Genomic DNA, 56,314 nt, shown 5'->3' with positions numbered 1-56,314 from the left:
ACGCCCCTGTTGAGGAGCACCCCGCTCAGAGATCGAGCAGTGTCGGCTGGCGCAGCCACGACCAGCGGTGCAGGTCGCTCGCGCCGATCCGCTCGATCGCGGCGTAGTGGTCGGACGAGGCGTACCCCTTGTTCGACGCCCAGTTGTACTCGGGAAGTCGCGCGTGCGACTCGACCATGAAGCGGTCGCGCTGCACCTTCGCCAGCACGGAGGCTGCGGCCACGCTCGCGCAGGTCATGTCGGCCTTCACGCGGGTCGTCACGGTCATCCCGGCGAAACCGTCGGCACCGGCACCGGCACCGGCTTCGGCACCGGAACCCGCAGCCGCACCCGCCGACCGCAGCGCCGGCGTCAGCCAGTCGTGCGATCCGTCGAGGATCACCCGGGCGGCGCCGAGCGCCACACCCTCCGCGAGCACGGCCGTGAGGGCCCGCGTGCCGGCGAGTCCGAGCGCCGCGATGATGCCGAGCCGGTCGACCTCCTCGTTCGAGGCGACGCCGACCGCCTGGTGCCGCGCCCAGCGCTGCACCTTCGGGTGCAGCTCCTCGCGCCGCTTCTCGCTCAGCAGCTTCGAATCGCGCAAGCCGACGGGGATGCGCGCGACCGCCGCATCCACGACGCTGACGCCGACGGCGACCGGACCGGCGATCGCGCCGCGGCCGACCTCGTCCACGCCGATCACGAGCTCCGCGCCCTCGCGCAGCAGCCGCTTCTCGAAGCGGAGGTCGGGGTCGACGACCGTCACGAGCGCGCCGTCACGAGCGCACCGTCATCGGCACGCGATCGACGGGGGGCGTGATCATCCGCCGAGCGGCTTCGCCGACGCCGAGCGGTCGGGGATGCCGTCGAAGGTGAGCGGGTAGTCGTCGAGCCAGGTCCAGCGGCTCGTCGGCCAGCTGATCACGAAGGCCCGGCCGACGATGTCGTCGTAGGGCACGAAGCCCTTGCCCGGGTTCTGCTGGTTGTAGCGCGAGTCCTTGGAGTTGTAGCGGTTGTCGCCCATCACCCAGATCGCGTCCTTCGGCACGGTGACCTCGAAGTCATCGGCCGAGACGCGCTTGGTGCCCGCGGGCAGCTGCACGTAGGGCTCGTCGATCGGCACATCGTTGACGGTCATCTGGCCGAGGCTGTTGCAGCACTTGACCGTGTCGCCCGGCAGACCGATCACCCGCTTGATCAGGTGATCGTCGCTGTCGGGTGCGGTGAGGCCGACCACGCCGAGCACCTCGTTGAAGAAGCCGGCGATGCCGGTGGGCTGCTCGGTCTTGGGGGTGCCGTCGAGCCAGCCGCCCGGATCCTTGAACACGACGACGTCGCCGCGCTGCAGCCCGAACATCTTCGGCTGCAGTTCGTTCACGATCACACGGTCGTTGACGATGAGCGTCTGCTCCATCGACTCCGAGGGGATGTAGAAGGAGCGGATGAGGAAGGTCTTGATGAGGAAGGAGATGATCACCGCGGCCACGATGATGACGACGAGATCGCGCAGGAACAGCTTCCAGCCGCGGGGCTTGCGCGACTCGACGGCGGTGCGACGCTCGGTGCCGCGCCGACGCGGGTAGTCGGCGGCATCCAGCTCGCTGCTGCCGTCGACCTCGTCGCGCGTGCGCGCGTTCTCGTCCGCCGTGGTCATCCGCTCCCCGTGTCTCCTGGGCTGGTGCCCGCGTGGGCCCTGACGCCCTCCGGTCGCGACGACGCCTGGCCGTGCCGACCCGGGCCGTGCGGCCCGCGCCCAGCATAGGCCGCCCCTCCGGTTAAACGACCGCGCCCACACCCCGCGAGGGATGTGGGCGCGAATCGGATCAGCGCTGCGACTCAGGCGTCGCGCTTCTCCTTGATCTTGGCCTTCTTGCCGCGCAGCTCGCGCAGGTAGTAGAGCTTCGCGCGACGCACGTCACCGCGGGTCACGATCTCGATGTGGTCGATGACCGGCGAGTGCACCGGGAAGGTGCGCTCGACGCCGACCTGGAAGCTGACCTTGCGGACCGTGAAGGTCTCGCGCACGCCCTCGCCCGAGCGGCCGATGACGGCGCCCTGGAAGACCTGAATGCGGGAGCGCGAGCCCTCGATGATGTTCACGTGCACCTTGACGGTGTCACCGGGGCGGAAGTCGGGGATGTCCGAGCGCAGCGATGCTGCATCGACGACGTCGAGGATGTGGGACATGTTCGTTCGCTCTCTGCGCTCGCCGACAGGTCGCACGCGGTAGAAAAATAGGAAAGTGAGTGCGTGCTCCGGTGATCCGGGCTCCCCTGTGGCAGAGCCGCGCCGGGCACAAGCGATCAGTTTGCCAGATGAGGGTCCCATTCGCCAAAGCGAGGAGCGGATCATCCCCGCCGCGACATCGGCCGGCGGCTAGGCTCGCCGGGTGATCGAACTGCGCACCCCCGCCGAGATCGAGCAGATGCGCCCCGCCGGCGCCTTCGTCGCCAGCGTGCTCGAGGCCACTCGCGATGCCGCCGCCGTCGGCGTCAACCTGCTGGAGCTGGATGCGCTCGCGCACGACATGATCCGTGCCGCCGGCGCCGAGAGCTGCTACATCGACTACCACCCGTCGTTCGGCGCCTCGCCCTTCGGCAAGGTCATCTGCACCTCGGTCAACGACGCCGTTCTGCACGGCCTCCCCCACGACTACACGCTGAAGGACGGCGACCTGCTGAGCCTCGACTTCGCGGCGAGCGTCGACGGCTGGGTCTCCGACTCGGCCGTGTCGCTCATCGTCGGAACCCCGCGCGAGGAGGACGAGCGCCTCATCCAGGTGACCGCGGAGGCGCTGGACGCCGGCATCGCGCAGGCGGTCGTCGGCAAGCGCATCGGCGACATCTCGGCCGCGATCGGCGACGTCGCCGCGGATGCCGGCCTCGAGGTCAACCTCGACTTCGGCGGGCACGGCGTCGGGCGCGTCATGCACGGCGACCCGCACGTGCCGAACGACGGCCGCCGCAAGCGCGGACTGCCGCTGCGCCCCGGCCTCGTCTTCGCGATCGAGCCGTGGTTCCTGCACACGACCGACGAGATCTTCACCGACCCCGACGGCTGGACGCTCCGTAGCGCCGACGGCTCCCGCGGCGCCCACTGGGAGCACACCGTCGCGATCACCGAAGACGGTCCGATCATCCTCACCGCGCGCTCGAGCTGAGTCGCGCGGCCGCCGCCGCCGCGACGCTCAGTCGAGTTCGCGCAGCTCGTCAGGCAGCAGCTCGGGCCGCACCCGGCGCGTGCGCTCGATCTGCTGCTGGCGCCGCCAGGCGGCGATCTGCGCGTGGTGTCCGCTCAGCAGGATCGGCGGCACCTCCCGGCCACGCCACTCGGCCGGCTTGGTATAGCTCGGGTACTCGAGCAGGCCGTCTTCGTGGCTCTCCTCGGTGAGGCTCTCCGGATTGCCGACGACACCCGGAACGAGCCGGCCGACCGCCTCGACGACGGCCATCGTGGCGACCTCGCCGCCGTTGAGCACGTAGTCGCCGAGGCTCAGCTCGATGACCTCGGCGCGGCTCGCGGTGTCGTCGATGACGCGCTGGTCGATCCCCTCGTAGCGCCCGCAGGCGAAGACGAGGTGCTCGCGGGTGCTCAGGTCGCGGGCCCGGCGCTGCGTGAAGACCTCGCCGGCCGGGCTCGGGAAGATCACGGTGGATGCGGGTGTCACGACCGAGTCGAGCGCCTGCCCCCAGGGCTCCGGCTTCATGACCATGCCGGCGCCGCCGCCGTAGGGCGTGTCGTCGACGCTGCGGTGCCGGTCGGTCGTGAAATCGCGCAGGTCGTGCACGCCGAGCTCCAGCAGTCCGCTCGTGCGGGCCTTGCCGAGCAGCGAGACGTCGAGCACGGAGAAGAACTCCGGGAAGATCGTGAAGATGTCGACGCGCACCGGCCCAGCGTAGCCGCGGCGCGGACCTCACCCGGTCCGGCTGCTCGGAGGCGGGGGCGCTGCCGGGCTACTCCGCGGCGGGGTCGCTGCCGGCCGACTCGGCGTCGTCGGCGCTCGTCGCGGCGCCGGACTCCGCGGGCGCGGCGGCCGGACGGCGGCGCGAGGTGCGACGCGGCAGCGGAGGGCGACGGCTGCCGCCCTCGCCGGAGCCGGAGTCGGCGCCGGTGGCCGAGCCCTCGGCATCCGTGTCGGCGTCCGCATCCGCGTCGGGGATCTCCTCGAAGAGACCGACCGGCGGGGTCAGACTGACGATGCCGGCCTCGATGTCGACGCTCGGCACGATCGCCTTGACGAAGGGCACGAGCACCTCGCCGGCGTCGGTCGCGACGACGAGCAGATCCTGCGCGGGCAGGTGGTCGACGCGCGCGATCTGGCCGACGGTCCGCCCGTCGCGCACGGCGGAGAGGCCGACGAGCTGGTGGTCGAACCACGCATCCTCTTCGTCGGTGACCTCGTCGAGATCCTGATCGATCCAGAGCACTGCCTTGACGAGGGTCTCGGCCGCGGTGCGGTCGTCGACGCCGACGAAGAAGGCGACGGGGCTGCCGTTGTAGAAACGCAGCTCGGCGAGCTCGAGCGACTTGCCGTGCCACGACGACGAGGTCGGCACCTGCAGGGCGAATGAGGCGCCCGGCGTGAAGCGGCGGTCCGGATCGTCGGTGTAGAGCTCGAGCTTGAGAGCGCCCTTGAGGCCGTGGGCCTTCACCAGGCGAGCGACCCGCAGCTGAGTGCGGGGCGTGCGGGGCGGCTTGCGGGGGCTCACGCCTCGTCGGTGTCGACCACGTCGACGCGCACGCGGCGGCCGTCGGCGAGCGCCGTGACAAGGGTGCGGAGGGCCTTGGCCGTGCGTCCCGAACGGCCGATCACGCGGCCGAGGTCCTCGGGGTGCACGCGCACCTCGAGGACCTCGCCGCGCGAGGAGTCGATCGAAGCCACGCGGACGTCATCGGGGTGATCGACGATCCCCTTGACGAGGTGTTCCAGCGCGGGTGCGAGCACGTCGATCAGGCCTGGTCGCCGTCGGTCGCGGTCTCGTCGGCGGCGGCCTCCTCGGCCGGCGCCTCCTCAGCCGGGGCCTCCGCAGCGGCGGGGGCCTCCTCGGCCTTCTTCTCGGCCTTGGGCTTGAGCACGGTCTTCTTCTGCTCGTCGACCGTGAACTCGACCTTGCCCTCGGGGGCCTTGACGGTGCTGACGGCGTTCTTGTCACCCTTGAAGGTGCCCCAGTCGCCGGTCAGCTTGAGGATCGCGAGAACCTGCTCGGTCGGCTGGGCGCCGACGCTGAGCCAGTACTGCGCGCGGTCGGAGTCGACCTCGATGAACGAGGGGTTCTCGGTGGGGTGGTACTTGCCGATCTCCTCGATCACACGACCGTCGCGCTTGGTGCGCGAGTCGGCGACGACGATGCGGTAGTACGGCGCGAACTTCTTTCCAAGCCGCTTGAGGCGGATCTTGACAGCCACGTTTCTCCTGAATGGTGAGTGTTGAAAGTCGAACAGCGGCCGTGCTCGTGGGGTGCACGCTCGGACGCGAAGCTCTAAAGGATGCCTCGGGCGCGTCGGATAGAGGGTCGGACGGCCAAGGCTCGACTGCCTATTCTGACAGATCCCGGCGCTCTGCTCCAACCGGGGCGTCCGCCGCCTCGGAGACGGGGGCGCGCTCCCCCGCGACGACCGCCGACGGAGCCGGCGCGGCGGCGCCGCGCGGACGCCCGCGACGACGGCTCAGCGCCACGCCGGCGAGGCAGATGACGCCGCCGACGAGCGCGAGCGGAGCCGGCACCTCGCCGAACACGGCCCAGCCGAGCAGCACCGCGATCGGCGGAACCACGTAGGTGCTGATGCCGAGGCGGCTCGCGGGCACCCGGCCGAGCGCATACGCCCAGGTCGTGAATGCGAGCGCCGTGGGCACGACGCCGAGGTAGACGATGCCGAGCACGACGGGGCTCAGCGACTGCGGGGTGTCGTGAGCCACCCGGCCGAGGTCGCCGACCAGCTGCGGCGCGAAGGGCGACGTGACGACGGCGCCGATGAGCGCGCCGAGCAGGGTCACCTGGATGCCGGGAAGCCGGCGCAGCGTCGGCTTCTGCGTGAGCACGCCCGCGGCGTAGGTGACGGCCGCGACGAGGCACCACAGCATCCCGCCGAGGTCGCCGAAGTGCGCGCCGCTCGCGACGCCGATCAGCACGATGCCCGCGAAGGAGACGACGAAGCCGATCGCGAGCCAGCGCGAGATGCCCTCGTGGAAGATCAGGCCGCCGCCGAGCGCGATGAGGATCGGGCCGACGTTGACGATCATCGCGGTCGTGCCGGCGTCGAGCGTGGTCTCGGCAGTATTGAGCGCCACGTTGTAGAGGCCGAACCAGAGCACGCCGTAGCCGAGCAGCAGCATCCACTCGCGCGCCGTCGGCGTCACCCAGCGGCGGGAGATCGCGAACAGCACGACGAGCGCCAGTGCGCCGACCACCAGCCGCCCGAAGGCGAGGCCGCCGGGGGCGAGGTGCGGCGCGACGCCACGGATCACGAGGAAGGCGCTCGCCCAGGCGAGCACCGTGAACACGATCGCGCCGGCGAGCAGCAGGGTCTCGCGGCGGGACGGCGGACGCGGCGTCGCCGACGTGGAGGGGATACCCGATGCGGCGGGGGCGCTCTGCGTGCTCACAGCAGAACGCTAGGGCGAACCGACGACATCCGAAGACGCGAATCCGCCATCCGGCGGCGCCGGCCTGCCAGACTCGGCGCATGGCCCTCAGCTTCGCCGGATCGCCGCGCTCCAGCGTAGGAATCGAATGGGAGCTGCAGTGCGTCGACAGCGCGACGGGCGACCTCTCCCCGGCCGCCCCGCAGATCCTCGCCGACCTCGCGAGCGACGACAGCGCGTTCCCGCACGCGACCGGCGAGTTCCTGACGAACACGGTCGAGCTGGTCAGCGCCCCGCACGACCGGGTGGCGGATGCGGTCGCCGACCTCGCGCGTGAGTCGCGGGCCGCGGCCGACGCGGCCCGCGGGCACGACGTCGACCTGATGTGCGCGGGCACGCATCCCTTCGCCCTCTGGCAGCACCAGGAGGTCACGCCCGACAAGGAGCGGTACCAGACGCTGCTCGATCGCACGCAGTACTGGGGACGACAGCTGCTGATCTGGGGCGTGCACATGCACGTCGGCATCGACCGGCGCGAGCGCGTGCTGCCGATCCTCAACTCGCTGCTGACGTACTACCCGCACTTCCAAGCGCTGTCGGCGTCGAGCCCGTTCTGGACCGGCATCGACACCGGCTACGCGTCGAACCGCGCGCTCATGTTCCAGCAGCTGCCCACAGCCGGCCTTCCTCCGCAGCTCGGCGCCTGGGAGGAGTACGAGCGCATCGTCGACGACCTGACGCACGTGGGCGTGATCGACGACCACTCCGAGCTGCGCTGGGATCTGCGGCCCTCGCCGAAGTGGGGCACGATCGAGATCCGCTTCTGCGATGGCCTGTCGACCCTCCGTGAGGTCGGCGCGCTCACCGCACTCGCCCAGTGCCTGATCGAGGAGGCCGAGCAGACGCTGGATGCGGGTGGCGACCTCGAGAGCATGCAGCCGTGGTTCGTGCGCGAGAACAAGTGGCGCGGGGCGCGATACGGCCTGGATGCGATCGTCATCGTCGACCGCGCGGGGAACGAGCGGCTGGTCACCGAGCATCTGGCCGAGACGATCGAGCGGCTGAGGCCGATCGCCGAGCGCCTCGACTGCGCCGGGGAGCTCGCGGACGTGCAGCTCATCCTCGACCGCGGCGCCAGTTACCAGCGCCAGCGGCGCATCGCCGCAGCGCACGACGGCGACACGCGGGCCGTGGTCGCGGGTCTCGCGGCCGAGTTCGCGACCGGGGAGCCGTCGACCGTCTGAGCCCGCCCCGCCCGGCGCCAACCGCTGGCCTCGACCGCGACGCAGAGACCTTCGCCGCTCAGCCGCCGAAGACGACCGCGAGCACGATGACGCCGTCGGCGTAGCGCGCATCCTTCTCGACGCCGAGACCGATGGTCGACGTGTCGCTGCCGCTCGCCAGCCGCTCGATCGAGACCACGTACTGGTCGTCGGTGTAGTCGGGCAGGTCGGCGATGCCGACGACGTCGTCGTCCCAGAAGCCGTGATCGTGCAAGCTGTCGGCGATCGCCTCGGCGACGCCGTCGGAGTCAGGCACGTAGAGCAGCTGGAAGCTGTCGATCTCGTCGACGGTGAACTCGATCGCGCAGGCGTCGTCGACCGCCTCGGCGACGATCGCGCCGATCGTGGTGGTGCTCTCCTCGTTCGTGTCCTCGTCGATCTGGTAGACGTCGGGTCCGGCATCCTCGAGCGGGATCACGCTCACCGCGAAGTCGCGTGACGGATCGCGGCGTTCGAGCGCGCGGCGCACGGTGGCGGCTGCATCGCCCGGGCAGCCATCGGCCGTACCCGCGCCGGCACCGGCACCGGCATCGGTGGCGCTGCGGGTCAGCGGTCCGCCGGGGCCCGAGAGCATCGAGCACCCGGAGAGGGCGAACAGCAGCGCGGCGCCCGCGCCCAGCATCCGGATCGGACGATTCGTCATCTCACCGAGACTAGGCGGGGCGCCGCGCGGCGCGAGCGTCCCCGTGAGGGGGTCAGCCGTTGATCTCGTCGCGCCAGCGCACCCAATCGCGCACCTGCTCGAGCGGGTAGTCGGGGCCGCTGATGCCGATCGTGAAGAGCGTGACGCCGGTCGCGTGCAGCTCGTCGGCGAGCTTCAGGTTCTTCTCGCGCTGCTCGTTCGAGAGCTCGATCTCGCTGAAGTCGCGATCCTCCTTCTCGCACCAGTCCTTGAGCACCGAGATCTTGTGCTTCAGCGTCTCCGGGTCGGCGAAGCTGTGCCAGATGTCGGCGTGCTTCGCGACAAGGCGCAGCGTCTTGCGCTCGCCGCCGCCGCCGATCAGCACCGGGATGTCGCGGGTCGGCGCGGGATTGAGCTGCGCCCAGCGCGCCTCGATGCGGGGCAGCGACTCGGCGAGCGCGTCGAGACGCGAGCCCACGGTGCCGAACTCGTAGCCGTAGGCGTTGTAGTCCTTCTCGAACCAGCCGGAGCCGGTGCCGAAGATGAAGCGGCCCGTGCCGCCCTTCGCGCTGATGTGGTCGATCGTGCGGGCCATGTCGGCCTGCAGATCGGCGTTGCGGTACGAGTTGCAGTTCACGAGGGCGCCGAGCTCGACGCGCTCGGTCTGCTCGGCGATCGCGGCGAGCATCGTCCACGACTCGTAGTGCAGGCCCTCGGGCTCGCCGCTGAGCGGATAGAAGTGATCCCAGTTGAAGACGACGTCGACGCCGAGGTCTTCGAGGGCGCGCACGGTGTCGCGGATGTCGGGGTAGAGCGCGTGCTGAGGCTGAACCTGCACGCCGATACGCACGGGACGGTCGGTGGTCATGCGCTCACGCTAGCGAGCGGATGCGGCGGAGCGCTGGCCCCGCCGCATCCGCTCGTCGCGCGATCGACCCGAGGGTCAGGCCGTGACGATGTGCATGACCGTCACGATCGGCCCGGAGAACTTGTCGCCGAACGCCGAGGCGAGCGGGTTGCTGGTGTCGCTCGTGGCGACGACCCAGCTCTCCTTGTCTTTCGTGTAGAAGGTGCTCGCCGCATCCGAGGTCAGTGCGGTGAAGCCCGCCGCCTCGATCGCGGTGCGGATGCCGGCGGCCGCCTCGGCCTCGCCGGGGACGAAGGCCATGACCGAGGTGCCGGAGCCGGTGTCGACCGTGAGCACGCAGGCGTCGGCCACGAGAGCGGCGTCGCCCGGGAAGGCCAGGTCGGCGACGGTGCCCTCGGTCGTCTTCGCCGTGGCGTCGGTCTGGGCGTCGAGCGCGGCGACGATCGAGGCGGGGCAGCCGCCCTTCGCGTCATCGGCGGCGGGGCTGGCGTCGGACTTCGACGAGGTCGACTTCGCGCTCGAGGAATCGGAGGAGCGGTCGGCCCCCGCGCCGCCGCCGAGGGAGCAGCCGGCGAGGCCGACAGCGGCGGCGAGGACGACGGGGACGAGGAGGAGACGCGAGGAGCTGCGCACGGAGGGCTCGCTTTCGAGGCGGAGGGATGTGGTGAGACGCCGGGTGACCTCCCGGACGATTGAGACTAACTCAGCACGCGCTCCGTCCGGATCCAGGTCATCCCGGATCCGGCCCCCGCAGCGCACCCGCGTCAGCGCGTCAGCGCCCGCGGGAGATCAGCGGTTCAGGAACTTGCCCAGCGCCGCCAGCTCCTCCTCGCTCGGCTGGCCCGAGCCCGAAGCCGCCCCCGAGCCGAGGCCGAAGCCCGAGCCGCCGGCGTTGGATCCGCCCAGCGGCTTGCCCTCGGAGATGGCGCGGTTCTCGGCGGCGCGCTTGGCGGGGTTGCCGCTCTTCGAGCCGCCCTTCTTCTTCGCCTGCGCGGCCTTCTTCGCCGAGGCGCGGCCGCCGCCCATGCCGGGCACCGGTCCCATGCCCGGAACCTGCGGCATCCCGCCCTTGGCGACGGTCTTCATCATCTTCGACGCCTGCTCGAAGCGCTGCATGAGCGAGTTGACCTCGGTCACCGTGGTGCCCGATCCCTTCGCGATGCGCAGCCGTCGCGAGCCGTTGAGCAGCTTCGGCTGGTGACGCTCCTGCAGGGTCATCGACTGGATGATCGCCTCGGTGCGGGTGATCTCCTTCTCATCGAAGTTGTCGAGCTGCTCGCGCATGCCGCGGGCGCCGGGCAGCATGCTCAGCATCCCCTTGATGGAGCCCATGTTCTTGAGCTGCTGCATCTGCTTGAGGAAGTCGTCGAGCGTGAAGCTGTCGGTCGCGAACTTCTCGGCGACCTTGCGCGCCTCCTCCTCGTCGAAGGCCTCCTGGGCCTGTTCGATGAGGCTGAGGATGTCGCCGAGGTCGAGGATGCGGCTCGCCATGCGGTCGGGGTAGAACGGCTCGAAGTCGTCGAGGTTCTCGCCCGTGGAGGCGAACATGATCGGGCGGCCGGTCACGCTGGCGACCGAGAGAGCGGCACCACCGCGGGCGTCGCCGTCGAGCTTCGAGAGCACGACGCCGGTGAAGTCGACGCCCTCCTGGAAGGCGCGGGCGGTCGTGACCGCGTCCTGGCCGATCATCGCGTCGATGACGAAGAGCACCTCGTCCGGGTCGACGGCCTTGCGGATGTCGGAGGCCTGCTTCATCAGCTCGGCGTCGATGCCGAGACGGCCGGCGGTGTCGACGATGACGGTGTCGAACTGCTTGCGCTTCGCCTCGGCGACGCCGTCGCGGGCGACGCGCACCGGGTCGCCGACGCCGTTGCCCGGCTCGGGCGCCCAGACGGGGACGCCGGCCTGCTCGCCGACGACCTGCAGCTGCGTGACGGCGTTGGGGCGCTGGAGGTCGCTCGCCACGAGCAGCGGCGTGTGCCCCTCCTTCTTGAGGTGCTTCGCGAGCTTGCCCGCGAGCGTCGTCTTTCCGGCGCCCTGGAGTCCGGCGAGCATGATGACCGTCGGCGGCTGCTTCGCGAACTCGAGGCGGCGCTGCTGCCCGCCGAGCACGCCGATCAGCTCCTCGTTGACGATCTGCACGACCTGCTGGGCCGGGTTGAGCGCCTTATTGACCTCGTCGCCGAGGGCGCGCTCGCGCACCGTGCCGGTGAACTGCTTGACGACCTCGAGCGCGACGTCGGCATCGAGCAGCGCGCGGCGGATCTCGCGCACGGTGCCGTCGACATCGGCGGGCGTGAGCTTGCCCTTGGTGCGGAGGTTGCGGAAGGTCGCGGTGAGGCGATCGGAGAGTGAGGCGAAAGCGGCCATGGTCCCGCGATTCTACGCGGGGCGGATGCCGACGCCGGATGCGCGGGCGTCGGTCGGGGGCCGGCGCCCCGCCCGTAGGCTGACCGCATGCCGCTCATCCTGCCCTTCGAGGGCGACCACCCCGAGATCCACCCGACCGCGTTCATCGCCCCGAACGCGACGATCATCGGCCGTGTGCGCATCGGCGCCGAGGCGAGCGTCTGGTACGGCACGGTGCTGCGCGGCGACCTGGAGTGGATCGAGCTCGGCGAGGGCAGCAACATCCAGGACAACTCGGTCGTGCACACCGATCTCGGCAACCCGACCGTGATCGGCGCCGGCGTCGGCATCGGGCACGCGGCGATCATCCACGGCACGACCATCGGCGACGGAGCCCTGGTCGGCATGGGCTCGCGCCTGCTCAGCGGCTCGAAGCTCGGCGCGCGGGCCCTGCTCGCGGCGGGTGCCGTGCTGCTCGAGGGCCACGAGGTGCCGGACGGTCACATCGCGGCGGGCGTCCCCGCGAAGGTGCGCGGCGAGATCACCGACGAGGGGATGCGCGACCGCATCGCCCGCAATGCGGTGCAGTACCGCGACCTCGCGCGGGCGCATCGCGGGCTCGAGCCGCACGAAAGCTGACGCGACGGATGCTCCGCCCCGACGAGCGGGACGGAGCATCTCGGGTCGTGCGCCCAGTGGGCCCTGCGGTCAGGCGCGGGCGGGGGTGAAGCCGCGCCGCTGACGACGCGAGCGCACGACGCCGCTGAGGGCGGCACCCACGGCGAAGCGCCCCGGCCCGGCGACCGCGATCGCGGCGCCGACGACGGCGAGCACGAGCACGTACTCGAAGCCGCCGTCCTGGGCGAAGAATCCGGATCCAGCGTGCACGAGGCCCCAGGCGACGATCATGTCGATCGCGAGCAGTGCGCCGAGGATGCGGCTGGCGAGACCGAGGATGAGCAGCGCTCCCCCGCCGATCTCGAGGGCGATGATCGCGGGTGCCGCGATCTCAGGCAGCGGAACGCCCATCTGGCTGAAGCCCTGGGCGGTTCCGGCGATCCCGCCCTGGGTCAGCTTCTGCAGACCGTGGGCGATGAAGACCACGCCGAGGACGACGCGGAGCAGCAGCAGGGCGATCGAGGTGGGTGCTCTCATGGCCTCGACGCTGACACTCCATGCACGCGCATGGACTCCCGACGGGAGGCTTCGCCGCACCCTCCCGGCCCCTTGCCAGCCCCGGGTGGGCGTTTCGCCCCACCCGCTGTACCCCGTTCGGGGGCGGCGCGAGGATGGCTCGCCGACGGAGCCGGTCGCGCTGCGGTCGACGGGGTGGACAGATCGGTCGGCGGATGCGCGACACGAGGGGTGACACCGAGGACGGTCGCCGCGTCGGGTGCCTATGATCCGGTGCCGGACCTGCGATCCTCGGGCCCGGCTCGATCACGCGAACGGACCACCGCAGTGCCCCACGACGACCTCGATCGCCTCGCCTGGATCATGCGCACGAGCGATGAGGCCGAGACCCGCCGTCGCGCCGATCCCGCCGTCCACGCGGCCGAGCGCGCCCGCGACCGGCGACGCCGCCGGCGCAGCACGATCGGCGCGATCGTGACGGTCGTCGTGCTCGCGGCGCTCGCCGGCGGCTACGTCTTCGCGACCCTGACAGCCCCGGTCGGGATGCCGTCGGGCACCGCGAAGGCTCCCGTGGTGGCGGCCTCCCCCGCGGTGGCGTTCCCGACCCCGGTCGGCGAGTTCGCGGTGAGCGTCACGGGAGCCGACGAGTTCCTCGGCGCCGGAGCGTCGGGCATCCTCACCGCCTCGGGCGGCGACGCCGCGAAGCCGATGGCGAGCATCAGCAAGCTCGTGACCGCGCTCGTCGTACTCGACCGCAAGCCGCTCGGCGACGGCGGCACGGGTCCGACGATCACCTTCGACAAAGCCGCCCACGATCTCTACGACAAGTACTACGTGCTGAATGCCACGATCGCGGCGATGCCCGAGGGCACGCGGATGAGCGAGCGCGACGCGATCGCGACGATGCTCGTCGCCTCCGCCTCGAACTACGCGGAGGCCGTGTCGACGTGGGCCTTCGGCTCGCAGCCGGTGTTCGTCTCCGCCGCGCGCAGCTGGCTGAAGAAGCACGGTCTCACCAGCACGACCTTCGCCGAGCCGACCGGACTCGACACCCGCAACACGAGCACCCCCTCCGACCTCATCGCGCTCGGCAAGCTCGTGATGGCCGATCCGGCGCTCGCGCAGATCGTCGGGCTGCACAGCCTCGAGGTCGCGGGGCTTCCGACGCTCTCGACGACGAACCCGGCGCTCGGCATCGACGGGGTGGACGGCATCAAGACGGGCACGCTCGACGACGTGGGCGTCAACCTGCTGTTCTCCGCGAACGTGAGTGTCGCCGGCATCGACACCCCGCTGCGGGTCATCGGCGTGATCCTCGGCAGCAGCCGCGATCAGATCGTGCAGGATGTGCGCGCCTGGCTCAACGCCCTGCGCGCCGGCTTCCACGACACGATCGTCGGCGCCGCCGGGGCCGAGGTCGGCACCTACCGCACCGCGTGGGGCTCGACGGCGACCATGACGCTCGGCGACACGGCGCGGCTGGTGACCTGGTCTGACGCGAAGGTCACCGCGAAGATGACGACCACCGCGCTCAAGACCGGTCGCGACGGCGAGCGGATCGGCACCGTCGTCTACACGACCGGCTCGCGGTCGGCGTCCGTGCCGGTCGTGCTCACGGGCACGATCACGAAGCCGACGACCGAGTGGCGGCTCACGCATCCGGGCGGGCTGCTGCACTGGTGAGGCGCACGCACGGGCGCGGGAGCGCGCCTGAGCACGCTCCCGCGTCGTTCGAGGATCAGGCCTCGGGGATGACCCGGTCGAACAGGTCGGTGCGGGCGCCGTCGGGGTCCGGACCGCTGCGGCGGCCGGTGTCGAGCGCGTCGATCGTCGCGAGCTCGTCCGCGGCGAGCGCGAAGTCGAACACGGCGAGGTTCTCGGCGATGCGGGCCGGGCTGGTCGACTTCGGGATCACCGAGCGCCCCTGCTGCATCCCCCAGCGCAGCATGACCTGAGCCGGGCTCTTGCCGTGCGCGGCCGCGATCTGCGCGATGGTCGGGTCGGCGAGCACGCTGCGGCGGTCGTCGCCCCAGGGGCCCGGGTAGAAGGTGATGCCGCCGATCGGCGACCAGGCCTGGGTGAGGATGCCGTGGCCCGCATCCGCCGCCTGCACCTCCGGCTGGGTGAAGTAGGGGTGCAGCTCGATCTGGTTGAGCTGCGGCACGACATCCACTTCGGCCAGCAGCCGATCGAGGTGGTGCGGCATGAAGTTGCTCACCCCGATCGCCCGCACGGCGCCGTCGGCGAGCAGCTGCTGCAGGGCGAGGTAGGCGGCGACGGTGCGGTCGAAGCCGGCCGGAGCGGGCTGGTGCAGGATCAGCACGTCGATGCGGTCGACGCCGAGCTTCGCCGCCGCCTTGTCGAAGGCGTGCCGGGTCTCGTCGCGGCCGTAGTCGCTGGGCCACACCTTCGTCTCGATCACGACCTCGTCGCGGGCGATGCCGGAGTCGCGGATGCCGACGCCGACCTCGCGCTCGTTCGCGTAGGCGGCGGCGGTGTCGACGTGGCGGTAGCCGAGCTCGAGCGCCGTCGTGACGGCGGCGCTGGTCTCGGCCGGCGGGCTCTGGAACACGCCGAGCCCGATCGGGGGCAGCGTGACGCCGTTGTTGAGGGTGAGGTCGCTGATCGCGGTGCTCGTCATCGGGTTCTCCTGTCGCGTGGTCGTCGGCGTCCAGTGCACCCTCTCGCGCCGACGCACGGGAGGGCGGGGTGTTCGGGGTATCGTCAGCACCCCCTTCGCGCCCACGGCCCGGACTACCGTGACGGCATGGACCTGCGCGCTGAGATCTCCGAGTTCCTGCGGTCGCGACGCGCGCGCGTCACGCCCGAGAGCGCCGGGCTCAGCGCAGGCGGCAACCGTCGCGTGCCGGGCCTGCGGCGTGAGGAGGTCGCCGTGCTCGCCGCGATCTCGGTCGACTGGTACGTGCGCATCGAGCGCGGCAACCTCTCCGGCGTCTCGGACGCGGTGCTGCACGCCCTCGCCGACGCGCTGCAGCTCGAAGACGCCGAGCGGCAGCACCTGTTCGACCTCGCGCGCGCCACGGCCGGGCCGACGCGACGCGTCGCCGCACCCCGCGCCTCGGCGGGGACGATCAGCCCCGGGTTGATGGCGATGCTCGAGTCGATGACCGGGATCCCCGCGTGGGTGCGCAACCACCGCTTCGAGGTGCTCGCCGCGAATCCGCTCGCCCGAGCGCTCTACAGCCCGCTGTTCGGCAGCGAGATCGCGCAGGGCAACAACGCGCTCTTCACCTTCCTCGACCCGCTCGCGCGCGACTTCTTCGTCGACTGGGAGCGCAGCTCCGACGACATCGTGGCCGTTCTGCGCGGGTACGCGGGGGCGCACCCCGACGATCGACGACTGTCGACGCTGATCGGCCAGCTGGTGACCCAGAGCTCCGAGTTCTCGCGACGCTGGGCCGCGCACGACGTGAAGCACCACCGCACGGGTCGGAAACGGCTGCACCATCCGGTCGTCGGCCGGCTGGAGCTCGGCTACGAGGCGCTCACGGTGCCCGCGGATCCGTCGCTGCACCTGTTCGCCTATCACCCGCTCGACCAGCCGAGCCGGGAGGCGCTGCAGCTGCTGGCCAGCTGGGATGCGACCGAGCGCGCCGACGACGAGAGCGCCGAGGTCAGTCCGCCGGCCCGGTGAACTGGCTCAGCGTGAACTCGGCGCCCCACGGGTCGCGGATGCGCGCGGTCGACGCCCAGACGCCCTCGGCTCGAGCGAGCACGACGCCGCCGAGTCGCTCGGCGTCCGCTGCGCTCGCATCCCGGTCGGCGACCGAGAAGGTCACGTGCCAGCTCGGGCTCTCGCCGTCGGCCACGGTCGTCGCGCCGCCGATCACGTCCGCGAAGCCGGGAGGCGCACCGGCCTGACGCACGCGGATGTCGGGGTCGACCGTCGCCTCGAGATGATCGCCGTAGCCCGCGACGCCGATCATGGCTCCGGCATCCGGGCCCATGTCGGTGACGATCCAGCCGAAGAGCTCGCGGTAGAAGCCGAGCGCGGCGGCGACGTCGGCGACGTGCAGGTCGCTGAAGTTCCAGCTGCCGGGAGCGTTGTTGATCTGCGACCCGATCCGCTGGCGGGCCTGCCAGAGCCGGAAGACGGCGCCGGCCGGGTCGCGCACGGTCGCGTAGCGCCCGACGGGGCCGGCGTCCTGCGGCGGTTCGAGCAGCGTTCCGCCCAGCTCCTCGGCGCGGGCGGCCATCGCATCGGCGTCGCCGACCGCGATGTAGGTCACCCATTCGGCGGAGGCGCCGCCGGTCGCGGCATCGGCCAGCGGCGCGATCGCCGCCGCATCCCTGCCGTTCCGCTGCGCGATCAGGTAGCTGCCGGGCGCGCCCGGCGGCATCGCCTCGTGGAAGCTCCAGCCGAGCAGCTCGCCGTAGAAGCGGCTCGCGGCGGGCGGATCCGGCTGGGCGGTGTCGATCCAGCAGGGCACGCCCTGCGGGTAGGTGTGCGGGGTCGTCGCGGTTCCCTCGGCCATGCCCGCAGGCTAGGCCGGGCCTCCGACACGATCGCGGTCTCGGAGGCGGACGTCAGCCGACGAGCTGCTGGGCAAAGACGTGCGGCGTGAAGCCGGTGAGGTCGCCGATGCCCTCGCCCTGACCGACGAGCTTGATCGGGATGCCCGTCTTCTCCTGCACGGCGAGCACGAATCCGCCCTTCGCCGAGCCGTCGAGCTTGGTGAGCACGAGCCCGGTGACGCCGGCGTGCTGGATGAACGCCTCGGCCTGGGCGAGTCCGTTCTGCCCGGTGGTCGCGTCGAGCACGAGCAGCACCTCGCTGATCGGCGCCTGCTTCTCGATCACGCGGCGCACCTTGCTCAGCTCGTCCATGAGCCCGCTCTTCGTCTGCAGACGCCCGGCGGTGTCGACGAGCACCATCTCGATGCCCTGGTTCTTCGCGAGCTCGACGGTCTGGAAGGCGACCGACGCCGGATCCTGCCCCGCCTGCTGCGGACGCACGACGGTCGCGCCGGCGCGTTCCGCCCAGGTCGCGAGCTGCTCGACGGCGGCGGCGCGGAAGGTGTCGGCGGCGCCGACGACGACCGTGCGGCCGTTGTTGACGAGGAAGCGGGCGAACTTGCCGATCGTGGTGGTCTTGCCGACGCCGTTGACGCCGACGACGAGCACGACCGCGGGGCGCTCGCTGAGCTTGAGCGTCGGGTCGAGGCGGGCGAGACGCTCTTCGATGGTCTCGCGCAGCATCCGCTGCAGGTCCTTCGGGTCGGTCGTGCGGTAGCGGTCGACCTTGGCGCGCAGCTCGTCGACGATCTGCTCGGTCAGGTCGGGCCCGAAGTCGGCGCCGATCAGCGCATCCTCGAGCTCCTCCCAGGTGGAGTCGTCGATCGTGCGCTTGGCGAACATGCCGCGCAGGGCGCCGCCGAGAGACCAGGAAGCCATGCGTCCAGCCTAGGCCGCGGGGCCGGTCGGGCCCGCCGTGCTCGCCGTGACGCGGGCGGACGCGCCCCGTAGCGTGAGCGCATGACATCCGACGAGGCCCGCGCCGCGCGACGGGTCGGCACGGCGCCGCTGCCGCGCCGGGTCGAGGAGGTCGTGGATGCGGCCGAGCGGCAGACGGGACAGCCTGAGGACGCGCTCGCGGCGATCCGCGCACTGCACCGAGGCCTGGGACTACGGCGGGTGCTCTGGGGCGCGGCCGCGCTCGTGCTCGGCGTCGGCATGCTGCTGATCGGCGTCGGGTCGGCGGCGAGCGGCGTGACCGGCGTCGGTCCGATCGTCGGCATGCTGGTCGGCCAGCTGCTGGTGGCCGGACTCATGGCGCTGCTCGGCGCGACGAACGCGCGCATGATCCGGGCGCTGGAGTGGTGGATGCGCCGGCACGGCTCGCTGCGCGGGCTCGGCGCCGACGACCCCGACGCGGCGCGGCTCTTCGCCTTCGAGCCCTTCGTGTTCTGGCGCGGCGTCGGGGCCGCGATGTGTCTCGTGCTCGGTCTGGCCGGTGCGGCGAGTTCCGCCGTGATCGTGCGCGACCTGCAGTCGGGGCTCGCCTTCGCGGTATTCGGCCTCACGCTGCTCGCGGCCGGGGTGCTGCAGTTCCGGGCGCTGAGCCGGATCGTCGCCGCCCGTCTCGCGCTCGGCCGCCGCGGCTGATCCGGGTGTCCTCTCCGCTCGGAGGCGGTGTTCACCACGCATCCGAGAGAATGGGGTCGACCTAAGGAGCTACCCCGCGTGATCGCACTCGTCCGCCACGGAGAGACCGACTGGAACGCCGCCCACCTGATGCAGGGCTCGAGCGACATCCCCCTCAACGACACCGGACGGCAGCAGGCGCGCGACGCCGGCGAGCTGCTGGCCGCCGAGCGCGACGCGGGCGAGCACGCCTGGTCGGCCGTCGTCAGCTCGAGCGCGATCCGCGCGCGCGAGACCGGCGAGCTCATCGCCGAGAAGCTCGGGGTGCCGTTCATCCGCGTCTACCCGCAGTGGTTCGAGCAGCACTTCGGCGACGCCGAGGGCGTTCCGGTCGAAGAGGCCATGCGCCGCTGGCCGAACCGCGACCCCGAGGGCTTCGAGAACGACGAGCAGGCGCGGCTGCGCGCGCTCGGCGCCCTGGAGCAGGTCGCGAAGGACTTCGACGGGCGCGACGTGATCGTCGTCGCGCACGGCACGATCATCCGCTCGGCGCTCATGAGCCTGACCGGGCGCGAGCTCGGCTTCCTCGGCAACGCGACCGCGTCGCGCGTCAGCCAGGGCACGGAGGGCTGGACGGTGCACACCTTCGGCGGCGAGGCGCTCGAGGCGGAGTTCGGCGATCCGGCTGCCGAGGTCGTCGCGGAGGTCGAGCCGGCGTGACCACGCTCGCTCTCATCCGCCACGGCCAGACCGACTGGAACCTGCAGGGTCTGCTGCAGGGCTCGAGCGACACCCCGCTCAACGCGACCGGGCGTCAGCAGGCGCACGACGCGATCCCGGTGCTGAAGGATGCGGGCATCCCGTGGACCGTCGTCGTCAGCTCGCCGCTCGCCCGCGCCCGAGTCACCGCGGAGATCGTGGCCGAGGGGCTCGGCATCCCGCTCGCCGGCGCCTATCCCGATCTGATCGAGCGCGACTACAGCGTGCTCGAAGGTCGCAGCGAGGCCGAGGTCGAGCGGCTCTGGCCCGGCAAGAGCGAGCCGAGCGTCGAGACCCTCGACTCCGTCGTGGTGCGCGGCCACCGCGCGCTCGCGCAGATCGCGGCCGACCACCCGGGCGAGGATGTCGTGGTCGTCTGCCACGGCACGATCATCCGCTACACGCTCAGCGACCTGGTCGGCTACAAGGTCGACACGATCGAGAACGCGACGGTGTCGCTGCTGGAGAGCGCGGATGCGGCGGGCGATGACGTGAGCGACTCCGCGCCGGTCGGCTGGCGGGTACGCACCGTCAACGGGATCAAGCTCGCTCCGCGCGACGCCGCGGCAGGCCCGGAGGGCGGGGCGGCAGCATGAGCGGCGCCGGCGCGGCGGCAGCACCCAGCACGAGCACCGACCCGACGGCGGGTCGCCTCCCGCGGGCTCACCCGGCCGCGCTCGGCGTCGATCCGGCCGCGATCGAGCGGCTCACCGCATCCCTCACCCGCATCGGCGGCGTGCACAGCCTGATGGTCGTGCGCCGCGGGCAGGTCGTCGGCGAGGGCTGGTGGGCCCCGTACCGTGCCGAGCTGCCGCACACCCTCAACTCGGTCAGCAAGAGCGTCACCGCGCTCGCCGTCGGCGTCGCGATCGACGAGGGGCTGCTCGGCCTCGACGACCGGGTCATCGACCTGCTGCCCGAGGACGCGCCGGCCCAGCCGAGCGAGCGGCTGCAGCGGCTCACGGTGCGGCATCTGCTGACGATGAGCCGCGGATGCTCCGAGCCCGACTTCGACGGGGTGCGCTCGCGACAGACGGCCGAGGCCGTGTGCTTCGTGCTGAACGAGCCTCTCGACCACGAGCCGGGCGAGCGCTTCGTCTATTCGACCGGCACGACCTTCCTGGTCGCGGCGATCCTGCAGCGGCTGACCGGCGGTCGGCTGCTCGACTTCGTCGCCGACCGCCTGTTCGGCCCGCTCGGCATCACGACGCGCGACTGGGATTCGAGTGCCGACGGCGTCGACCTCGGCGGCAGCGGACTGCACCTGCGCACCGAGGAGCTCGCGCTGCTCGGACAGCTGCTGCTGCAGCGTGGGGCCTGGGGTGGGCGCCAGCTCGTGCCCGCCGACTGGCTCGACCTCGCGACCTCCCCGCAGATCGCCACGACCGACGTCGCCCCCTTCGCCGGCGGCGCGCCCGGGCCCGGCGACTGGGAGCTCGGCTACGGCTTCCAGTTCTGGCGCTCGCGGCACGGCGCCTACCGTGCCGACGGCGCCTTCGGGCAGTTCATCGTCGTGCTGCCCGAGCTCGAGACGGTCGTCGTCACGACCGCGGGACTCGATCCGATGGATGCGGTGCTCGACGCGATCTGGACGGACCTGCTGCCGGGCATCGGCGCGCTGCCGGATGCCGACGCGGCGCCGGCTGCAGCCGCACTGCCCGAGACGGAGACCGCACCCGACGCCGGATCCGACGAGCCCGCGCGCCTGAGCGGGCTGCGACTCCCGCCGCAGCCCGGCACATCGACCTCGTCGCGGGCGCACGATCTCCTCGGCCGGCGGTTCGCGATCGACGACGGCGCGCATCTGATCGGCCTGCGGATCGACATCGCCGTCCCCGCCGACCGGGTAGTCGACGCCGCTGCGGATGCCGACGACGACCGAGCCGAGTGGACGCTCGAGCTCGAGACGGCCCACGGCGTCGAGCGCCTCGGCGCCGGCCACGGCCGCTGGGTCGAGGGCACGACGTCGGTGATCACGGGCTCGCCGACCCCGGTCGGGGTCAGCGCCGGGTGGGACGAGGCCGCGGAGGACGACGCGACGGCGGATGGCGCGAGGGCGGACGGCGCGAGGGGCGACGGCGCGGTGTGGCGGCTGCGCATCCAGCTGATCGAGACGGCGCAGACCCTGACGGTCGCGGTGACCGTCGACGACGACACCGTGCGGATCGAGGGCCGGATGCACGGCTGGTTCGCGCCCGCCGAGCTCGGCCCGATCACGGGGCACGCGACGCGGCGCCGAGGCGACGAATCCGCCACGCCTCGGTCGGCCGGGTGATGACGCAGTCCTGCGTCAGACTGGGGCGATGAGCGACGCCCCGCAGTACGGCCAGCCGCAGCAGCCCCACCAGCCGGCACCGCAGCATTACGGCCCGCCGCAGTACGGCCAGCCGCAGTACGGCCAGCCGCAGTACGGCCCACCGCAGCACGGCCAGCCGCGGCCTCCCGTGCAGCAGTTCGGCCAGCCGCAGTGGTCGCCGCCGCACGACGGGCAGCCGCAGCACCCCGCCGCTCCCGGCCCGTCGGCCGGCCCGGCTCCGGCTCCCGCTCCCACTCCCGCTCCCGCCGCATCCATCTCGCCGTTCGTGCCCGGCGGCACGGTCTTCCGCCCGAGCCGCGAGGTCGCGGCGCGCTACTGGCGCATCAACATCACCTTCGGCGCCCTCTATGTCGTGCTGTTCGGCCTGCTCGCGCTGCTGCAGTGGCGCAGCGGACTGTGGAGCCTCTACCTCGTCGGCATGATCGTGCTGGCCGGCCTCACGGTGACGCTGACGGCGCTCGCGGTGAACCGCAGCCGCATCGAGTTCCGCGACGGCGCCTACGTGATCGTGCAGGGCCTGCTGCCGACGAAGGCGTTCTCGGTGGCGGAGGTGCAGCGCGTCGTGACGGTCGGGCAGATGAGCGTCGGCGCGGTCGGCTCGCTGTCGCACCAGATGATCCTCGGGGCCGAACGGCGCTGGGCGTGGCTGACGAGTCTGCTGTGGAGCCGCGAGCAGCTGACCGCGCTCGCGCTCGATCTGCAGGCGCGCGGGGCGGAGCTGGTGCCGGTTCCGGGCCCGACCACGCCCGCCGAGATGCGGCGCTGGGATCCGCGCACGCAGACCTGGTTCGAGGTGAACCGCATCCTCGTCGCCGTGCTCGCCGGTCTCGCGGCGATCGTGCTGGTGGTCGCGATCGTGGTGGTCGTGCTCGTGGTGGCGTTCAGCTCGGTCGGCTGACCGCGCACGTCAGTCCGCTCGGTGTCAGGCCCCGGCGCCCGCCAGATGCGCCGCGAAGTGCCGGCGGCCGACGGTCTCGGTGCTGATCACGACGATCCACGGCGCCGCGGCGACGAGCAGGATGTCGAGCGCGAACGGCGTGCCGCTCTCCGACAGCACGACGGCGAGCGCGAGCACCGCCAGCGCGAGCGCGAGCGCGCCGACCTGGGCAGCCGCGACGCGCCGGACGAGGAGGTCGGCGATGCCGAGATACACGACCAGGAAGACCGCGACCGGAATCGCGACGGCGCGCACCGCCGCCCCGTAGCCGACGTGCGCCTCGCCCTCGATCACGTAAGCCCCCACGTGCAGCCCGGCGCCCACGGCGGCGATCGCGGCGAACACGAGGATGTGCAGGTAGCCGAACGAGAAGGCGGCGCGACCGCTGCGGCGCCCGTGCAGCAGATGCCCGAACGGCACCGCGAAGTAGGCCCACCAGAGGCCGAAGGTCAGCACGACGCCGGCGATGACGAGCACGATCGCGTCGCCCGACCAGCCGTGCTCCTCGATGATCGGCTGCACGGCGGCGACCGTTCCGAGCACGCCCTCGCCGAGGGCGATGAGCGCGAGCAGTCCGTAGCGCTCGGCGATGTGGTGCGGATGCCACGGGGTGGCGCCGCGCCGCTCGCTCAGGGCCGGACCGGAGAGCTCGATGAGGAACAGCGCCATCGAGCCGATGATGGTCGGCACGAGAGCGAGGTGCACGGCGGCGAGCACGACCCAGCCGACCTGGGCGATCGCGATCGCGAGGGCGTAGGTGAGCGCGGTGCGGCGATGCTCGGGCGACTGCGCGGCGAGGCGCAGCCACTGCGCGACCATCGCGACGCGCATGACGACGTAGCCGGCGACGACGACCGTGTTGTCGATCGTGTGGCCCTCGTCGAGCGAGTGGAAGATGTCGGAGAGACCGAGGGCGAGGATGACGACGCCAACCATCTGCACCATCGTCGTGACGCGGTAGACCCAGTCGTCGGTGTCGAACGCCGAGGCGAACCAGCTGAAGTTGATCCACGCCCAGACGATCGAGAACATGCCGAAGGCGAAGCCGCCGATGGCCGTCGCGACGTGCCCCTCGGCGAGCGCGTGCGCCATCTGCTCGCCCGCGATGCCGAAGGCGACGACGAAGGCCAGATCGAAGAGCAGCTCGAGCGGGGTGGAGGCGCGCTCCGACTCGTGCGGATCGCGCCCGACCATGCGGCGCACGCGGCCGGCGACGCCGGGGAACGGTCGGGTGTCGGGCGCCGCGCTCATGGGGCCATGATGCCCGAGGTCGTGGGCGTGGTCGGGCCCGGCGCGGTCAGTCGAGGTCGCGGCCGAGCTCGGCGCGCGCCCTCTCGCGGTCGGCCTCGGTCTGCACGCGCTGGCCGACGACGGCGCTGACGCCGTCCTGCCGCATGCTCACGCCGTAGAGCGCATCCGCGATCTCCATGGTGCGCTTCTGGTGGGTGATGACGATGAGCTGCGAGCTCTGGCGCAGGTCGTCGAAGATCGTCAGCAGGCGGCCGAGGTTGGCGTCGTCGAGGGCGGCCTCGACCTCGTCCATGATGTAGAACGGGCTCGGGCGGGCCTTGAAGATCGCGATCAGCAGGGCGACCGCGGCCAGCGAGCGCTCGCCGCCGGAGAGCAGCGACAGCCGCTCGATCTTCTTGCCGGCCGGCTTGACCGTGACCTCGATGCCCGTCGTGAGCATGTCATCCGGGTTGGTGAGCAGGATGCTGCCGGTGCCGCCCGGGAACAGGATCGGGAAGACGCGGTTGAACGCCGCCCTGGTGTCCTCGAAGGCCGCGGCGAAGATGTCCTGCATCTTCTCGTCGATCTCCTCGATGATCGTCGTCAGGTCCTTGCGGGTCTTCGTAAGGTCGGCGAGCTGGTCGACGAGGAACTTGTGACGCTGCTCGAGCGCCGCGAACTCCTCGAGCGCGAGCGGGTTGACGCGGCCCAGCAGGCCGAGCTTGCGCTCGGCGGCGGCGAGGCGGGCCTGCTGCTCACGGCGCACGAACGGCACGGTCGGGATGTCGGCGGAGCTCTCGACGGCGGCGGCGGCCGCGTCGGTCTCGCCATCGGCGTCGGTCTCGCCATCGGCGTCGGCGTCGGTCTCGGCGTCCGCGTCGAGATCCTCGTCCGCCTCGTCGCCGGACTCGCCTCGCGCACCCCGCGCGTCCACGGCATCCAGCACGTCGACCGGAACGGGCACGTCGGGCCCGTACTCGGCCACGAGCACGTCGTCGTCGAGGCCGAGCTCGCCCGCGGCGCGCTCGAGCAGCTGCGACAGGTGCAGCTTCTTCTCGTAGGCCTGCATCTCGAGGCTGTGCACGTTCTCGTTGAGTCCCGCGAGCTTCTCCCGCAGGCCCGATTCGGCGGCGCGCAGGCCGCTGAGCTCCTCGTTCTGCTCCGCGCGCTCGCGTTCGGCGACGGCGAGGCGCTCGCGTGCCTGAGCGACGGAGCGGTCGGCCACGTCGATCGCCGGCGGCAGCGCCTCGAGCACGGCCGACGCGGTCTCGATCTGGTGGCGGCGCAGCACGGCGGCGCGCGCGGCCTCCTCGGCGGCGGCGCGCTCGGCTTCGAGCTGCTTCTGCAGCTGCTCGGCCGTCGCCTTCTGCGCCCGCACGCGCTCGCGCGCGGTCTCGAGCTGCACGCGCAGCTCGACCTCGTTCTGACGGGCCGACTCGAGCTCGATCAGCAGTCCGTCGCGGGCGGAGACGTCGAGGATCGGACGCGGCGTCGCGGCGTGCTCGTCGTGCTCGGCCTGCGCGCGCTCGGCCGCGGTCGTCGCCTCGCGCACGGCCTCGGCGAGCGCGGCGATGCCGTCGCCGAGGCGCTCGGCCTCGGCCTCGGCGGCCTCGAGCTGCACGCGCGAGCGGCCGAGCGCCTGGCTGCGCGCGGCGAGCTCGGCGTCGAACTCCTTCTGCCGGGCGGCCGCCTCGCGCGCGGCGGTGCGGGCCGTGGCGAGTGCCTCCCGACGCTGACCGAGCTCGAAGCCGCTGCGCTCGATGTCGGTCGACACGGCGACGAGGCGCTCCTGCGCGTCGTCGCGCTCAGCCAGCAGCTCGAGCCGGCTCCGCGCTCCCCCGGTGCCGCCGCGCAGCACGTGCTCGCCGAGCACGTCGCCGTCGCGGGTGATGACCGTGACGCCGTCGAGCTCGCGCAGCGCGGGCCAGGCGGCGCGCGCGGCGTCGAGGTCGTCGACGATCACGACGCGGGCGAGCAGTCCGCGGATGCCGTCTGGCGCCGCGACGAGATCCACCGCCGAGCGCGCGCCCTCCGGCAGATCAGCCGGAGCCGCCGCCGCACGGGCATCCGCGACGACGATCTCGACCTGTCCGGCGTCGGTGCGGTGCACGTGCTCGAGGGCGGCGAGCGCCGCCTCCCGGCTGTCGGCGAGCACGGCCTCGGCGAGGCTGCCGAGCGCCGCGGCGATCGACGCCTCCCAGCCCTGCTCGACCGTGATGGCATCCGACACCGGCCCGCGGATGCCGTCGACCTCGGCGATCGCGCCCGAACCGCTGCGCTGGTCGGCGGCCATCGTCAGCGCGCTCACGCGGGCGGCGAGGGCGTCGCGTTCGCGCTCGGCCGAGTGGAGCGCATCCCGCAGCTCGTCGACCTCGCCCTCGAGCCGCTGCGCCTCGGCCTCGGCGACCGTCACCTGCTCGGCGAGGATCTGCGCATCCCCCTCCGGCGCGGCCTCGTCGCCGTCGACCGCGAGGAACTCGGCGCGCGCCTGCTCGCGGCGCTCCTCGGCCTGCGCGGCCGCGGTGCGCTGCCGCTCGACCTGCTGCTGCGCGGCGGTCAGGCGCGAGGTGGCGAGTTCGACCTGGCTGCCGAGGCGCGCCTGCTCGAGATCGTGCTGGGAGACGAGGGCGCTCTGCGCGCTGATCTCCTCGTCGAGCGCGTCGAGGTTCGCGCGGGCCGTCGCCGTGACGGCGCCGGACTTGCCCAGCGCATCCTCGGCGACCGTCACCTCGCCCTGCAGGCGCACGGCCTCCTCGCGGGCGTCCGCGATCATCGCGGTGCTGACGGTCGCGGCCATGCCGGGCAGCTCCGACTGCTGACTCAGCAGCGTCAGCCGCTGCGTCGCCATCGACGACAGCGAACGCAGACGATCCTGCGCCTGCTCGAGCCCGAAGGCGAGGCGGCGGTGCGCATCCACCTCGTCGCCGCTCATCGACTGCTCGAGCCGGCCCTGCCGCAGCTTCGCCTGGTCGAGCTGCTCCTGCAGCACCAGCCGCTCGGTCTTGCGCTCGCTCTCGCTCTTCGACATCTCGCTGAGCTGCGCGCGCAGCGTCACGACCTCGTCGGCCAGCAGACGCGCGCGGGCGTCGCGCACGACCGCGGCGATCGTCTGCGCCTCGCGGGCCACCTCGGCCTGCCGGCCCAGCGGCTTCAGCTGGCGGCGGATCTCGCCCGCGAGATCGCTCAGACGCGTCAGGTTCGTCTGCATCGCCTCGAGCTTGCGCACCGTCTTCTCCTTGCGGCGACGGTGCTTGAGGATGCCGGCGGCCTCCTCGATGTAGCCGCGGCGGTCTTCCGGAGTGGCGCGCAGCACCGCATCCAGCTGACCCTGGCCGACGATCACGTGCATCTCGCGGCCGAGGCCCGAGTCGCTCAGCAGCTCCTGCACGTCGAGCAGGCGGCAGCCCTGGCCGTTGATCGCGTACTCGCTGCCGCCGTTGCGGAACAGGGTGCGCGAGATCGTGACCTCGCTGTACTCGATCGGCAGCGCGCCGTCGCTGTTGTCGATCGTCAGCGTCACCTCGGCACGGCCGAGAGGACCGCGCGAGGAGGTGCCGGCGAAGATGACGTCCTCCATCTTGCCGCCGCGCAGGGTCTTGGCCCCCTGCTCGCCCATGACCCAGGCGAGGGCGTCGACGACGTTCGACTTGCCGGATCCGTTGGGCCCGACCACGCAGGTCACGCCCGGCTCGAAGGCGAACACGGTCGGCTGCGCGAAGGACTTGAACCCCTTGAGGGTCAGGCTCTTCAGATACACGCGGCTCCCGTTTCGCGAGTCACGCCGCGGCGTCCGGCCGGCCGCAGTCGATGATCGGTCAACGCTACCCTGCTGGTCCGCCGTGACGGGTTGCCTCTCCGCGGCGGGGTCGGGCATCCTGGTCGGCTGCCCGGAGCCGCGCGTCACGTTTCGACGTCTCCGCGCTCCACCACGACCACCGGGCGGCGGAGGATGACGATGACCCCCGCACCCGCGACCCACGACGGCGACGTCGAGATCGCCGAGCTGCGCATCCCCGTCTCGCTCGACACCGCGACCGCCGACGTCGACGACTTCCGCGCCGCCGTCGAGCTCTGGAACGCGATCGAACGCGAGGCCTTCGGCCGCGCCGCCGACCCCTCGCAGCCCGGCGAGGTGCTCCCCGCCTGGGCGAATCAGCGCTGGGAGCGCCGGCGGATGGTGCTCGCGAAGCTCGACGGACGTGTCGTCGGCCGCGCGGCGCTCCACGTGCCCGCCTCGTCGCCCGACACCGGGTTCTGCAGTGTCATGGTCGCGGCGGATGCGCGGCGGCGCGGCATCGGCACGGCGCTCGCCGATGGGCTTGAGACCCTCGCGCGCGAGTCCGGCGTGTCGAAGCTCCTCTCCTGGGCGGCCGCGCCGGTCGTGAGCGACGCCGAGGTCGCCGCCGGAGCGGAGGTGCTCGTGCCGCCGACCGGGATCGGACGGGTGCCCGCCGACCACGCGAGCGTGCGCTTCGCGCTCGGCCGGGGAGCCCGCCTCGAACAGGTCGAGCGGGTCAGCTCGGTCGACCTGCCGATGCCCGACGACGAACTGGCCGCGCGACTGGCGGCGGCGCGCACCGCATCCGGCCCCGACTACGACACCGTGACCTGGATCGGCGCGACGCCGACCGAGTGGCTCGACGAGATCGCGCGACTCAAGACGCGCATGTCGACGGATGCGCCGAGCGCTGGGATGGAGGAGCCCGAGGATCCGTACACGGCCGAGCGGGTCGTCGACGAGGAGCGCGACCAGGCCGAGTCGGGCATCGAGACGATCGTCGCGGCGGCCGTGCACCGGCCGAGCGGCGAGCTCGCCGGCTACACCTACTTCGACACCGCGCCCGACACGAGCCGCGTCGTCTCGCAGGAGGACACGATCGTGCTGCGCGAGCATCGCGGCCACCGCCTCGGGATGCTCGTCAAGCTAGCCAACCTCGAGCAGCTGCAGCGCGAGCGTCCAGGCCACCCGGCGGTCATCACCTTCAACGCCGAGGAGAACCGCTTCATGCTCGACGTCAACGAGGCTGTCGGCTTCGCGCCGATCGCGGTGGAGGGCGCCTGGCGCACGGATCTCTGAGCCGGACTCGCGGTCTCGTCACAGGGCGTCACGTGACGCGGGTGCGGTCGCGCGCGACAGTAGCGTGAGCGATACACCACACCTGTCGTTCCCGGTCGTCGCGCCCGGAGGCGGCATCCACCCGAACGATCCGAGGTCGCCCGTGTCCGCTCACCCCGTCGCCGATCTGACGCACGGCGACCGGGCGTCGGCCGAACTGCCCGACGTGCTCGTCGTCGGCTCGGGACTCTTCGGGCTCTCGACCGCGCTGCACCTCGCCCGCGCCGGGCGCCGGGTCACGGTCGTCGACGAGGGCACGCCCGCCTCGGGCACGACCGCCGCCGGCGCCGGCTTCGTCGGGCTGTGGGCCGCCGGCTACGCCTGGTACTGGAACGAGTCGGAGCGCGATCTCGAGCAGTACGGCATCGACTTCTACCGCGAGCTCGCCGGCACAGCCGACATCGGATTCCGCGACCGCGGCAACGTCTGGCTCAGCGTCACCGACGAGGGGTACCGCGACCACATCCTGCCCTTCGACCGGCACCCGCTGAAGCCCGCGGGGGCGCGCCTTCTGACGCCCGACGAGGTCGCCCAGGTCGTGCCCGGGGTCAGCGCCGCGGCCGTGACCGGCGGCTTCCTGCACCCCGGCGGCATCCAGATCAGCGCCCCGGATGCGGCGCTCGCGCTGGCCGCCGAGGTCGCGCGCGCGGGCGTGCGCTTCGAGAACTGCACCCCGGTGGCGAGCGTGCTCGTCGAGGACGGGCGCACCGTCGGCGTGCGCACCACCGCCGGCGCCGAGTTGCGCGCCGGCCAGGTCGTGCTGGCCTCCGGCTCGTGGACGAACGCGCTGCTCTCCCCGCTCGGCCGCACCCTGCCGTTCGCGCGGGTGCTCGCCTCCCGGCTCACGACCAAGCCCTTCGGCCTCGGACAGATCCCGACGCTGATGCTGCCCGAGCTGCAGGGACTGTGGGTGCGCGAGCACCGCGGCGGCCTCACCTACGGCCACGGCGGCGGCTACGAGGCGCTCGGCTCGGCGGACGTGACCGCCGAGCGCCGACCGCAGCGCACCGACCTCATCGACGCGATGCGCGAGCAGCTCGCGCCGGTGCTCGCCGCGCTCATCCCCTCGGGCGGCGACTACGCCGACACCGCGGAGTGGACGCAGGGCGTCGTCTCGATGACGGCCGACCGCCGCTTCATCGCCGGCCCCGTGCCCGAGGCCGCCGACCTCTGGGTCGTTGCCGGCGACAACGAATCGGGGGTCACGCACGGCCCGGGCCTCGGCCGGCTCGTCGCCGACCTCGTCACCGGCGCGCCGCCCGTCGCCGGCGACCCGGCGCTCTACCGCCCCGATCGCTTCGACGGCGTCGACTACGACGTCGCCGACGAGGCCGCGGTCGGCCGGGCCATGCCGGCGCGCCGCGAGGTGGATGCGCTGCGCACGTCGCGCATCCCGGCCGCCGCCTCCTGAACCCGCACAGCACACGCAGTNGCACCCAGCACCCAGCACCCAGCACCCAGCACCCAGCACCCGCATCCAGCCAGAAAGCACAGCACCGCACCATGACCCGACCCCTGCTCCGCGCCGCGACCGTGACCCTCGCCGTGGGCGCGACCGCGCTCGCGCTGACCGGCTGCGCGTCCGGCGCATCGTCCGCCGACAGCTCCGAGCCGCTCGTCATCGGCACGACCGACGCGATCGTCTCGCTCGACCCGGCCGGCGCCTGGGACCGCGGCAGCTTCACGCCGCAGAACCAGATCTACCAGCACCTGCTGAGCTACGAGCCCGGCAACACCACCCCGGTTCCGGAGGCCGCCGAGAGCTGCGACTTCGACGACGCCACGACCTACAGCTGCACGGTCAAGAAGGGCCTGAAGTTCAGCAACGGCCACGCGCTGACCGCGTCGGATGTCGTCTTCTCGTTCGAGCGCATCCTGAAGATCAACGACCCCAGCGGACCCGCGCCGCTGCTCTCGGGCATCGACAGCATCGAGCAGAAGGGCGACCTCGGCGTCGTCTTCCACCTGAAGACCGCGAACGACCAGACCTTCCCCTACGTGCTGTCGAGCATGGGCGGTCCGATCGTCGACGAGCAGGTCTTCCCCGCTGACAAGCTGCTCGCCGACGCGAAGGTCATCGGCTCGGGCCCCTACGCGATCAGCGACTACTCCAAGAAGGGGCTGCTGTCGCTCACCGCCAACACGCACTACGACGGCACCGCGCCGAAGACGAAGAACGTCGTGCTCAAGGCCTACGCCGACTCGTCGAACCTCAAGCTCGACATCCAGAAGGAGGGCATCGACATCGCGTACCGCTCGCTGACCTCCACCGATGTCGCCGACCTGGAGAAGGATTCGAAGCTGCAGGTCGTCTCCGGCCCCGGCGGCTCGGTGCGCTTCCTGGTCTTCAACAAGGATGCGCAGCCCGGCGCCGACGACGCGCAGAAGCTCGCCATCCGCCAAGCCGTCGCGACGCTGATCGACCGCGACGACATCGCGAAGAACGTCTTCAAGGGCACCTACGCCCCCGCCTACAGCCTCGTGCTCGACGGCCAGAACGGCGCCACGAAGACCTTCGCCGACCTCTACGGCGCGAAGCCCTCGGTCGAGAGGGCGACGCAGATCCTCGCGGATGCCGGTGTCAGCACCCCGGTGACCCTGCCCATCCAGTACACCAGCGACCACTACGGCCCCGACTCGTCGAGCGAGTACGCCACGATCAAGTCGCAGCTGGAGGAGTCGGGTCTGTTCACCGTCGACCTGCAGTCGACCGAGTGGACCAGCTACGTCAAGCAGCGCGCCGACTACCCGGCCTACCAGCTCGGATTCTTCCCCGACTACCCGGACCCCGACAACTTCCTGCGCTCCGGCTACTCGTCGACCGGCGGCTCGGTCGTCAACGGACTCACCAGCCCCGAGATCGACGCCGCGATCGAGAAGGAGGCCACCGCCTCCGACCCGGCCGAGCGCACGAAGGACATCGAGGCGGTGCAGACCCTCGTCGCGAAGTCGGCCGGCATCATCCCGCTGCTGCAGGGCCAGGAGACCGTCGTCGCCGTGAAGGGCGTCACCGGCTTGAAGGACACGCTCGACGCGACCTACAAGTTCCGCTTCGCGGCGCTCGCGCGCGGCTAGGCGAGACTCCACCCTCGCGAGTTGCCCACTTCTGTCGCGTTCTGCACTCGGAATACGACAGAACTGGGCAACTCGTCGTCGGGAGGCGGCTACGCGGCCGCTAGCTCGGGATGCGGTGCGCCGGCTCGATGCGCGTGAGCGTCGCCGGCTCGGCGCGGAACAGCGGCGTGCGCTTCCCGAGCTCGACGGTGTGCGGGGCGCTGCCGTGCACCTCGAGCGCCTCGGCCGAGGCCCACCACTCGAGGATCACGAAGCGGTCGGGATCGCCGATGACCTCGTGCAGCTCGTAGTGCAGGCAGCCGTCCTCGGCGCGCACGAGGGGCGCGACCTCCTCGAACGCCGCGATCTGCTCGGAGCCGCGACCCGGCTTGCAGAGGATGGACACGACGACTCCGACGGCGCTCATGCTGTCAGCCTAGGGCGCGCAGGGTGACCGACACCGCCGTGCGAGGCACCCTGTCCCGTCAGCGGACGGGACGGGTCTGGCGGATGCGCTGGCAGAACGGGCAGAAGTGCGAGCCGCGGTTCATGAAGGTCTCGCGCACGATCGCGCGTCCGCAGCGCGGACAGGGCTCGCCCTGCTGGCCGTAGGCGTTGAGGGAGTGCGAGAAGTAGCCCGAGGCTCCGTTGACGTTGACGTACTGCGCATCGAAGCTCGTGCCGCCCTCGGCGAGCGCCTTGCCGAGCACGAGACGCACCTCCGCGAGCAGGGTCTGCGCGCGCGGCCGACTGAGCGCGCGGGTCGGCTGGTCGTAGTGGATGCGCGACGCCCACAGCGCCTCGTCGGCGTAGATGTTGCCGATGCCGCTCACGAGGGTCTGGTCGAGCAGGGCGCGCTTGATGCCGGTGTCCTTGCGGGCGAGCGCGGCGAGGAAGCGGCGGTCGTCGAAACGGGGATCCATCGGGTCGCGCGCGATGTGCGCGACCTGGCTGGGCACGCGCTCGCCGGCGACGTCCGGCGTCGGGATGAGCGCATCCACCGCCATCGAGCCGAAGATGCGCTGGTCGACGAAGTCGACGCGCAGGGCTCCGTGCACGGGATGCCGCACGTCGAACACGATGCGGGTGAGCCGGTCGCGCGGGGCGTCGGGTGCGCGCAGCAGCACCTGCCCGCTCATGCCGAGGTGCACGACGAGGGCCTCGGCGTCGTCGCCGCTCCCCCGCGTGCCGCCGTCGCCGGCGATCGGGATCCAGAGGAACTTGCCGCGCCGCGACGGCGGCGCGAGCGTCGCCCCGGTGAGCCGCTCGACGAAGTCCTCGCCCGGGCCGACGTGACGCTTCAGCGAGCGGGCGTCGAGCACCTCGACGCGCTCGATCACGGCGCCCGAGACGGCGGGCGCGAGACCCGCGCGCACGACCTCGACCTCAGGCAGTTCAGGCATGGGAGTGCAGCAGGGCCGAGCTCAGCGGTGCGCCTGCAGGCGCGTCCACGCCTCGAGCGCGGCGGCCATCTCAGCCTGCTTCTTGCTGGTACCCGATCCCTCGGCGAGGTCTTCGTCGCCGAGGCGCACGATCGCGGTGAAGCGCTTGTCGTGGTCGGGGCCGCTGTCGGTGACCGAGTACTGCGGCAGGCCGCGGCCGCGGCGCGCGGCCAGCTCCTGCAGGCTCGTCTTCGGGTCCATCGCGGCGCCGAAGCGCTCCGGGTCGGCGAACAGCGGGGTCTCGAGGTGCAGCACCAGGGCGGTGGCCGCATCCGGACCGGCCGAGAGGTAGGCCGCGCCGATGATCGCCTCGACCGTGTCGGCGAGGATCGAGTTCTTGTCGCGCCCGCGCGTGAGCTCCTCGCCACGGCCGAGCAGCAGGAAGCGGCCCAGGCCGATCCCCCGCGCGATCTCCGCGAGCGCGACCGTCGACACCAGGCTGGCGCGCCGCTTCGCGAGCTCGCCCTCGTCGAGGTCGGGGTTCTCGCGGAACAGCTTGACCGTCACGGCCTGACCGAGGATCGAATCGCCGAGGAACTCGAGGCGCTCGTTGTGCGGCACCCCGCCGTTCTCGTACGAGTACGAGCGATGCGTGAGCGCCATGCGCAGCAGGTCGGCGTCGATGACGAGACCCAGCGCGGCGGTCAGCTCGCTGCGGTCGGAGTCGAGCGTCGGCGGAGCGACGGCGGCAGCCGCATCGCCTCCCGGAGACACGGAAAGACCGCCGAGAGCGCTCACGCTCTCAGCGGCCGAATCCGATGACGCGGACGTCAGAGTTCCAGAACCTGGCAGCTCAGACGTCGGCGACCTTGCGGCCCTTGTACTCGAGGAACAGCGGGGTGCCCGCCGAGTCCTCGACCACCTTGGCGCGGTGCGGGAGGCTGTAGGTGACGCGGCCGTTCTCGACGGTCTTCACCAGGGTCGGCGCGGTGGCTTTCCACTGCGAACGACGGGCGTGGGTGTTGGCTCGCGACTGGCGGCGCTTGGGAACAGCCATGGTTTATCTCTCTTCTCTCTCGACGCCAGCGGCATCGGAAACGTCATCGTGTGCTGCCTGGAAGCCCTGCAGAGCCGCCCAGCGCGGGTCCGTGACCACACGCTGATCCTGTTCCGGAGCAACCTCCAGCTTCTCCCCCGTTACGGGGTCGAGGCCTGGGCAGTCCGGCCGACAGACCGGCTGGAACGGCAGTGACAGCACCACCGCATCCCGCACCACCGGTTCGAGATCCACGTGATCATCGCGAACCGAGTAGTCGAAAGCTTCGTCGAGAGAATACGCGAAAAGCTCCTGGAATTCGAGTTCGACAGGAATGCTCACCGGGTCCAGGCAGCGACCGCACTCTCCGACGGCCGTCGCATCCACCTCGCCGGTCACGAGGATGCCGTCATGCAGGCCCTCGAGACGCAGGTCGATCGTGAGCTCGGAGCCCTGCGGAACGGTCGCCGCGCCCTCGCCAAGACGCTCGGCCAGGGTGATCACCAGCTCGCGCTCGCGCATCTCGCCGGGGCGGTGCATGACGTCGTGAACCGGCACGGTGTAGGGGGTGGTTCGGAAGGCAGGCACGGCGGGAGAGTCTACGCGCGCGGGCGGCGTCGCGCCGACGGTCGCGCCGACGCGACCCGCGACGATCACCGCGACGGTCGGCGACGCGAACGCCGTGAGCCCTAGGGTGAGCGCCGTGCCTGCACCTCTCCCCTCTCGCATCACCGTGCTCGCCGGCGGCGTCGGCGGCGCCCGCTTCCTCTCCGCCGTGCGCGCCTGGGCCCGCATCCACTCGCCGTCGACGCGGATCACCGCCGTCGCCAACACCGGCGACGACATGTGGCACGTGGGCCTGCGCATCACGCCCGACCTCGACTCGATCATGTACGCGCTCGCGGGCGTCAACGACACCGTGCGCGGCTGGGGCCGCGTCGGCGAGAGCGAGCGCGTGTCGGCCGAGCTGCGCGAATGGGGCGCCGGATGGCCGTGGTTCACGCTCGGCGACCTCGATCTGGGCGCCCACATCGCGCGGTCGGCGTGGCTGCGCGAGGGGGTTCCGCTCAGCTCGATCGTGCCGCGGCTGACGTCGCGATGGGATCTCGGCGTCGAGTTGCTGCCGGCGACCGACGACGAGGTCGAGACCTGGGTGCGCATCGACGACCCGGAGTCGGGCGCGGCGCGCACCGTGCACTTCCAGGAGTGGTGGACGCGCTACCGCGCGAAGGTCGTGACGCACGGCTTCGAGCGCCGCGGCCTCGCCGGGTCCTCCCCCGCGGCCGGCGTGCTCGACGCGATCGAGAACGCCGACGTGGTGCTGCTGGCGCCGTCGAACCCGGTCGTGTCGATCGGGACGATCCTCGACATCCCCGGCATCCACGCGGCACTGCAGGCGACGCCGGCGCCCGTCGTCGGCGTCTCGCCAATCATCGGCGGCGCGGTCGTGCGCGGCATGGCCGACGCCTGCCTCGACGTGATCGGCGTGCCGACGAGCGCGGCGGCGGTCGCCCGGCTGCTGGGGGCGCGCGGTGGGGCGGTGGATGCCGTCGCCGACACCGCGCATCCGGTTCACGAAGCCGGCGCGCGGGGTGTGCTCGACGCGTGGCTGGTCGACGAGGTCGACGCGGATGCCGTCGCCGGCCTCGAGGCGGAGGGCATCCGCTCGGCCGCTGTGCCGCTCTGGCTGCGCGACGAACCCACGGGCGTGCAGCTCGTCAGCGACGCCCTGGCGCTCGCCGCGGGCTGAGCTCCGGGTCAGTCGTCGGGGTTCTGCAGGGCCTGGCGGGTGCGCACGCCGAGGCCGAGGGCCGCGGCGGCGTCGAGCTGCTCGCGGGTGTCGACGTCGCGGCGCAGAGTCGAGTCGCGCGGTATATGCAGGCGCACGAGCCCGAGGGCGGCGTGCCGGGCGGCGCTGCCGTCGCCGAAGCGGCTGAGCAGCTCCGTGTCGGGGGCGGCGGTGACGAGCGTCGTGCCGCCGGTGTCGCGGTCGGGCACGAATCCACGGGCCACGCGCTCGGCGGCGTGCAGGGCGACGCCGAGGTCGTCGGGAGTGAGCGCGGGGAGGTCGCCGAGCAGCACGGCACGGGGAGCCGACTCGGCGATCTGGTCGAGCGCGAGGGCGATCGCGGCGGCGATGCCGGTCGGCTCCGGTTCGGAGATGATCGTGACCCGCTCGGCGACCGTGTCGGTCAGTTCGGTGGCGAGGCGAACATCCCCCGTGACGACGATGACGCGGTCGACCTCGAGCGTCTCGAGCGCCGCCGAGATCGTGTCGAGGGCGATGGCGCGGGCGAGGCGCGGATCGGCGTCGAGCCGGGTCTTCGCCTGGACCGCGGGCTTCACGGGGACGATGACCTGCCAGCGCATTGCGTCATTCTCTCGCGAGCACGGCCGCCCCGCCGACGTGCCGCGCCTGTCGGGGCGAGATCGGCGAAATCGGCGGCCGCGCGCAGCGACGCACTTTCTGCGACGCGCGTCCGGCGACGGGATGCGCCGCGCCGCTAATCTGGGCTCACCCCGGTCGCCACTCTGACGTCCGGTGCGCCGGCCGACTCTCGGGCGGCACGTGATCCGCGGGCCGTTTCGCGCCCGCCGTCCGCCCCTGCCCGCCGCACGGTGCGCAGCCCCGCGCTGCTCCGCCGCCGGCCGGGCGCCACCGAGAGGCTCCCGTGCGACCCCGCACCCTCATCTCCCCGACCTCCGCGCGCGCGCCGCGCACCCCGCGCCGCCGCATCCTGACCGCCGCCGCCCTGGCGCCGACCGCCGGTCTCGCCGTCATCGCGCTGCTGGCCGGATGCTCCGCATCCGCCGCCCCCGCCGACAGCGCGAGCACCGGCGCATCCGGCTCGACCTCGGCGAAGGCCGTGACGCTCGACAACTGCGGCTTCGACGAGACGATCGCGACGCCGCCGAAGCGCGTGATCACCGTCAAGTCGACGTCGACCGAGATGATGCTCGCGCTCGGCGTGGGCGACCGCATCGTCGGTACCGCCTTCCAAGACGGGGCCGTGCCGTCGAAGTGGAAGGCGGAGGCGCCGAAGCGCAACGACGTCAGCGACCAGATGCCGAGCCCCGAGTCGGTGCTGGACCTCGAGCCCGACCTGGTCTACTCGGGCTGGGAGTCGGCGTTCAGCGCGGACGCCGCGGGCACGCGCGCCGAGCTGCACAAGCTGGGCATCGCGAGCTACGTGCAGCCGGCCGCGTGCCGCAGTCAGGGCGCCCCGGCGAAGCTGAGCTTCGACGACGTCTTCGGCGAGATCGACGAGGCCGGGCGCATCTTCGGCGTCGAGCCGACCGCGACGAAGCTGGTCGCGGCGCAGAAGAAGCAGCTCGCCGGCATCCACCGCGACGATCGCGGCCTGACGGCCCTCTGGTACTCGTCGGGAACCGACACGCCCTACGTCGGCGCCGGCACGGGCGCGCCGGAGATGGTGCTCGAGGCCGCAGGGCTGACGAACGTCGCCGCCGATGTGAAGCAGACCTGGGCCTCGCTGGGCTGGGAGTCGATCGTCGACGCCGACCCCGACGTGATCGTGCTGATCGACGCCGACTGGAACACGGCGAAGAGCAAGATCGCGCAGCTCGAGGCGAACCCGGCGACCGCGAACCTGGCCGCCGTGAAGCAGCACCGCTACATCACGCTGCCCTTCGCGGCGAGCGAGGCGGGCGTGCGCTCGGTCGAGGCGGTCGATTCGGTCGCGACGCAGCTGGCGAAGCTGAAGCTGGGCTGACGAGAGACCGGATGAGGGGACGGAGTCGGATCGGATGGTGAGCATCGCGAGCAGCGGTCGCGGCGGGCGCAGCAGCGCCGTCGCGGGCATCGGCGTGGATGCGCGCCGCCGCGCCCGCCGCCGCACCGCCGTGCTGGCTCCGCTGCTCGTGCTCGCCCTCGCCGCGTCGATCGTGGTCGCGACGACGATCGGCTCGGCGGATCTCGCCGTCGGCGATGTGCTGCGCGGCATCCTGTCGCACCTCGGCCTGGGCGCGAATCCGCTCGACCCGCTGCGCGACGGCATCGTGTGGGGGCTGCGGGTGCCCCGGGTGCTCACGGCCGCGGCGGTCGGCGCGGGGCTCGCGATCGCGGGCGCGGTCATGCAGGCGCTGACCCGCAACCAGCTCGCCGACCCCTACCTGCTCGGCCTCTCCTCGGGCGCGTCGCTCGGCGCCGTGACGGTCATCCTGCTCGGTGTCGCCGTCGCGCTGCCGGCCGCGGCGTTCGGCGGGGCGCTGCTCGCCCTCGCCGCGACGCTCGGTCTCGCGGGAGCGCTCGGCGCGATCACGCCGACCCGCACGGTTCTCGCCGGCGTCGCCGTGTCGAGCCTGGCCGGAGCCGCGACGAGCTTCGCGATCTTCTGGAGCTCGGAGCAGGACTCGTATCGCGAGATCCTCGGCTGGCTGCTCGGCTCCCTCGCCGGCGCGCGCTGGTCGGCGGTCGGGATCGCCGGGGTCGCGGTGCTCGTGATCGGCATCCCGCTGCTGCTGAGCGGGCGCATCCTCGACGCCTTCAGCTTCGGCGACACGACGGCGGCGAGCCTCGGCATCGGGGTGCAGCGCACCCGCTGGCTGCTGCTCGGCGCGACGGCCCTGCTGACCGGCGCGCTGGTCGCGGTCAGCGGCTCGATCGGCTTCGTCGGGCTCGTGCTGCCGCATGCCGTGCGCCTCGTCGTGGGCCCCGGGCACCGCACGCTGCTGCCGCTCTCGGCGCTCGTCGGCGCGACGTTCCTGATCTGGGCCGACACCCTCGCGCGCAGCGTCTTCGCGCCGCGCGAGCTGCCGGTCGGCATCGTGACCGCGCTCATCGGAGCGCCCGTGTTCGCGCTGCTGCTGGCCCGTCGGCGGAGCGAGGCATGAGCGCGGATGCGGGCGGATCGACCGGCGGATCGAGCGCGACGGCGGAGCGAGGCATGAGCGCGGAGGCGGCGGGCGCGACGAGCTGGGACAGGAGCAGGGACGGCGGCCTCCGCGTCGCCGACCTCACCGTGCGCATCGGCGACCGGCCCGTCGTCGACGCCGCCACGTTCTCCGCTCCCCCGGGTGCGCTGACGGCTCTCGTCGGGCCGAACGGCGCCGGCAAGTCGAGCCTGCTGCGCGCCGTCGCCGGCGCCGATCGGCCGGCCGCGGGCACGATGCGCCTCGACGGAGCCGATCTCGGGGCGCTCGGGCGACGTGAGCGCGCACGCCGCGTCGCCTTCGTCGAGCAGGACGCGGGAACCGAGCTGCCGCTCAGCGTCGAGGCCGTCGTCGGACTCGGGCGCACGCCCTACGGAGCGCTGCTCGGCGGTCCCGACCGCGAGTCGGCGGACGCGGTGGATGCGGCGATCGCCTCCGCCGGCATCGAGCACCTGCGCGGTCGGGAGATCACCCGGCTCTCGGGCGGCGAGAGGCAGCGCGTGCTGCTGGCGCGGGCGCTCGCGCAGCATCCGCGTCTGCTCCTGCTCGACGAGCCGACGAACCACCTCGACATCGCGGCCCAGCTCGCTGCGCTGACGCTGCTGCGCCGGCTCACCGGCGAAGGCGTCACCGTGCTCGCCGCGCTGCACGATCTCGGTCTCGCGGCGGCCTGGGCCGACGACGTCGTCGTGCTGCACGCCGGGCGCGTGGTCGCCGAGGGCGCGCCGCTCGCGACGCTGACGCCCGAGCTGCTCGTCGAGGTCTACCGGGTGCGGGCGAGCTGGCTCAGCGATCCGGCGACCGGTCGCCCGGTTCTCGCCGCGAGCCCCCTGGCCTGACCTCGCCGGCGGAGGATCGCCGAGCGCGGGGTCGTGTCCCGAGCGCGGGGTGTCGTCACCCCGCGGCCGGAGCGGAGGCCCGCGCTCGCGCTCAGGCGTCGGCGGCGGCGAGCACGCGGCGGAACAGCGACGCGGGCAGCAGCGCCCCGCGCACGCGCAGCACCGGCGGGGTGTCGCGCTCGATCGCGCGGATCGCGGCCGCGAGATCATCGGTCGTGACCGGCGGCCGGTCGGGAGGGGCGTAGGCGGTGCGTTCGACGGCCCGCGCGAGGCGGCGCAGCGCATCCGCCTCGCTCCCCGGCATCCCGTCGACGAGCCGACCGGTCAGCGTCTCGACGCTCTCGCTCTCGAGCGCGTTCCAGCCGTGATCGCGGGCGGTGTCGCGCAGCTCGGTCCACGCGGCCTGGGCGGGATCACGACCGCGGCGGATGCGCGAGAAGCGACGCAGCCGCACCGCGCGCCGCAGGAGCAGCGGGATGAGCAGCACGAGCACGACGCCGAGCACGATCCCGCCGACCTGCGCGACGCTCTGGGCGCTGCGCGCCGCATCCTGCGCCGCCGACCGCGCGGGGGTGTCGGTGCGGTCGGGGCGGTTCGCCGGGTCGGAGGCGGTGTCGCTCGGGGTGTCGCTCGGCGCGGCGCTCGGCTCGGTGTCGTCGCCCGAGGCGCCCGGCACGATCGCGTAGGACGGCACGGATCCCCGCGACGGCGTCGGCTCGAAACGCAGCCAGCCGTAGCCCTGGAAGTACAGCTCGGGCCAGGCGTGCAGCTTGTGCGTGTCGACGCGGAAGTTCTGCGTGTCGTCCTCGTCGGTCGAGGTGAGCTCTCCCGGCAGGAACCCGACGACCATGCGGGCCGGGATGCCGAGGGTGCGCGCCATGACCGTCATGGTGGAGGCGAAGTGGACGCAGTAGCCGGCCTTCGCCTCGAGGAACTCCGGCATGACGTCGACGCCCGATCCGTCGTAGTCCTCGTCGACGGGGGCGTCCTCCGAGTAGCTGAAGTCGTCGCGGAACCAGTCCTGCAGCGCGACGGCCTGATCCCACGCGGTGGTCTTGCCGGCCGTCACCTGAGCGGCGGTGTCGGCGATGACGGGCGCGAGGCCGGGCGGCGTCTCGAGGTAGGGACGCACGTCGAAGTCGTAGCGGCCCGATCCCGAGTCGGCCTGCAGCTGCTCGGGGGTGACGGTCGGGTAGTCGAAGTCGACCGTGTACTGCCGACCGTTGATCTCGCCGTCGCCCGAGCGCACCGTGAGCCCCTCGGCATCCGCCCGCCAGTCGCCGTCGAGACCGCGGATGCTCGTCGCGGCGTAGGGGACGGGGGCCCAGCGCCCGCCGACGCGGTCGACGCGCACCGTGACCTCGCCCGACCCGGTGGGCACGTCATCCGAGCGCCCGATCGCGGTCGGGAGGCTGTCGAGCCGACGCAGCGACTGCTCGTCGGGCACCGTCGGCGCCCAGGTGTCGCCCGCGAAGCTCTCGTAGGTCGCGAGCCGCAGGTACATCGGCTCGGAGCTCTTCGTGCTGTAGCGCAGCGCCGTGACGGCGGTGCCGCGGCGCAGATCCTCGCCGAGCGAGACGAGCGGGTTGACGCGGGTCTCGAGACCGCCCTGCGTGGCCGAGGTCTGCCCGACCGGCGGCAGGAAGCTGGGGATGACGAGCGACCCGACCACGACCAGCGCGGCGATCGCCCCCGTCGCGAGCCGCGACGTCGGGCGGGCGCCGCGCCGCAGCAGGATCAGGTAGACGGCGCTGGCGGCGATCCAGACGAACGCGTCGGACCGGCCGCTCAGCACGAGCATCGGGATCATGAGCAGCGCCAGCATCGGCAGCGCGGCGAGCGCACGCACCTGGGTCGCGACGACGAGCAGGTCGGCGGCGAACGCGAGACCGACGACGCCGAGCACGATGAGGAAGAGGATGCCGGTCACCGGCTCGGCCGGCACGGCCTGCTGCGCGATCGACTGGGTGCCCTGCTCGGCCAGCTCCCCCGCCTTGCGGAACACCGCGGAGGTCGGGATCACCCCGGCGAGCGCCTGCCCGCGCAGGAACACCAGCTCGACCGCGACGAGTCCGGCGGCGAGTCCGATCAGGGGCGGCAGGACCGTGCCGCGCAGCACGAGTCGGGCGAGCGCCCCCGCGCCGAGCACGATCGCGGCGAAGAACGCGCCGGCGAACCACCAGACGACGCCGGAGAGCAGCGGGTTGAGGGCGGCCAGCGACACGGCGAGAGCGAGCAGCGCGAGCAGCGAATCCGGCCAGGTGCGGGTTCCCGGCATGGGCTCGCGGCCGCGACCGCGGGCGCCAGGACGGGATCCGCCCGTGCCGTCGCCCCGCCCCGGGGCGGGCGCACCGCCGCGGTCTCCGCGACGCGCCTCAGCGAGAACCACGGCTCACCCCGTACTGCTCGTGGGCCTGCAGCCACGCCTCCACCGGGTCGTCCCAGAGCTCGGGGTTCACAACCGTCCACCCCGACTGGCGCAGCACCGCGATCGCATCCTCGTTGCGTCCGCCGACGAGCCACGCGACGGCCGCCTCGCCGGGCCTGCGCTGGCGGCGCGCCCAGTCGAGCGTGACGGTCGCCGGGTTCGCGAGCAGCGCGAAAACCGGGCCCGGGGAGTCGGAGGAGTGCGGGGGCTCGGGGGCGTCGCGCGAGGTCGTCGTCACGAGGTGGATGCCGGCGAGGCTGCGCAGGAACCGCTGGTCGCGCTGCATCCCCTCCCAGCGGTCGCCGAAGGAGGCGACCTGCGGGTCGGCGGTCTCGCGCACCTCGACGTCGAAGCCGCGGTCGAAGAGGTGCAGGGCGAGCGAGGCGAAGAACCGCACCGTCCACTCGAAGCTCTCGCTCTCGTCGGCCGGGCTGTCGGCGAGCCCCTCGGGCGCCGCATCCCCGTAGCCGTCGCGCCGGGTGTCGAGCAGCAGACGCACCTTCGGGTAGCTGCGCTGCTCCTCCTGCCGCACCATCAGCTCGCCGTGGCGGGCCGAGGCGCGCCAGTGCACGCGACGCAGCGCATCCCCCGGCCGGTACTCGCGGGTGGTCAGATCGTCGTCGTTGCCGGTCACGCGCCGCTGCACGAGCAGCGCGTTGCCCTCGGCTTCGGCGGTCGACAGCGCTCCGGGCGGCAGCGCGACGACCTCGGGCACCACGACGAGATCGTCGCGGCCGCCCTGCGCGGTCACCGACCGGGCCATGCCGAAGGGGTCGCGATGCTCGACCGCGACGGGGCCGATCGGGTAAACGCCGCGCTGCTCGGGGTGCAGCTCGTACTCGAAGGCGACGCTGCGCGCACGTCGCGCGGATCCGGTGACGGCCTGCTCGGCGGCGCTGCCGAGCGCGGGCAGGGTCTGCGGGCTCTGCCGCTCGTGCCACGGCAGGGAGTCGTTCCAGACCCCGGGCGGCGTCGTGCGGGCGCCGATGTTGCTCAGGCCGAGCACCACCCGCGCGGGACTGCCGGCGGAGACGATCGGCGGGCTGAACTCGCGCGTGACCCGCAGCTTCGGGCGGGTGAGCCGCACGGCGAGCAGCCCGATGATCGGCAGCAGCAGCCCGGCGACGCCGGCGACGAGCGCCTCGCCCCACGCCCCCAGGTACGCGACGACGAGGATGGCCGCGCCCAGCACGAGCGTGACGGTGCCGCGCACGGTCGTCCACACCGAGCGGGTGCGGTCGGGGCGGCGGGCCATGGCGGATGCGCGGGGAGCGGGTTCGGGAGCGGCCGCGGTCAGTGCGCCGCGCCGAGCGGGATCGGGATCATCGAGACGATGCGGGTCACGACCTCGGCGAGCCCCTCGGAGCCGAGGGCCGCCGATCCGCCGACCGCGCGGGCCGGCACGAGGCGGTGAGCGAGAACCGGAGCGGCGAGCGCGTCGATGTCGTCGGGCAGCACGAAGTCGCGGCCCGCGATCGCGGCGCGGGCCTTGGCGGCGCGCACGAGCTGCAGGGTCGCGCGCGGGCTCGCGCCGAGACGCAGCTCGCGGTCGCTGCGCGTGGCCGAGGTGATCGCGACGGCGTAGTGCTCGATCGCGGGACTCACGAAGACGTGACGGACGGTGCGGATCATCGCGAGCAGTCCGGCGAGGTCGACCACGGGCTGCAGCAGCTCGAGCGGGTTCTCGGTCTCGCGCGTGCGCAGAATCGCCACCTCGCTCGCCGCATCCGGGTACCCCATGCTGATGCGCGCCATGAAGCGGTCGCGCTGGGCCTCCGGAAGGGCGTAGGTGCCCTCCATCTCGATCGGGTTCTGCGTCGCGATCACGACGAAGGGGGCGCTCAGCGGGTAGCTGCGGCCGTCGACCGTGACCTGGCGCTCCTCCATGCTCTCGAGCAGCGCCGACTGGGTCTTCGGGCTCGCGCGGTTGATCTCGTCGCCGATGACGAGGTTCGCGAAGATCGGGCCCGGCTTGAACTCGAACTCGCGGCGGGTCTGGTCGTAGACGCTGACGCCGGTGATGTCGGCGGGCAGCAGGTCGGGGGTGAACTGGATGCGGTTGACGCTGCAGTCGAGGCTGCGCGCGAGCGCGCGAGCCAGCATGGTCTTGCCGACGCCGGGCACGTCTTCGAGCAGCAGGTGCCCCTCGGCGAGCAGCACCGTGAGGGCCGTGGTCACGGCGTCGCGCTTGCCGTCGATGACGGTCTCGACGGCCGCGATGACGCGGTCGGAGAGCGCCTGGAACTGCTCGGCGGTGAGGAGGTCGTCGGGTACGGAGCTGGCGGCCGGGGCCGGCGCGTCGGGGCTGCTGCGCTGCTCCTGGTCATGAGGATTCGGCGTCATGGTGAGGCCGAGTCTGTCACGCTCCGGTGCTTTAGTCCCCTGGGGATCCGCCGACATCTGTCGGCGTGGCTGAGCGGCCCGCGAATGCCGCGGCCCACCCGGCGGCGTAGCCCTCGGCGCGGGCCTCCTCGACGCCGAGACGGAACAGATCGCCCTCGCCGCGGCGCACGAGGGCGGCGGCGCCGGGGAGCTCGTCGGGGGCGATCGCTCCGGCGTCAGCGTCGGCTCCGGCGTCGGCATCATCGGCTCCGGCCGCCGGCACGAGCCGCGCCAGCCCGCGCACGATCGCGACCGGTCGCCCGCTGGCCTTGCCTTTGACGAGGTCGGCGGCCGCCGCGATCTCGTCGGCGACGGCGGCGACCGTGACGTCGAGCACGCGGCCGTTCGCATCCGTCGAGCCGCGCAGGTCGTCGATGACGCGCAGTCCCGCGGCGCCGATCGCGGCATCGGTCTGCCCGACCCGCCAGGCGCGGCCCATCGTGTCGGTCACGATGACGCCCACGTGCACGCCGCTGCGCTCAAGCACGGCGGCGACGATCGCGCGGGCGCTCGCGTCGGGGTCTTCGGGCAGCAGCAGCACGGTGCCCTCGGGAACGTTGCTCGCATCCACCCCGGCGGCGGCCATGACGAGCCCGAGCGGGTTCTCGACGATGCGCATGACGTGCCCGGTCTCGGGGTTGCGCCGCGAGGCGACGAGGCGCACGGTCTGGTCGGTGATCGCCTGCTCGCGGTCGTCGGCAGCGACGAGACGGCCCTCGGCCTTGCTCACGATCTTCGAGGTCACGGCGAGGATGTCGCCGGTCTCAATCGCGTCAGCCACCGCCTCGGCGATCAGCGCCGGCAGATCGGTTCCGGGTTGCACCTCGCCGATGCCGTCGACGGTCGCGATCTGCAGGGCGGGCTCGAAACGCACCCGCTCACTCTAGGGACGTGCGCAGCCAGCGCGCCCGCGCCGGGGTCCGCGCTCCCAGCCCCGCCGTGAGATGGTGTCGGGGATGGATGCCCTGCGCGAGCTCGACGCCCCCGACGGAGTGCGCGTCGTCGTGCTGGCCGCACCCGACGACGCCGAAGAGCGTCGCGCCGTCGGCCACGACGCCGCCAAGCAGCTCGTCGCCGAGCTCGCGGGCGTACGTCCCGAGTCGGTCATGCTCGACGCGCTCTGCTCGCGCTGCGGAATCGACCACGGCCGCCCGACCGCCTACCTCGTGTCGGCGAAGGACGCATCCACTGCCGCCGTCAGCATCACCCACACCGGCGGCTTCACGATCGTCGCCGCGTCGATCGAGGTGGATGCGCTCGGCATCGACGCCGAGCTGCAGGACACCCGGCCCGACCGGGTCGCCGCGATCGACAAGATCGCGCCGGGCCGCGGCGACCCGATGCGCCGCTGGACCCGCATCGAGGCGGTGCTCAAGGCCGACGGGCGCGGGCTGCGAGTCGATCCGCGGCACGTCCGCTTCCTGCCGACGCTGCGCGGCAGCGCGCGAGCCCGCATCGACCCGCCCGGCGAGGAGTCGAGCGCGGCGTGGCACGTGTTCGACCTCGACGACCCGGAACTGGTCGTCGCCCTCGCGCTCCCCTGATGCCCGCGCCAGCAGGAACCCCGGGCGCGTCGGTCAGGCCGTCAGGCGCTCAGGCGGGATACGGCGGCAGCTCCGTCGCGAACAGCCAGCGCTCGAGCAGCTGCCGCGCCGCGCCGCCGTGCGCCGATCCCGCCGCCGCCGACGCCGCGTGCAGGAAGTCGACCGTGCTGACCGAGCCGTAGCGGTTGTCGGCGCACCAGTCGCGCAGCAGGGCGAAGAAGGCGTCATCGCCGAGCAGTCCGCGCAGCGCGTGCAGGGCGAGGGCTCCGCGCTTGTACACGCGGTCGTCGAACATGTCGGCCGCACCCGGCGAGCCGACCACGATGTCCTCCGGCTGCGCGGCGAGGCCGTCGTAGTGCCGGCGAGCGCAGACCTCGGCGCTGTCGCCGCCGCGCTCCTCCGACCACAGCCACTCGCTGTAGCAGGCGAAGCCCTCGTTGAGCCAGATGTGCTCCCAGGCGGCGACGCCGACGCTGTTGCCGAACCACTGGTGCGCGAGCTCATGCGCGATGAGGCGGTTCCAGGCGTCGTCGCCGGCGGCGTGGTTCGCGCCGAAGATCGCGGCGCCCTGCGCTTCGAGCGGGATCTCGAGCTCGTCGGCCGTCACGATCGCCGTGTAGCCGTCGAAGGGATACGGGCCGTAGAGGCGCTGGTAGAGCGCCATCATCCGGTCGAGCTCGCGGAAGTCGTGCTTCACGCCGCGCGCGATCGACGGCGGGTAGACCAGATGCCCGGCGACGCCGTCGAGGTCGACCTTCGTCGAGGTGTAGCGGCCGATCTGCACTGTCGCGAGATAGGTGGATGTCGGCTGATCCTGCACGAAGTGCCAGGTGCGGCGGCCGCCGTGGGCGCGGTTCGAGACCTGCCGGCCGTTCGCGACGACCGTGTACGGCGCATCCGTCACGACCGTGATCTCGTAGCGCGCCTTGTCGCTCGGGTGGTCGTTGCAGGGGAACCAAGTGGAGGCCCCCGAGGGCTGCGCCGCCACGATGACGCCGTCGTCGAGCTCCTCCCAGCCGACCGGCCCCCAGGTGCTGCGGCGCGATCTCGGGGTGCCGGCGTAGTCGACGACGACGACGAAGCGCTCGCCCGCGGCGATCGGCGACGCCGGGGTCACGGTGAGGTGATGCGGAGTCCGGCTGTGGCGCGCGCGCTGGGCGCTCGCCGCATCCGCCCGCGCATCCCCGCTCGCGCCGGACCCGACCAGGACCTTGCTCGCGCGCAGGCCCGAGAGGTCGAAGCGGATGCGCGGCAGCTCCCGCAGCGCCATCGCCTCGATCACGGCCGTGCCCTGCAGCCGGTTCACGCTGACCCGGTAGTCGAGCTCGAGGCCGTAGCGGTCGACCGCGTAGCCGTCGTCGCCGATGCCCGGCAGATAGGGGTCGACGCCGCCGCGGAGGCTTCCCGTCATCGGGCGGCCGGCTCGGCCGTGTACGGCGCCACGACGACCTCGCGCCACGGCCCGATCGGGTTGCCGCTCCACCGGCTGCCCTCGGGCACCGACTCGCCGCGCATGACGAGCGAGGCGGGGCCGACGGTCGCGTGCGCGCCGATGCGGGCGGCGGGGAGGACGACACTGTGCGGGCCGAGGGTGGCTCCGGGGTCGAGGGCGACGGCATCCATGCTCATGATCCGATCATGGAACAGGTGGGTCTGCACGACGCACCCGCGGTTGACCGTCGATCCGTCGCCGAGCACGACCAGATCGGCCTCGGGCAGCCAGTAGCTCTCGCACCACACGCCGCGGCCGATCTTCGCGCCGAGGCTGCGCAGCCAGACGTTGAGAGCGGGGGTGCCGATCGCCGTGCTCGCGAACCACGGCGCGGCGATCATCTCGACGAAGGTGTCGGCCACCTCGTTGCGCCAGATGAACGACGACCACAGCGGATGCTCCCCCGCGCGGATGCGGCCGACGAAGCCCCACTTCGCGACGGTGCTGACGGCGGCGGCGACGGCGCCCGCGACGAGCAGCACGACGCCCGACAGCACGATCGCCCAGCCGAGACCCCAGGCCTCGGTGATCGCGGCGAGCGTCAGCACGACGCCGAGGCCGATCGCACAGGTGATCAGCACCGGGATGATGCGGCCGAGCTCCCACAGGGCGCGCGCGACGCGCAGGCGGGTCGGCGGGGCGAAGGTGCGCGCGAGGTCGCCCTCGTTGACCTGACGGCGCAGGCGCATGGCCGGCGAGCCGAGCCACGACGATCCCGCCTTCGACTTCGAGGGCGCGGCCGAGAGCACGGCGACGAGGGCGTCGCGCGGCACCTTGCGTCCGCCGCCGGCGATCCCCGAGTTGCCGAGGAAGGAGCGCGCACCGAGCTGAGCCCGCGCGATGCGCACCCAGCCGCCGCCGAGTTCGTAGGGCGCGACGAGCGTGTCGTCGGCGAGGAAGGCGCCGTCGCGGATCTCGGTCATCGCCGGGATCAGCAGCACCGTCGAGGCCTCGACCTCGCGGCCCACCTTCGCGCCGAGCATCCGCAGCCAGACGGGCGTGAACAGGCTCGAGTAGATCGGGAACAGCAGTGTGCGCGCCAGATCGAGCAGCCGCTCGGTCGCCCAGGCCTGCCAGCCGGTGCGCGAGCGCACCGGATGCACGCCCTCGCGCAGTCCGATCGAGAGCAGCCGCACGCCGACGACCACGAGGCCCGCGGCCACGACGCCGGTCACGAGGGTTCCCGGCACGAGCCCGGCGAGGGCGCCGAGGGCGGCGTCGCCGAGCGTCGCCGCACCGCGGACGAAGGCGGCGACGACGACCGAACCGGCGGCGATCGCGACGACCGGCAGCAGGGAGATGGCGACCGACGAGGCGCCGTAGGCCAGCATCCACCGGCTGCGGCGCTCGGGACGCTCGTCGGGCCACCAGTGCCGGGCCGAGCCGATGCGCGCGGCTGGCGACCCGGCCCAGAGCTGACCGGAGGGCACGCGGCCGAAGACGCTCGAGCCCGGCGCGATCTCCGATCGCTTGCCGAGGTGCGTGCCCGGCGCGAGCGTGCTGCGCGCGCCGACCGTCGCCCCGGCGCCGATGCGGATGCCGCCGACGCGCACGATGTCGCCGTCGATCCACCAGCCGGTCAGGTCGACCTCGGGCTCGACCGCGGCGCCCGTGCCCATGCTGAGCATGCCGGTCACCGGGGGCAGGGCGTGCAGGTCGACGTCTCTCGAGATCTTCGCGCCGAGCGCGCGGGCGTAGTAGCTGATCCACGGGGCGCCGGAGAGACTGGCCGCGCCGACGAGCTGCGCGCCCTGCTCGGCCATCCACAGCCGCAGGTGCACGCCGCCGCCGCGCGGGTAATCGCCCGGCTTCAGTCCCGCGAGCAGCACGCGGGCGATGACGACCGAGATCGCCATGCGGCCGAAGGGCGTCACGAACAGCACAAGCGCGAGCAGGAGCAGCCAGATCGGGATGCCGGGAAGCGCATCGAAGCCCCCGACCGCGTGCAGGATCGTCGTCGCCGTGAACAGGTAGGTGAGCCAGCGGAGGCCCGCGAGGATGTGCAGCGGCGCTCCGAGCAGCGTCTGCGCGACCTGGAACCAGCGCGGGGTCGGAGTCGTGCGGTGGAACTCGCGGCTCGCCGCCGCCGCGGCGCTGCCCGCCGCACCCCAGGTGTCTTCGAGCGCCTCCGCCATCGCACCGAGACGCGGATGCTCGTAGACGCCCGCGACCGTGAACTCGGGGTCGCGCTCGCGAACCCGGGTCACGAGCTGCGCGGCCGCGAGCGAGCCGCCGCCGAGTTCGAAGAAGTTCGCGTCGGCGTCCGGAACCGGAACCCCGAGCACCGACTGCCAGACCTCGGCCAGCTCGCGCACCGAGGGGTCGAGGTCGGCGCCTGCGTCGTCCCCACTGCCCAGTCCGGAGCTGGCGGGAAGCGGCCAGGGCAGCGCCTTCTTGTCGACCTTGCCCGACACCCGCGTGGGCAGATCGTCGACGATCGCGAGCAGCGGCACGAGCGCCGCCGGCAGCTCCTCGCGCAGGCGGGCGATCGCGTCGCCGCGGTCGAAGGTCTCCGGGTCGGCGGGAACCGTGTAGCCGACGAGGATCTTCGTGCCCGCGTCGGTCTCGCGCACCGCGACGGCCGCCGCCGAGACGCCGTCGAGCGCCTGCACGGCCGCCTCGACCTCGCCCAGCTCGATGCGGCGTCCGCCGATCTTCACCTGGTCGTCGGCGCGGCCCTGGAAGACGAGGCCCTCGCGCTCGAAGCGCACCAGATCGCCCGAGCGGTAGGCGCGCGCCCAGCCGAGGCCCTCGTGCGGCGCGTACTTCTCCGCGTCCTTCGCCGGGTCGAGGTAGCGGGCGAGCCCGACGCCGCCGATGATCAGCTCGCCGACCGCGCCCTCCTCGACCGGCAGTCCGTCGTCGCCGACGACCGCGAGCTCCCAGCCGTCGAGCGGCAGTCCGATGCGCACGGGCGCGCTGCCGTCGAGCAGGGCGCCGCAGGCGACGACCGTGGCCTCGGTGGGGCCGTAGGTGTTCCAGACCTCGCGGCCCTCGACCGCGAGCCGCTCCCCCAGCTCGGGCGGGCAGGCCTCGCCGCCGAAGATGAGCAGGCGCACGTTCTCGAGGGTCTCCGCCGGCCACAGGGCAGCGAGCGTCGGCACGGTCGAGACGGCGGTCACGTTGCGGGCGACGAGCCAAGGGCCGAGATCCATGCCGGTGCGCACGAGCGCGCGGGGAGCCGGAACGAGGCAGGCGCCGCTGCGCCAGGCCAGCCACATCTCCTCGCAGCTGGCGTCGAAGGCGACGCTGAGGCCGGCGAGCACGCGGTCGCCGGGAGCGAGCGGCTCGTCGGGGAGGAAGAGACGGGCTTCGGCGTCGACGAAGGCGGCGGCCGAGCGGTGGCTCACGGCGACGCCCTTCGGCGTGCCGGTCGAGCCCGAGGTGAAGATGATCCAGGCGTCGTCGTCGAGCGTCGGCGGGTCGAGCAGCGGGATGCCGGCGGTGCTGGGATGCGCGGAGTCGGCGCGCGCGAGAGTCGTCGGGCTCGCGGTTGCGGCCTCGGCTTCGGCCCCGGCCTGGGGCTCCGCGTCGGTCGCGGTCGCGGGCCGCGCGCTCGGCGTGTAGTCGCCGGCGCCGGTCAGCACGCCCACCACATCCGCCTCGCCGAAGACGAGGTCGGCGCGCTCCTGCGGGTCGTCGACGTCGACCGGCACGTAGGCGGCGCCCGCGGCGATCACGCCGAGGATGCCGACGTAGAGCCGGTGGCTGCCCGAGGGCATGCGAACGCCGACGCGGTCGCCGCGTCGCACCCCGGCCTCGTGCAGCGTCGCCGCGAGGCCGACGACGCGGGCCATGAGCTGGCGGTAGCTCAGCGCGACCTCGCCGTCGTCGATCGCCGACGCCTCCGGGTGCCGCTGCGCCGTGTCGCGCAGCACGTCGAGCAGGGTGCGCTCGGGGGCGGCGAGGTCGACGCTGCCGAGGATCGGCGACAGTGCGGAGCGCGCGGTCGCCGGGTCGGCCGGGGTCGGTTCGTGCGGGGTCGGTTCGTGCGGTGCGGCGGACGACTCTGCGGTCACGGATGCGGTCCTCTCGACGCGTCAGGACGGTAGGACGAGCTGGTGTCCGGGAGGTGGACGGGAGGTGACTCGCCAGCGCGACCAGGGCCACGGTGGCGACGGCCGTCTCAGCGCTGCGCGAGCAGCTCGATGAGCTGCGGCTTCGTCAGCCGCGAGTAGCCGGTCTTGCCGGCGGTCTTGGCGCGCTCGCGCAGTTCGGCGACGGAGAGGGACGTGAGGGATGCGGTCGACGGCTTCGCGGCGCGGGAGGCGGCCGGCTTGCGGGTCGCGGCGGGCTTCCGCGCAGCGGCGGGCTTGGTCGCGGTCGGCTTGGTCGCCGAGGGCTTGCGCGTCGCCGCGGGCTTGGTCGCGGCGGGCTTGGTCGCCGCAGGCTTGATCGCCGCAGGCTTGGTCGCGGCCTCCGAGCTGGCGGGCGAGGTCGGCTTCGTGATCGACTCCACGGCCGCGGTGACGGCGGCGGGCGCGGCGGCGACGGCATCCGCCGCGGTGGTACGCACCTTCGCCGCGCTCTTCTTCGCCGAGTCGGCGGCCTTCGCCGGGCGCTTCTTGGCGGTCTTCGCCGCATCCTTGCGGGTCGCGTCGAGCCCGGCGACCGACTTCTTCGCCGAGCGCTGCGCCTTCACGGCGCGCTTCTCGAGCTGGTCCACGATCTTCGCCGCGTCCTTGCGCGCGCTCTTGCCGAGCTTCTTCGCGGTGGCGCGCGCCTCGTCGACGGCCTTGAGGGCGGCCCTCAGCGACTTCTTCGCGTCGCGCTCGAGCTTCTTCGTGCTGGCCATGAGTCCTCCTCGTCGTCGCCGATCCTGAACGGCGGGTGAACAGGATGGCAGGCGAAGGTTAACGACACGAGCGATCGCTCCTGACGGCGTGTCACATCCGGTCATCTCGTCGGCCGACGAGGACAGCGAGCTGTCGCGGTGGCGGCTCAGCCGCGCAGCGCCGGCAGCACCTCGCGCGCGAAGACGTCGATGAACTCCGCCTGGTTGCGCCCGACGTTGTGCAGGTGGATGCGGTCGAAGCCGAGGTCGGCGTAGCGCTGGATCTCGGCGCGGTGCACGTCCGGGTCGGCGGAGACCAGCATCCGACCGGCGAAGTCCTCGGGGCGCACCATGCGCGCCATCTGCTCGAGCTCGTGGGGCGAGCGGATGTCGGATTTCGGGAAGCGCAGGCCCGCGTTGGGCCACTCGTGCAGCGCGTTCGCGACGGCCTGCTCATCGGTCGCGGCCCAGCTGAGATGCAGGCGCAGCACCTTCGGCATCCGGCTCGCGTCGCGTCCGGATTCGCGGGCGCCCTCGGCGAAGCGGGTCAGCAGCTGGGCGGCGCGCTCGTGGGTCACGCTCTCGGTGATGAGGCCGTCGACAGTGCGCCCGGCGCGTTTGGCGGTGATCGGTCCGCCGGTGGCGACGAGGATGGGCGGCGCAGCCTCGGGCATCGTCCACAGTCGGGTCGATTCGAGCTTGAAGTAGCGGCCGTCGTGCTTCGCGTCGCGGCCGGCGAGCGAGGCCGAGAACAGCTTCTTGATCACCTCGACGGCCTCGAACATCCGGTCGATGCGCTCCGCTGCCTCGGGCCAGTACTGGCCCGTGATGTGGTCGTTGATGGCCTCGCCGCTGCCGAGGCCGAGCCAGTGGCGCCCCGGGTAGAGGGCGCCGAGCGTGGCCGAGGCCTGCGCGACCATCGCCGGGTGCCAGCGGAACGTCGGCGCCGTCACGCCGGTGCCGAGCGAACCGCGGATGCGCTGGCCGAGGGCGCTGAGCACGTTCCAGACGAAGCCGGCCTGGCCCTGCTGCGGAACCCAGGGCTGGAAGTGGTCGGAGGCCATGACGCCCTGGAACCCGGCGCGCTCGGCCCGCTCAGCCAGGTCGAGCACCTCGAGCGGGGCGAACTGCTCGAGCATCGCGGCGTATCCGACCTGCAGCGTCATGGGCCCATCCTCCCGCGATCGAGCGGGGCGCGGGGTCGGGGTCGGGCATGGCGTCGGGCCGATACGAACTCACCAAGACAAGTGACCTGTGACCCGCGCCCCTCTGCGGAGTGTTCTTCACTTCCTGGGCGATCAGTGAAAGGGTGATGCCGGGGGAGGCTCCATGAGCAGGTCAGCAGCATCCGATTCCGAGGTCACGGCGACGACCGGACGGGCGACGATGTCGGCATCCGCAGCCGGATCGACCGCGCAGGGCGGCACAGGTTTCGAGGCCGCCGTCGATCTCTCGCGGTCGAGCGCCGGGATCGCCGGTGCCGCTGTGCTGCGCGCGATTCAGCGTCTCATGGTCGTCGCCGGGGTGATGGCGCTGCTGTATGCCTTCTTCACGACCGGAAGTCATGGCGGATGTTCGTCGGCCACGCCCGGTGACGCCGGTGCGGGCGGAGCGGCGTCGCCGGCCGCGGAGAGGTGCCTGCAGCTGACGATGGGGCCGAGCCCGATCGTGTTGGTGGTGCTCGCCGCGCTCGTCCTCTTCGCGATCGGCCGGGTGCGGCGTCGGGCCGCCGATCAATTGGTGGCGCTGGTCATCCTCAACCGCTTCACGATCGTCGTCGCGGTCGTGGCTGCGGCCAGTGCGCTGATCGCGGCGGCCTGGTTCTGGTCGCTGCCGCTCGAGGTCGATGCGCATGGCGCGTACAGCCTGTGGTTGCCGTTCCCGTTCGCGTCGGTGAATGTCGATTCGAGCCCGGTCGCCGACCTGCCCGGCTGAGCTCGCGGGCATGGGGCCGGTGGCGGAGTTCAACGGGTTGCGCACGGTGCGGGTGCGCGGCGGACGCGTCGAGCCGCAGGGATCGTGGCTGTACGTGTGGCTCGACATCGCTGCGCACGCTGTCGCCTAGGTCGGCACGACCGGGTTCAACCCCGAGCTGAGGGCGCACCTGCACCTGACACATTCCGACCCGGCGCTCGGGAGGGTGAGGGAGTTGCTCGGGGATGCGGCCGAAGGGGACTTCGATGTGCTGGCGTTCCCGGTTCCCGTCGGCGTCGACCGCGCCGCCGTGAAGGCGTGGGCGATGCCGAGTCGGATCTGCTCACTGCGACCGTTCGCAGCATCGTCGACCGGGTGAGTGTCCGCCTGACCCCTTGAGCCCCCACGGGTCACCGCGATGGAGCTGTCGGGGCCACCACGAAGGTCCGCGGCGCGATGACGAGCGCCGCCGCGGGCTCGCGTCGCCCGGCCGTCGCTCGCCCGGCGACCTCTCTCGCCCCGCAGCGCCGAGACGCACCGCGATCGGGATCGCCGAAACTCGGCTCGCAGAGAAGCGATTGCCGCGCGATGCACTCAGAATGGCGCGGATTCGCTGTCGAAGCACTCGATCGTGTCGTCGGGGGCATCACGGATGCCCCCAGCTGGTCGAGTGGATCGGGCGGGTCATCCCGATCGGGTTGTGGGGTTCGGGCGTGGTGCCGGATGGGGTGTCCGTATGGCACAAAGGCGACAGGCGGAGCGGGGGCGTCTTCGCGGTAGGTGCGCCCGGTCGGGGAGGTCCATTCCAGGACCCCGCCCGCATGCTGCCTCACCCGCCACGGGGTGAACTGCTTCATCGAATGATGCCGTTGGCACAGGTGAGCCAGGTTGGTGAGAGCGGTGGGGCCGCCGAGGGCGGCGTCGATCGTGTGGTCGAGTTCACACCGGATCGCCGCCATGCGGCATCCGGGGAAACGACAGTGCAGATCCCGGGCACGCAGATGCCGACGTTGCTCGAGCGACGGCCGGTACCGATCGACCGCAACCGCGGTCCCGTCGACCGGATCCGTGAGCAGTCGCGTCCACGACGAGGTCTCGCCGGCGAGGTAACGCGCGGTCCCCGCATCGATCGGGCTTCGGCCAACAAGGTCGGCGGGGTTCTCGTCCCCACCGAGGAGCGTCAACGCGGACACAGTCACCTGCACGTGCGCACGAATCGCCCCCAACACACCCGGCCCGTCACCGTGGACGGCCGGATCGAGCGCCGGCGCCCCGGCGAGGATCAGGTCCGCGA

Annotated in this window: 50 protein-coding genes and 2 pseudogenes; 19 read left to right on the top strand and 33 right to left on the bottom strand. The window is 72.6% G+C overall.

What is annotated here, in order from left to right; genetic code table 11:
- Positions 1–25: 25 nt before the first annotated feature.
- From rnhB to rplS, 3 genes are all read right to left on the bottom strand, one after another.
- Positions 26–745 (bottom strand): ribonuclease HII, encoded by a 720-nt coding sequence (gene rnhB, locus FJ657_RS05925; protein ID WP_141162793.1) that lies wholly within the window; start codon positions 743–745, stop codon positions 26–28.
- Positions 746–799: 54 nt separating this feature from the next.
- A complete protein-coding gene (gene lepB, locus FJ657_RS05920) occupies positions 800–1,633 on the bottom strand; it encodes a signal peptidase I (RefSeq protein WP_141162792.1) in 834 nt (277 codons plus the stop codon).
- A 182-nt stretch (positions 1,634–1,815) separates the two neighbouring features.
- Entirely contained in the window at positions 1,816–2,166 is a 351-nt protein-coding gene (gene rplS, locus FJ657_RS05915; RefSeq protein WP_141162791.1) for a 50S ribosomal protein L19, read from the bottom strand.
- A gap of 202 nt (positions 2,167–2,368) precedes the next feature.
- Here rplS and map point away from each other — a divergent pair, with 202 nt between their 5' ends.
- Complete coding sequence (map, locus tag FJ657_RS05910; RefSeq protein ID WP_141162790.1) at positions 2,369–3,139, top strand: type I methionyl aminopeptidase; 771 nt, start codon at positions 2,369–2,371, stop codon at positions 3,137–3,139.
- A gap of 27 nt (positions 3,140–3,166) precedes the next feature.
- Here the strand turns inward: map and trmD are convergent, their stop codons facing one another.
- From trmD to FJ657_RS05885, 5 genes and pseudogenes are all read right to left on the bottom strand, one after another.
- On the bottom strand, positions 3,167–3,865 hold the full coding sequence (trmD, locus tag FJ657_RS05905; RefSeq protein ID WP_141162789.1) for a tRNA (guanosine(37)-N1)-methyltransferase TrmD: 699 nt from the start codon (positions 3,863–3,865) through the stop codon (positions 3,167–3,169).
- A gap of 214 nt (positions 3,866–4,079) precedes the next feature.
- Positions 4,080–4,688 (bottom strand): annotated as a pseudogene (gene rimM, locus FJ657_RS05900) (ribosome maturation factor RimM); the annotation flags it as partial.
- Positions 4,685–4,924 carry an RNA-binding protein gene (locus FJ657_RS05895; protein WP_141162788.1) on the bottom strand — a complete coding sequence of 80 codons (240 nt, stop codon included), beginning with the start codon at positions 4,922–4,924 and terminating at the stop codon, positions 4,685–4,687. The gene FJ657_RS05895 and the pseudogene rimM, both read right to left, overlap by 4 nt.
- 5 nt (positions 4,925–4,929) lie before the next feature.
- Positions 4,930–5,385 (bottom strand): 30S ribosomal protein S16, encoded by a 456-nt coding sequence (gene rpsP / locus FJ657_RS05890; RefSeq protein WP_141162787.1) that lies wholly within the window; start codon positions 5,383–5,385, stop codon positions 4,930–4,932.
- Positions 5,386–5,515: 130 nt separating this feature from the next.
- Positions 5,516–6,583 (bottom strand): DMT family transporter, encoded by a 1,068-nt coding sequence (locus FJ657_RS05885; RefSeq protein WP_255447183.1) that lies wholly within the window; start codon positions 6,581–6,583, stop codon positions 5,516–5,518.
- Between the two features lie 80 nt (positions 6,584–6,663).
- Between FJ657_RS05885 and FJ657_RS05880 the strand changes: the two genes are divergently transcribed.
- A complete protein-coding gene (locus FJ657_RS05880; protein ID WP_141162786.1) occupies positions 6,664–7,806 on the top strand; it encodes a glutamate--cysteine ligase in 1,143 nt (380 codons plus the stop codon).
- A 58-nt stretch (positions 7,807–7,864) separates the two neighbouring features.
- On the opposite strand, the gene FJ657_RS05875 is transcribed toward FJ657_RS05880, so the two are convergent.
- The 4 genes from FJ657_RS05875 to ffh all read right to left on the bottom strand — a co-directional run bounded on the left by FJ657_RS05875 (position 7,865) and on the right by ffh (position 11,705).
- Positions 7,865–8,488, bottom strand: coding sequence for a hypothetical protein (locus FJ657_RS05875; RefSeq protein WP_141162785.1), 624 nt, complete (start codon positions 8,486–8,488; stop codon positions 7,865–7,867).
- A 52-nt stretch (positions 8,489–8,540) separates the two neighbouring features.
- Positions 8,541–9,335, bottom strand: coding sequence for an LLM class F420-dependent oxidoreductase (locus FJ657_RS05870; protein WP_141162784.1), 795 nt, complete (start codon positions 9,333–9,335; stop codon positions 8,541–8,543).
- Positions 9,336–9,410: 75 nt separating this feature from the next.
- Complete coding sequence (locus FJ657_RS05865; protein WP_141162783.1) at positions 9,411–9,968, bottom strand: hypothetical protein; 558 nt, start codon at positions 9,966–9,968, stop codon at positions 9,411–9,413.
- Between the two features lie 156 nt (positions 9,969–10,124).
- Positions 10,125–11,705, bottom strand: a complete 1,581-nt coding sequence (gene ffh, locus FJ657_RS05860; protein WP_141162782.1) for a signal recognition particle protein — start codon at positions 11,703–11,705, stop codon at positions 10,125–10,127.
- Positions 11,706–11,792: 87 nt separating this feature from the next.
- Between ffh and FJ657_RS05855 the strand changes: the two genes are divergently transcribed.
- A complete protein-coding gene (locus FJ657_RS05855; RefSeq protein WP_141162781.1) occupies positions 11,793–12,323 on the top strand; it encodes a gamma carbonic anhydrase family protein in 531 nt (176 codons plus the stop codon).
- Positions 12,324–12,392: 69 nt separating this feature from the next.
- On the opposite strand, the gene FJ657_RS05850 is transcribed toward FJ657_RS05855, so the two are convergent.
- Positions 12,393–12,839 (bottom strand): DoxX family protein, encoded by a 447-nt coding sequence (locus FJ657_RS05850; RefSeq protein WP_141162780.1) that lies wholly within the window; start codon positions 12,837–12,839, stop codon positions 12,393–12,395.
- A gap of 306 nt (positions 12,840–13,145) precedes the next feature.
- On the opposite strand from FJ657_RS05850, the gene FJ657_RS05845 reads away from it, so the two are divergent.
- Positions 13,146–14,501 carry a D-alanyl-D-alanine carboxypeptidase family protein gene (locus FJ657_RS05845; protein WP_255447182.1) on the top strand — a complete coding sequence of 452 codons (1,356 nt, stop codon included), beginning with the start codon at positions 13,146–13,148 and terminating at the stop codon, positions 14,499–14,501.
- A 55-nt stretch (positions 14,502–14,556) separates the two neighbouring features.
- Here the strand turns inward: FJ657_RS05845 and FJ657_RS05840 are convergent, their stop codons facing one another.
- Positions 14,557–15,459, bottom strand: coding sequence for an aldo/keto reductase (locus tag FJ657_RS05840; RefSeq protein WP_141162779.1), 903 nt, complete (start codon positions 15,457–15,459; stop codon positions 14,557–14,559).
- 126 nt (positions 15,460–15,585) lie between these two features.
- Here FJ657_RS05840 and FJ657_RS05835 point away from each other — a divergent pair, with 126 nt between their 5' ends.
- A complete protein-coding gene (locus tag FJ657_RS05835; protein ID WP_141162778.1) occupies positions 15,586–16,473 on the top strand; it encodes a helix-turn-helix transcriptional regulator in 888 nt (295 codons plus the stop codon).
- On the opposite strand, the gene FJ657_RS05830 is transcribed toward FJ657_RS05835, so the two are convergent.
- The gene (locus tag FJ657_RS05830) at positions 16,454–17,314 is read right to left on the bottom strand and encodes a VOC family protein (RefSeq protein ID WP_141162777.1); all 861 of its coding nucleotides are present in this window, start codon (positions 17,312–17,314) and stop codon (positions 16,454–16,456) included. The genes FJ657_RS05835 and FJ657_RS05830 overlap by 20 nt on opposite strands.
- A gap of 52 nt (positions 17,315–17,366) precedes the next feature.
- Complete coding sequence (ftsY, locus tag FJ657_RS05825; RefSeq protein ID WP_141162776.1) at positions 17,367–18,233, bottom strand: signal recognition particle-docking protein FtsY; 867 nt, start codon at positions 18,231–18,233, stop codon at positions 17,367–17,369.
- 81 nt (positions 18,234–18,314) lie between these two features.
- On the opposite strand from ftsY, the gene FJ657_RS05820 reads away from it, so the two are divergent.
- The 5 genes from FJ657_RS05820 (at position 18,315) to FJ657_RS17495 (ending at position 22,897) form a co-directional block, all read left to right on the top strand.
- Positions 18,315–18,944: a hypothetical protein gene (locus FJ657_RS05820; RefSeq protein ID WP_141162775.1), complete on the top strand. Its 630-nt coding sequence runs from the start codon at positions 18,315–18,317 to the stop codon at positions 18,942–18,944.
- Positions 18,945–19,022: 78 nt separating this feature from the next.
- The gene (locus tag FJ657_RS05815) at positions 19,023–19,643 is read left to right on the top strand and encodes a histidine phosphatase family protein (RefSeq protein ID WP_141162774.1); all 621 of its coding nucleotides are present in this window, start codon (positions 19,023–19,025) and stop codon (positions 19,641–19,643) included.
- Complete coding sequence (locus tag FJ657_RS05810; protein ID WP_141162773.1) at positions 19,640–20,278, top strand: histidine phosphatase family protein; 639 nt, start codon at positions 19,640–19,642, stop codon at positions 20,276–20,278. Before FJ657_RS05815 ends, FJ657_RS05810 begins: the two co-directional genes overlap by 4 nt.
- Positions 20,275–21,957, top strand: coding sequence for a serine hydrolase domain-containing protein (locus FJ657_RS05805; RefSeq protein ID WP_141162772.1), 1,683 nt, complete (start codon positions 20,275–20,277; stop codon positions 21,955–21,957). The genes FJ657_RS05810 and FJ657_RS05805 overlap by 4 nt, the downstream gene beginning before the upstream one ends.
- Before the next feature lie 28 nt (positions 21,958–21,985).
- The gene (locus tag FJ657_RS17495; protein ID WP_219995878.1) at positions 21,986–22,897 is read left to right on the top strand and encodes a proline-rich domain-containing protein; all 912 of its coding nucleotides are present in this window, start codon (positions 21,986–21,988) and stop codon (positions 22,895–22,897) included.
- Between the two features lie 24 nt (positions 22,898–22,921).
- Here FJ657_RS17495 and FJ657_RS05795 read toward each other — a convergent pair whose 3' ends face one another.
- Both FJ657_RS05795 and smc read right to left on the bottom strand, forming a co-directional pair.
- Positions 22,922–24,187 (bottom strand): low temperature requirement protein A, encoded by a 1,266-nt coding sequence (locus FJ657_RS05795; protein ID WP_219995877.1) that lies wholly within the window; start codon positions 24,185–24,187, stop codon positions 22,922–22,924.
- Positions 24,188–24,233: 46 nt separating this feature from the next.
- Positions 24,234–27,923 carry a chromosome segregation protein SMC gene (gene smc / locus FJ657_RS05790; protein ID WP_141162771.1) on the bottom strand — a complete coding sequence of 1,230 codons (3,690 nt, stop codon included), beginning with the start codon at positions 27,921–27,923 and terminating at the stop codon, positions 24,234–24,236.
- A gap of 198 nt (positions 27,924–28,121) precedes the next feature.
- On the opposite strand from smc, the gene FJ657_RS05785 reads away from it, so the two are divergent.
- The 3 genes from FJ657_RS05785 (at position 28,122) to FJ657_RS05775 (ending at position 32,357) form a co-directional block, all read left to right on the top strand.
- Positions 28,122–29,243, top strand: coding sequence for a GNAT family N-acetyltransferase (locus tag FJ657_RS05785; RefSeq protein WP_181408894.1), 1,122 nt, complete (start codon positions 28,122–28,124; stop codon positions 29,241–29,243).
- Between the two features lie 64 nt (positions 29,244–29,307).
- On the top strand, positions 29,308–30,693 hold the full coding sequence (locus FJ657_RS05780; protein WP_181408893.1) for an NAD(P)/FAD-dependent oxidoreductase: 1,386 nt from the start codon (positions 29,308–29,310) through the stop codon (positions 30,691–30,693).
- A 92-nt stretch (positions 30,694–30,785) separates the two neighbouring features.
- Positions 30,786–32,357, top strand: coding sequence for an ABC transporter substrate-binding protein (locus tag FJ657_RS05775; RefSeq protein WP_141162768.1), 1,572 nt, complete (start codon positions 30,786–30,788; stop codon positions 32,355–32,357).
- A 100-nt stretch (positions 32,358–32,457) separates the two neighbouring features.
- Here the strand turns inward: FJ657_RS05775 and FJ657_RS05770 are convergent, their stop codons facing one another.
- From FJ657_RS05770 to FJ657_RS05750, 5 genes are all read right to left on the bottom strand, one after another.
- The gene (locus FJ657_RS05770; RefSeq protein WP_141162767.1) at positions 32,458–32,763 is read right to left on the bottom strand and encodes a putative quinol monooxygenase; all 306 of its coding nucleotides are present in this window, start codon (positions 32,761–32,763) and stop codon (positions 32,458–32,460) included.
- Between the two features lie 58 nt (positions 32,764–32,821).
- The gene (gene mutM / locus FJ657_RS05765; protein WP_141162766.1) at positions 32,822–33,739 is read right to left on the bottom strand and encodes a bifunctional DNA-formamidopyrimidine glycosylase/DNA-(apurinic or apyrimidinic site) lyase; all 918 of its coding nucleotides are present in this window, start codon (positions 33,737–33,739) and stop codon (positions 32,822–32,824) included.
- 21 nt (positions 33,740–33,760) lie between these two features.
- Positions 33,761–34,426, bottom strand: coding sequence for a ribonuclease III (gene rnc, locus FJ657_RS05760; protein WP_255447294.1), 666 nt, complete (start codon positions 34,424–34,426; stop codon positions 33,761–33,763).
- Positions 34,427–34,571: 145 nt separating this feature from the next.
- Positions 34,572–34,775 carry a 50S ribosomal protein L32 gene (gene rpmF, locus FJ657_RS05755; protein WP_141144963.1) on the bottom strand — a complete coding sequence of 68 codons (204 nt, stop codon included), beginning with the start codon at positions 34,773–34,775 and terminating at the stop codon, positions 34,572–34,574.
- Between the two features lie 3 nt (positions 34,776–34,778).
- Positions 34,779–35,294 carry a YceD family protein gene (locus FJ657_RS05750; RefSeq protein ID WP_141163893.1) on the bottom strand — a complete coding sequence of 172 codons (516 nt, stop codon included), beginning with the start codon at positions 35,292–35,294 and terminating at the stop codon, positions 34,779–34,781.
- Positions 35,295–35,457: 163 nt separating this feature from the next.
- Here FJ657_RS05750 and cofD point away from each other — a divergent pair, with 163 nt between their 5' ends.
- Complete coding sequence (gene cofD, locus FJ657_RS05745) at positions 35,458–36,504, top strand: 2-phospho-L-lactate transferase (protein WP_141162764.1); 1,047 nt, start codon at positions 35,458–35,460, stop codon at positions 36,502–36,504.
- An 8-nt stretch (positions 36,505–36,512) separates the two neighbouring features.
- On the opposite strand, the gene FJ657_RS05740 is transcribed toward cofD, so the two are convergent.
- Positions 36,513–37,124, bottom strand: a complete 612-nt coding sequence (locus FJ657_RS05740) for a CofC family guanylyltransferase (RefSeq protein WP_141162763.1) — start codon at positions 37,122–37,124, stop codon at positions 36,513–36,515.
- A gap of 302 nt (positions 37,125–37,426) precedes the next feature.
- Here FJ657_RS05740 and FJ657_RS05735 point away from each other — a divergent pair, with 302 nt between their 5' ends.
- The 3 genes from FJ657_RS05735 to FJ657_RS05725 are packed head-to-tail and all read left to right on the top strand — an operon-like array spanning position 37,427 to position 40,486.
- Complete coding sequence (locus tag FJ657_RS05735; protein WP_255447180.1) at positions 37,427–38,488, top strand: putative F420-0 ABC transporter substrate-binding protein; 1,062 nt, start codon at positions 37,427–37,429, stop codon at positions 38,486–38,488.
- A 34-nt stretch (positions 38,489–38,522) separates the two neighbouring features.
- On the top strand, positions 38,523–39,608 hold the full coding sequence (locus FJ657_RS05730) for a putative F420-0 ABC transporter permease subunit (protein WP_141162762.1): 1,086 nt from the start codon (positions 38,523–38,525) through the stop codon (positions 39,606–39,608).
- Positions 39,605–40,486 carry an ABC transporter ATP-binding protein gene (locus FJ657_RS05725; RefSeq protein ID WP_255447179.1) on the top strand — a complete coding sequence of 294 codons (882 nt, stop codon included), beginning with the start codon at positions 39,605–39,607 and terminating at the stop codon, positions 40,484–40,486. The genes FJ657_RS05730 and FJ657_RS05725 overlap by 4 nt, the downstream gene beginning before the upstream one ends.
- Positions 40,487–40,577: 91 nt before the next feature.
- Here the strand turns inward: FJ657_RS05725 and FJ657_RS05720 are convergent, their stop codons facing one another.
- The 4 genes from FJ657_RS05720 to cofE all read right to left on the bottom strand — a co-directional run bounded on the left by FJ657_RS05720 (position 40,578) and on the right by cofE (position 46,170).
- Complete coding sequence (locus tag FJ657_RS05720; RefSeq protein WP_141162761.1) at positions 40,578–42,764, bottom strand: transglutaminase TgpA family protein; 2,187 nt, start codon at positions 42,762–42,764, stop codon at positions 40,578–40,580.
- Positions 42,765–42,861: 97 nt separating this feature from the next.
- A complete protein-coding gene (locus FJ657_RS05715; RefSeq protein ID WP_141162760.1) occupies positions 42,862–44,169 on the bottom strand; it encodes a DUF58 domain-containing protein in 1,308 nt (435 codons plus the stop codon).
- A gap of 38 nt (positions 44,170–44,207) precedes the next feature.
- A complete protein-coding gene (locus FJ657_RS05710) occupies positions 44,208–45,257 on the bottom strand; it encodes an AAA family ATPase (RefSeq protein ID WP_219995876.1) in 1,050 nt (349 codons plus the stop codon).
- A 31-nt stretch (positions 45,258–45,288) separates the two neighbouring features.
- Complete coding sequence (gene cofE / locus FJ657_RS05705; RefSeq protein ID WP_141162758.1) at positions 45,289–46,170, bottom strand: coenzyme F420-0:L-glutamate ligase; 882 nt, start codon at positions 46,168–46,170, stop codon at positions 45,289–45,291.
- 82 nt (positions 46,171–46,252) lie between these two features.
- On the opposite strand from cofE, the gene FJ657_RS05700 reads away from it, so the two are divergent.
- A complete protein-coding gene (locus FJ657_RS05700; RefSeq protein WP_141162757.1) occupies positions 46,253–46,840 on the top strand; it encodes a 4'-phosphopantetheinyl transferase family protein in 588 nt (195 codons plus the stop codon).
- 49 nt (positions 46,841–46,889) lie between these two features.
- Here FJ657_RS05700 and FJ657_RS05695 read toward each other — a convergent pair whose 3' ends face one another.
- The 4 genes from FJ657_RS05695 to FJ657_RS05680 form a co-directional block, all read right to left on the bottom strand.
- Positions 46,890–48,251: a M1 family metallopeptidase gene (locus FJ657_RS05695; protein ID WP_141162756.1), complete on the bottom strand. Its 1,362-nt coding sequence runs from the start codon at positions 48,249–48,251 to the stop codon at positions 46,890–46,892.
- Entirely contained in the window at positions 48,248–52,351 is a 4,104-nt protein-coding gene (locus FJ657_RS05690; protein ID WP_439653932.1) for a Pls/PosA family non-ribosomal peptide synthetase, read from the bottom strand. Before FJ657_RS05690 ends, FJ657_RS05695 begins: the two co-directional genes overlap by 4 nt.
- A gap of 107 nt (positions 52,352–52,458) precedes the next feature.
- Positions 52,459–53,127 (bottom strand): hypothetical protein, encoded by a 669-nt coding sequence (locus tag FJ657_RS05685; RefSeq protein ID WP_141162755.1) that lies wholly within the window; start codon positions 53,125–53,127, stop codon positions 52,459–52,461.
- Between the two features lie 146 nt (positions 53,128–53,273).
- Positions 53,274–54,272, bottom strand: a complete 999-nt coding sequence (locus FJ657_RS05680) for a TIGR03557 family F420-dependent LLM class oxidoreductase (protein ID WP_141162754.1) — start codon at positions 54,270–54,272, stop codon at positions 53,274–53,276.
- Positions 54,273–54,591: 319 nt separating this feature from the next.
- Between FJ657_RS05680 and FJ657_RS05675 the strand changes: the two genes are divergently transcribed.
- Positions 54,592–55,041, top strand: coding sequence for a hypothetical protein (locus tag FJ657_RS05675; RefSeq protein ID WP_141162753.1), 450 nt, complete (start codon positions 54,592–54,594; stop codon positions 55,039–55,041).
- Positions 55,042–55,757: 716 nt separating this feature from the next.
- Here the strand turns inward: FJ657_RS05675 and FJ657_RS17320 are convergent.
- Positions 55,758–56,314: pseudogene (locus FJ657_RS17320) on the bottom strand (HNH endonuclease signature motif containing protein); the annotation flags it as partial.

Origin of the sequence: Schumannella soli (genome assembly GCF_006517435.1) — a bacterium.
Classification (GTDB): domain Bacteria; phylum Actinomycetota; class Actinomycetes; order Actinomycetales; family Microbacteriaceae; genus Schumannella; species Schumannella soli.
This window is presented reverse-complemented; position numbering and strand designations above follow the sequence as displayed.

Coding starts and splice junctions, on each gene's coding strand:
- rpmF (WP_141144963.1), bottom strand. CDS start 34,775: ATGGCTGTTCCCAAGCGCCGCCAGTCGCGAGCCAACACCCACGCCCGT.
- FJ657_RS05720 (WP_141162761.1), bottom strand. CDS start 42,764: ATGCCGGGAACCCGCACCTGGCCGGATTCGCTGCTCGCGCTGCTCGCT.
- ftsY (WP_141162776.1), bottom strand. CDS start 18,233: ATGGCTTCCTGGTCTCTCGGCGGCGCCCTGCGCGGCATGTTCGCCAAG.
- FJ657_RS05785 (WP_181408894.1), top strand. CDS start 28,122: ATGACCCCCGCACCCGCGACCCACGACGGCGACGTCGAGATCGCCGAG.
- mutM (WP_141162766.1), bottom strand. CDS start 33,739: ATGCCTGAACTGCCTGAGGTCGAGGTCGTGCGCGCGGGTCTCGCGCCC.
- rplS (WP_141162791.1), bottom strand. CDS start 2,166: ATGTCCCACATCCTCGACGTCGTCGATGCAGCATCGCTGCGCTCGGAC.
- FJ657_RS05710 (WP_219995876.1), bottom strand. CDS start 45,257: ATGACGCCGAATCCTCATGACCAGGAGCAGCGCAGCAGCCCCGACGCG.
- FJ657_RS05850 (WP_141162780.1), bottom strand. CDS start 12,839: ATGAGAGCACCCACCTCGATCGCCCTGCTGCTGCTCCGCGTCGTCCTC.
- FJ657_RS05830 (WP_141162777.1), bottom strand. CDS start 17,314: ATGGCCGAGGGAACCGCGACGACCCCGCACACCTACCCGCAGGGCGTG.
- lepB (WP_141162792.1), bottom strand. CDS start 1,633: ATGACCACGGCGGACGAGAACGCGCGCACGCGCGACGAGGTCGACGGC.
- FJ657_RS05820 (WP_141162775.1), top strand. CDS start 18,315: ATGACATCCGACGAGGCCCGCGCCGCGCGACGGGTCGGCACGGCGCCG.
- ffh (WP_141162782.1), bottom strand. CDS start 11,705: ATGGCCGCTTTCGCCTCACTCTCCGATCGCCTCACCGCGACCTTCCGC.
- FJ657_RS05870 (WP_141162784.1), bottom strand. CDS start 9,335: ATGACCACCGACCGTCCCGTGCGTATCGGCGTGCAGGTTCAGCCTCAG.
- FJ657_RS05685 (WP_141162755.1), bottom strand. CDS start 53,127: ATGGCCAGCACGAAGAAGCTCGAGCGCGACGCGAAGAAGTCGCTGAGG.
- FJ657_RS17495 (WP_219995878.1), top strand. CDS start 21,986: ATGAGCGACGCCCCGCAGTACGGCCAGCCGCAGCAGCCCCACCAGCCG.
- FJ657_RS05740 (WP_141162763.1), bottom strand. CDS start 37,124: ATGCGCTGGCAGGTCATCGTCCCCGTGAAGCCCGCGGTCCAGGCGAAG.
- FJ657_RS05840 (WP_141162779.1), bottom strand. CDS start 15,459: ATGACGAGCACCGCGATCAGCGACCTCACCCTCAACAACGGCGTCACG.
- FJ657_RS05750 (WP_141163893.1), bottom strand. CDS start 35,294: ATGCACCGCCCCGGCGAGATGCGCGAGCGCGAGCTGGTGATCACCCTG.
- FJ657_RS05775 (WP_141162768.1), top strand. CDS start 30,786: ATGACCCGACCCCTGCTCCGCGCCGCGACCGTGACCCTCGCCGTGGGC.
- FJ657_RS05855 (WP_141162781.1), top strand. CDS start 11,793: ATGCCGCTCATCCTGCCCTTCGAGGGCGACCACCCCGAGATCCACCCG.
- FJ657_RS05770 (WP_141162767.1), bottom strand. CDS start 32,763: ATGAGCGCCGTCGGAGTCGTCGTGTCCATCCTCTGCAAGCCGGGTCGC.
- FJ657_RS05805 (WP_141162772.1), top strand. CDS start 20,275: ATGAGCGGCGCCGGCGCGGCGGCAGCACCCAGCACGAGCACCGACCCG.
- FJ657_RS05880 (WP_141162786.1), top strand. CDS start 6,664: ATGGCCCTCAGCTTCGCCGGATCGCCGCGCTCCAGCGTAGGAATCGAA.
- FJ657_RS05875 (WP_141162785.1), bottom strand. CDS start 8,488: ATGACGAATCGTCCGATCCGGATGCTGGGCGCGGGCGCCGCGCTGCTG.
- FJ657_RS05700 (WP_141162757.1), top strand. CDS start 46,253: ATGGATGCCCTGCGCGAGCTCGACGCCCCCGACGGAGTGCGCGTCGTC.
- FJ657_RS05715 (WP_141162760.1), bottom strand. CDS start 44,169: ATGGCCCGCCGCCCCGACCGCACCCGCTCGGTGTGGACGACCGTGCGC.
- FJ657_RS05725 (WP_255447179.1), top strand. CDS start 39,605: ATGAGCGCGGATGCGGGCGGATCGACCGGCGGATCGAGCGCGACGGCG.
- FJ657_RS05680 (WP_141162754.1), bottom strand. CDS start 54,272: ATGACGCTGCAGGTCGGATACGCCGCGATGCTCGAGCAGTTCGCCCCG.
- FJ657_RS05730 (WP_141162762.1), top strand. CDS start 38,523: ATGGTGAGCATCGCGAGCAGCGGTCGCGGCGGGCGCAGCAGCGCCGTC.
- FJ657_RS05795 (WP_219995877.1), bottom strand. CDS start 24,187: ATGAGCGCGGCGCCCGACACCCGACCGTTCCCCGGCGTCGCCGGCCGC.
- FJ657_RS05835 (WP_141162778.1), top strand. CDS start 15,586: ATGGACCTGCGCGCTGAGATCTCCGAGTTCCTGCGGTCGCGACGCGCG.
- FJ657_RS05695 (WP_141162756.1), bottom strand. CDS start 48,251: ATGACGGGAAGCCTCCGCGGCGGCGTCGACCCCTATCTGCCGGGCATC.